The organism is Mesorhizobium sp. URHB0026 (assembly GCF_054059755.1).
The window spans coordinates 4,888,632-4,944,760 of record NZ_JBSSCN010000001.1; the positions used below are offsets into that span (position 1 = coordinate 4,888,632).

The following is a 56,129-nucleotide window of genomic DNA, read 5'->3' on the forward strand; positions in this document are numbered from 1 at the left end:
ATTTGTCGAGCCCCTCGCCAGGGTGGGACATGATGACCTGCGGGTCCTTCTGGAAGTCGGCTGCCACCACACGCATCGGAATGCCTTGCTGGACGGCGTCGAAGGCCGACAGCAAATTGCCGCCCATGTAGAAATCTATCTTGCCGGCGAGCAGCATCGGCCGGCCGCTGACCTGCGGGCCGCCCTGCATGATGGTGACGTCGAGACCGCAGGCGGCGTAGGTGCCATCGGCCACGGCCTGGTAATAGCCGCCATGTTCCGGCTCGGCGAGCCAGTTGGTGCCGAAAGTGACTTTTTCATTCGCCGCCGCGCCCAGCGTGCTGGCCGCAAGCAGTGCCACCACCGCGGCCGAAATCTTCTGTTTCACGTACATTGACCACCGCCCTTTATTTGCACCGGCGCGTTGCGCGCCGTGCTTGACACCAAAGATTCAAGAAGCAAGACACATGCCACCAGCGTCACGCGCCGGGACCCGCCCGCCTGCACCACAGCCATCTGCGAAAGCCGGAAAGGTCGTGCTGCACCGAAGCGCATCGTGCCTATTTTTTGAACGCCTGTCCACAATCGCACGGGCGACATGCACCACCATCTTGATGGTGCAATGCCTCCGGCCTTAGGCTGGCGATATCCAGGAGATCGCCATGTTCAAGTTCCTCACCCCTAAGTCGATCAAGCCGCCCTTTGCCCGCTACAGCCACGGCGTCGAGGTGCCGGCCGGGAAGCGGCTGGTGCTGTGCTCGGGCCAGGTCGCCATCACGGCGGACGACCAGATACCGGAAGACGCCGGCGCGCAGGCCGAACTCTGCTTCAGGAACATCGCGGCGGTTCTGGGCGAAGCCGGGCTGGGACTTGGCGACATCGTTCGCATCAACGCCTACGTCACCGACCGCAGCCATCTGCGGCCCTACATGGAGGTCCGCGACCGGCTGTTTTCCAGCCCGGCGCCAGCCTCGACGCTGATGATCGTTTCCGGCTTTGCCCGGCCCGAATTCAAGGTCGAGGTCGAGGCCATCGCGGCCGGGTGATCGACAGGCCGGCCGCACCGCGCTAGGTCTGACCTGATCATTGAAGAGGCGCGACATGACTACTGGCAAGAAACGCGTATGGTGGGGCGACTACCGGACCACCGAATACGCCTCGATCGATCCCGAGGCGACAATCGCGGTGCTGCCGCTGGCGGCGATCGAGCAGCATGGACCGCATCTGCCCGTCTCGACCGACACTTCGATCATGAACGGCATGCTCGATACGGTGATTTCACGCTTGCCCGACGATCTCGATATCCGCATCCTGCCGGTCCAGGCGGTGGGCAAGTCGAACGAGCATCTGCACGCGCCGGGCACATTGACCCTGCCGGCAACGACGCTGGTCGACGCTTGGACCGAGCTTGGCGTCTCGATCGCGCGCGCCGGCGTGCGCAAGCTCATCGTCGTCAATTCGCATGGCGGCAATGAGGAGATCATGGGCATCGTCACGCGGGAATTGCGCGTGCGCGAAAAGATGCTGGCGGTGAAGACCAGTTGGCAGCGCTTTGGCCGCCCGGCCGGCATGTACACCGAACTCGAGGATCGTCATGGCATTCATGGCGGCGATGTCGAGACGTCGCTGATGCTGCATTTCCGGCCCGATCTCGTCGACATGGGCAAGGCCGACAATTTCGTTTCCAATGTCGCCAAGGCCGAGCAGGAATTCTCGCTGTTGCGCCAGACAGGCACCCACGCCTTCGCCTGGATCGCCAGCGATCTCAACCCGAACGGCGTGGTCGGTGACGCCAGCATCGCGACAGCCGAGAAAGGCCGGCTGACCTCGGAATATCAGGCTGACGGGTTCATCAACCTGGTGCGCGATGTGCGCAAGGCCAAGCTCGCGGAGTGGCTGAAATAGCTAACCGTCGATCTTGAGCGCGAACGGCGTGCCTTCAAAGGCGTCGGCGCCGCGCCCAATCGATTCGATCGCCTCGATCATGCGGCCGTTGCGCTCGAGCAGCGCGTCGGCCACCGCGATCAGCCGCGGATTGGGGGTCGCCGAAGGCGACAGCGCTCGCAGCGTCTGCGCCAGTTCCACCTCGTTGCGTTTCGGCGCCAAAGCCGCGGCGATGATATAGGCCGAGGCGGTCGAACGGCTGATGCCGGCATAGCAGTGCACCAGCATTGGTCTCGCCCGGTCCCAGCGGCGTGCGAAATCGAGCAGGTTACGGACATGCTCCTCGCCCGGCATGGTCATGCCGTCCTGCGCCACGGCGATGTCGTGCATGACCAGGTGCAGATGGTTTTCCCGAGCGATCGAGGCCGGTCGGATTACGTCCGTTCCGGCGGCGAGCAGCGACAGCATGCGGTCGGCGCCGGTCCTGGCCACCACTTCCTCGATCTTCGCCAGCGAGCAGACATGGATCATTGTTTGAAACCTTTCGACCGATCCTCGCGCCGCGACGCCCAATCGGCAAGGGCGGATTCGAGCCTGCGCCATTCCTCCTCGCTCCCCGGCAGGCCGGCGCGCAGGGCATGCGGCCGTTCGGAGAAATGCCGCAGCAGGATACCGCTCTGGCCAAGCCCGGAAAACAGGCCGCTGGCATCGGGCAGGCTGAGATAGCGGAACAGCGTGGTGCCCCCCGCGACGGGAACGCCGAAACGGCTAAACAGCGCGTCGAGCCGCCCCGTCGCTTCCGCCAGCGAGGCCCGCATCGCATCCTGCCAGTCGAGATCGGCGAGCGCGCGGATGCCGTATTCCAGGGCCGGTCCTGCGACAGCCCATGGCCCGAACTGCATGTCCAGCCGTTCAGCGGTCGGCGTGTCGGCAAGCGCGAACCCGAGCCGCAGGCCGGCCAGACCAAAGAACTTGCCGAAGGAACGCAGCACGACGATGCCGCCCTGGCCGACATCGCCGGCGAGGCCGTGCTCGCGTGGGCCCACATCCATGAACGCCTCGTCGACGACCAGCAGCCCGCCCTTGGCGCGAAGTCCGGCGGCCAGCACCAGCAACCGGTCGCGCTCGATGATGCGCCCATCCGGATTGTTCGGATTGACGATGATGGCGAGGTCCGCTTCCGCCAACGTCGCGAAATCGCTGGCCTCGACCACGTCGTGCCCGGCAATCGCCGCCGCCCGGGCGTGTTCGGCATAGGTCGGCCCAAGCACCATTGCCTTGCCGGGCCTCACCAGCGAGGCGACGCGCGGCAACAGGATCTGCGTACCAGGGGCCGCCACCACGCTTGCTGGGGAAGGCGCGCCATAGATGTTGGCCGCAATCTCTATCAATTCGCGCCCACGCGCGGCCTCTGGCAATCGCCACAGCGAGGTGGCGGGCAGGTCGAAAAGCGGGTAGGAGTGCGGATTGATACCGGTCGAGAGGTCGACGAAAGGCAGCACGGCATTGGGGAAAAGCGCCCTTGCCCGGCCAAGACTTCCACCATGGTCCACCGCTCCTTCAAGAAGCTTCATGTCAGTCCTGATCGCTTTCCTGTCATTAATTGTCGAATTCGCCCTTGGTTATCCCGACTGGCTGTTTCGCGCCATCGGCCATCCGGTGACATGGTTCGGCAGGCTGATATCCTTTCTCGACTTGCGGCTCAACCGCGCCACTGATCCCGACGCGCTGCGTCGTCAACGTGGTGTCCAGGCGCTTCTGTTCATCGTGCTGGTGCCGGCGATAGCAGGCCTTTGCGTGCAGCTTGTTCTGCTCTGGTTTGTCCCCCTGGGGTGGATCATTGCCGTCTTTCTGGCGACATCGCTCCTGTCGCAGAAAAGCCTTTACGAACATGTCGAAGCCGTCGCCGACGCGCTCGACAGCGGAGGCCTCGACATGGGCCGGGCCGCCGTTTCGCGGATCGTCGGCCGTGATCCCGAGACGCTCGACCGCGCCGGCGTCTGCCGCGCGGCGATCGAGAGCCTAGCGGAAAATTTTTCCGACGGCATCGTCGCCCCCGCCTTCTGGACCGGGGTCGGAGGGCTCGCCGGCGGCGCTGCCTACAAGGCGGCCAACACCGCCGATTCGATGATCGGCCACCGGACTCCGCGCCATGAGGCCTTCGGCTGGGCGGCGGCGCGCTTCGACGACTGGATCAACCTGCCGGCATCGCGGCTGACGGCGCTGCTGATCGTGCTCGCTTCCCTCCTGGTCGAGGGCGCCGACCCCCGCGGTGCCTGGCAGACGGTGCGGCGTGACGCGAAAAAACACCGCTCGCCCAATGCTGGCTGGCCGGAAGCGGGCATGGCCGGTGCGCTTGGGCTGGCGCTCGCCGGACCACGCAGCTATGGCGGTATCATGGTCGACGACATCTTCATGGGCGAAGGCGGCCGCCGCGATGTCGACAGCGGCGACATCAGGCGGGCGCTCAAGCTTTACCGGGTCGCGGACTACCTGCTGATCGGCTTGTTCGGCCTAGTCGCGCTGATCGCTGTTCTGGTTTTTTAGAACTCGATGCCTTGCTGCGCCTTCACGCCCGCCGAGAAATGATGCTTGGTCACGCCCATCTCGGTGACCAGATCGGCAGCCTCTACCAGCCCCGGCTTGGCGTTGCGGCCGGTGACGACGACATGCAGACCCTCGCGCCGGCCCTTGAGCGCCGCAACTACCTTGTCGAGAGCGAGATAATCGTAGCGTAACGCGATGTTGAGCTCGTCGAGCACGACAAGGCTGATCGAGGGATCGTCGATCAATTCCAGGGCCTTGGCCCAGGCGGCCTCGGCGGCCGCGATGTCGCGCTTCAGGTCCTGGGTCTCCCAGGTGAAACCCTCGCCCATTGCATGCCAGACGACGCGGTCGCCAAAGGCGGCAAAGGCGTCCTTCTCGCCGGTGTGCCATTTGCCCTTGATGAACTGAACGACGCCGACGCGCTTGCCGTAGCCGAGCATGCGCAGCGCGAGACCGAAGGCGGCCGTGGTCTTGCCCTTGCCGGGACCGGTGTTGACGATCAGCAATCCCTTCTCGATCGTCTTGCCCGCAACCTCGGCGTCCTGCACCGCCTTGCGCTTGGCCATCTTGGCGCGATGGCGTTCTTCATCCTTGTCGTCGGTCATTTCACTTCACCTTGAGCGGGAGCCCCGCCACCATGAGCAGCACCGTGTCGGCCACTGCCGCGACCCGCTGGTTAAGTCGGCCGGCGTCATCGCGAAACCGGCGCGCCAACGCGTTGTCGGGCACGATGCCCTGCCCGACCTCGTTCGTCACCACGAACCACGGTCCGCGCGGCCGAGACAGCACGTCCGCCAGCCGTCGGCACGCGGCATCGACGTCGTGATCGGCCAGCATGTGATTGGTCAGCCACAGCGTCAGACAGTCGACAAGCACCGGCTGACCGTCCGGCGACGCCTCCAGCGCTTCGGCGAGGTCGAGTGGCGCATCGATGGTCGACCAGCCCTCACCGCGCCGCCAGCGGTGCAGCGCGATGCGCTCGCGCATCTCGTTGTCATAAGCTTGCGCCGTGGCGATATAGGCCCATGGCGAGGCCAATGCCGTCACCAGGGTTTCGGCGTGCGCGCTCTTGCCGGAGCGCGCACCACCGATGATGAAGGTCAGCCTGCCGCGATCAGGCAAAACTGTCGCGCATGCTGGTCGCCGTGGCGGTGAAGCGCCGGCGCACCACGCCCACGATCGCGCCCAGCACCAGCCAGAAGACCAGATTGGTCACCGTCACCGCCACCACGAACTGATGGTGCAGGCCTTCCGGGATCGGCGTCTCGAAACTGTCGGGCTGCGGCGCGCCGACGACATGCGGCGCGACGATCAGCAAGACGGCGAGGATGGTCAATGGCAACGATCTGCGAAACACGATCAGGCCTAGGCCGATCGCGGTCGCGGCCGCCGTTGCCGTCCACCAGATCTGGCGCGGCAGAAGATCGGCCGCCGGCATTGCCGGCAGTTCCGGCTGCAGTCCGAGGCCCGGTGCCAGTGTGAACACGGCAAAGCCGGCCAAGCCCCAGAACACGCCCTGGCGCCAGTTGCCGACGCCACCGAAGAACTCGGAAACCGCGACCAGGACCAGCGCGAAGCCGATGCCGGTGACGATATTGGCAACCACGCTAAAGGCGAAACGCTCGAAACCGTCGGCCGGCGCCCAGCCTTCGTCTTCCTCCGCCGGTGCCATGGCATCGGTGCCCGCGGGCGCGGCAGAGCTCGTGGCATTCCCAGCGGGCGCCACCGTGCTCATCGCGTCATTGGTCGCCGCTGGTGCGGCCGCGTGATCATGGTGGTGGCCGCCGCCGGCCTTTTCGTAGACTTCGGCCTTGAGGATCAGCGGCACGGTGGCATAGGCCTGCATGCAGGCGAGAACGACACCGGCCACAAGCCCCGCGATCGCCGCGACGAACACGACGTTGCGAAACAGATTCATGATGTCGGATCCTCGTTAGTGGCAGGGAAACGCCATCGAGTGGCGATAGTCGTGGGCAGCATTGTGGACCGCATCTATATGCGAGAAGCCGACAAAGCCGACGACGAAGATGCCGAGCAGCGCCGCGAGCGCGAGCTGCATGAAACGGGACTGCGAGGAGACGGAGGCGCCGAGGGAGACGGAAGCGGTAGTCATGTCTTGTCCTTTCGCCCTCCACCCGAGGGCATCGAAGTCAGTTTCCTGTCGCCGGCAGGTCTCCTGGCTCGCGGATAAGCGCCCTTCCCCACCTTCCCGAAGAAAAATCTTCAGTGGCATATGGAGAGGACTACCGCACACAGTTGCGGGGGCAGCCACGGCATTGGGCAGGAATTCCTCCCCGCACCGCATTCCCTCTTGGCTCCAAAAAGGAACCGACGACATCGGCGACTATAAGGAAATTCGCCGCGCCCGGCAAACCAAATTCCGACAGCCGCCAGCGCAGGAGCGTCGTATCGGCGAAGCTGCCTCACCCCGTCCCGATTGACAAACTTCATGGCCGGGTGTCGGCTGGCACCCTCACGGGAAGCCAGCCATGCAGCCCAATGCCAGCGAGCGCGAGCCCTATAACGGCCTGACTCGAACCGAGCCGACGCTGCCCTCATCGGCCTATTGGGACCAGGACAACTATAAGCGCGATCTCGACGCCATCTGGTACAGGGACTGGCTGCTCGTCTGCCGCGAGGCCGATCTTGCCCAGCCTTTGGCGTTCCGCACCTTCCGCGTTGGTACGCAGGAAATCCTCGTGCTGCGCGACGACACCGGCGAGTTGCGTGCCTTCCACAACACGTGCCGGCATCGCGGCTCGCAGCTTTGCCAGGAAAGCGAGGGCCGGCTGAAGGCGCGGCTGATCACCTGCCCGTATCATGCCTGGTCCTATTCGCTGCGTGGCGATCTGGTGCGCGTGCCGTCGAAATCGCTGCCTGACGGTTTCGACAAGGCCGATCATCCGCTTTATCGCGTCGCGCTCTCGGGTGTGGCGGGGCTTCGTCTTCGTCAATCTTGCGGAAGATGCCGCCGGCTCGGCGCAATCCTCCTTCGACCCAGCCTCCGGCGATCTCGGCAACTGGCCGCTGGAAACGCTGGTATCGGGCCATGTGCTGCACAAGGTGATGAACTGTAACTGGAAGATTTTTTGGGAAAACTTCAACGAGTGCCTGCACTGCCCGGGCGTCCACAAGGACCTGTCGCGGCTGGTGCCGATCTATGGCCGCGGCCTGATGAGCCGGCATGACGATCCCGAATGGCTCCGCCACGCCGACAATGACGCGCCGGAATTTTCAGGCGGCCTGCGCGCCGGGGCTGAGACATGGTCGCGTGATGGGCAGACGCACGGGCCGGTCTTCCCGAGCTTGACGCCGGCGGAGCGCAGCGCCGGTCAGACCTATGCCACCAGCCTGCCGTCGATGTTCATCGTCGGCCATGTCGACTATGTCAGGACTGTGCGGCTTACGCCGCTCGGTCCCGAACAGACCGAATTGACCGCAGAATGGCTGTTCGCGCCCGAGGCGCTCGCCGAGACCGACATCGACAACATCGTTGCCTTCGGCACACAGGTGCTGGAGGAGGACGCGGCGATCTGCGAGGTCAACCAGAAGGGGCTGCGCTCGATGCGTCATACAGCTGGCGTGCTGATGCCCGAGGAGTACGACCTGCACCGTTTCCACGATTGGGTGCGCGAGCGCCATGCCGCGGTGACATGAGGTCTGTCGACATTCAGGTCAGGCCAAGCCGAGAAGGGCGGAGGTCGAGAATCGGAACGGAACGTACTTTCGGGGACGTGATTACCGGAAGCGCGGAAACCTGCCGTTCGCAGGCCGGCATCACCTGAATATCGACATACCTACAGCGACTTCGGCAGATATCGCCAGGTCACGAAGCCGCAAAACGCGGCCAGTAGTGCGAGCGTGACGAACACCGATCCCAGACCGAAAAAGGCCAGCACCACCGAATAGACCAGCGGCGGCGTCAGTTCGGAGAAATCGAGATAGGTGCGGTAGACCGCGGCCATCTGCGCGCGCTCATAAGAGCGCACCGAGCGCATGAAGGCGGTCGAACCCAGCGCGTCGAGCGCGATCGTGAAGAAGGCGCCGCACAGCAGGAAGGCGCCGGTGAGCAGCGGCACGGTTACGCCCACGGCACCGGCCGCCAGCAACGTCGCCGACATGGCGAAATAGGCAAATGTTATGGTCCTGCGGCCGCCGAAGCGCTTTCCCGCCTTGCCCCAGAAGATCGCCATGAACAGCAGCGCGTTGCCGGCCGAGACCAGCAGGCCGCCAGCCAATTCGCCCTCGCCGGTGATGACCATGAAGAGCGGTCCATAGACGAAGAAGGTCGTCCAGAAGCAGGAGCGGCCGAAGGCGATCAGCCAGGCCAGCCTGAGCCTCGGCTGCGCGACGAAGCGGCCGATATTGGCGAGCGGATTGGCCGGTCGTGTCTTGCCCGGGCGGATCGACTGGTTGTCGCTCAGCCGATAGGTCCAGAACAGCGCCAGCAAGGCCATGGCGAACACCGCCACCGCGCCATGCGCGGCATAAATGCCGAAGCGCGTATAGAGAAAAATGCCGAGCGTCGGTCCGCCCGTCCAGGCAACCATCGACCAGGCCATGCGCAGCGATTCGGCCTGCATGAAATCGGTCTTGCGGATGTGATCCATGATGTAGAGGTTGAGCGTGATCGACAGCGCGCTGGCGCCCATCACCCGGCACAGCATCCCGGCCAGTTGCCCGGCGAGCGTATGGGTGACGAAGAACAGCGAGCCGATGGCGAGCAGGCAGGCGCCCGCCGTGTAGACCCAGCGCCGCGCGAAGCGGCGGATCAGCATAGGCATGAACAAGGTCACCGACAGGCCGAGCAGGGACACGGCGGTGTAGAGTATCGAGACGATCTGCTCGTTGTGGAGAATCTCGTAGGCCTGGATCGGTATGACGCTCGACACCATGGCGCGGGCGAAGGATTCGACCGCGTAAAGCGAAGCGAAGGTGCGCGCATCCGCGGCCTTGAGGGCCGGAAGCCAGATCGGATGGCGAACATGGGTGGACATTGCTTCCTCAAAGCAGAATCGCGGCGTCAAATCTGCCGTGGACATTTCAGGCCCATTAAGAGGAAACCGACGCACATCCGGTAAAAAGCGAAGCCGGTCAAAGGCTTTTCCGCGCTGGCCCAACCCGGCGCCAGGCGCGGATCCGGCCGCGCGGTGCAGGCCAAGGCGACCGGTCTTCTTCTATCCGGTGCAACCGTGATAGTCGTCCTGGAAGGGCTGAATCAGATCGCGAGACCATGAGCATCCACACGCCGACCGTACCCGTCCCGCAGCCATCGAAGCGCATCGTCGCCATCGATATCTTGCGCGGCATCGCGCTGATCGCGATGGCAAGCTATCACTTCACCTGGGACCTGGAATTCTTCGGCTACACCGATCCCGGCCTGACCGCCTTCGGCTGGTGGAAATTCTACGCCCGCTGCATCGCATCGACCTTCCTGTTCCTGGTCGGCGTCAGCCTCTATCTCGCCCATGGCCGACAGATCCGCTGGAACGGCTTCTGGAAGCGGTTCGCCATGGTCGCGGGCGCGGCGGTCGCCATTTCGGTCGTCACCCGCATCGCCACGCCCGACGGGTTCATCTTCTTCGGCATCCTGCACGAGATCGCGCTCGCCAGCCTGCTCGGCCTCGCCTTCCTGCGCCTGCCGGCGCTGCTGACGCTTGCCGTCGCCGCGCTCGTCATCGCGGCGCCAGTCTACCTGCGCTTCGAGGCCCTCGATCATCCCTGGCTCTGGTGGATCGGCCTGTCGGCGATCAATCCGCGCTCCAACGACTACGTTCCGCTGTTCCCCTGGTTCGGCGCCGTGCTTACGGGAATTGCAGTGGCGAAAATCGCTTCCACTTCCGGCATGAGGGCACGCCTGGCGAACCTGGCGCCCGAAGGCTGGTCCAACCCGCTGGTCTTCATCGGACGCCACAGCCTGGCTTTCTACCTGATCCACCAGCCGCTGCTGATCGGCTGCGTCTGGCTGTTCTCGCAAGTGATGCCGGCGCAGGTCGAAACCCCGCAGGTCAATTTCCTCAAAACCTGCCAGCGCTCGTGCGAGCAGATGCGCAACGCAACCTTCTGTTCGAGCTATTGCGGCTGCATGCTCGAAACGCTCGAAGGTGAAGCCGCTCTTGATCGGCTCTTCAACAACGACCAGACTGCGGACTTCAGGGCGCATCTGTCCGATCTTGCAGCAACGTGCACTGCCAAGACCGACGACAAGATGACGGAGGGAGGGACACAATGATCGGGCCAAAGCCTGGGACCGAACCGAAGCCTGGGACCGAGCCGAAGCCTGGGCTGATACCGTGGCCCCCGGTGATCTACGCCGCCGCCATCCTCATCAGTGTCGTGCTCGGCCTCTACATCCCGCTGCCCTGGATCGGCGATCTCCTTGGCGACATCCTGTTTGCCGCCGGCTGGGTGGCGTTGTTCGCCGTCGCCGTACTCTGGTTCACGGCGATCCGCACCATGATACGGGCCAGGACCACGCTCAATCCCAACGCCGTGCCCGATCATCTCGTCACGACCGGTCCCTTCGGCGTCAGCCGCAATCCGATGTACCTGGCCAACACGCTGCTGTTGATCGGCGTCGCCTTCGTCTCGGGCATCGCCTGGTTCTTCCTGCTTGCCTTCGTCGCCGCCTTCCTCACCCAGAAGGTCGCGATCGAGGGCGAGGAGAAGATATTGGCGGCGAAATTCGGCAAGAAATACCGCGACTATGCAAAAAGGGTCCGGCGCTGGATTTGAGCAGGGCTACGTGTTGACGCCGAGCTCCACCAGCCGCTCGACGCAAGACTCCTCGGCCTGATCGAGTTCGGCCAGTGTCTCCTCGAGGTCGCGACGTTTCTGCCTGAGATCTTCGCGCTTTTCCTCGATGCGCTTGATCATCAACTTGAGCTGCCCGACTTCGCCCGGCGGCTCCTTGTACATCTGGATGATCTCGCGGATCTCGTTGATCGAGAAGCCGAGGCGTTTTCCGCGCATGATCTGCCGGATGAGGTGGCGGTCGGAAGGGCGAAACAGCCGGGTGCGGCCGCGCCGCACCGGCTGCACCAGTCCCTCGTCTTCATAGAAACGCAGCGTCCGCGTCGACACGTCGAATTCGCGGGTCAGTTCGGTGATCGAATAATATTCCCGCATTGTCACTCCCTGCCGGAATTCCAGGCGACCGCCATGCGGCGTCGCCCTTCTGTCCCGAACCAAACCCTTGCCCGCCGGAATCGACGCGGCACCCCGCATGAGCCTCGCACGGCATTTACGTAAAAGTCAATTGAGACACTTACCGGACGCCGAACCACCAACTCGCGAGGCCGAGAAAGGCAAAGAACCCAACGACATCGGTAACCGTGGTGACGAAAACGGCCGAAGCGACCGCGGGATCCACCTTGAACCTGTCGAGCAGCAGCGGGATCAGGATGCCGGCAAGGGCCGCCACGAACATGTTGATGATCATAGCCGCCGCGATGATGCCGCCGAGATTGGGGTCGTGGAACCAGGCAGCCGCGACGATGCCGATCAGCACGGCGAAGACGATGCCGTTGATGAAGCCGACGCCCATCTCGCGGCGGATGATGCGGCCGGCGTTGTAGATGTCGAGATCCCTGGTCGCCAGCGCCCGCACGGTGACGGTCATGGTCTGCGAACCGGCATTGCCGCCCATGCCGGCCACGATCGGCATCAGCACGGCGAGTGCCACGATCCGCTCGATCGTGTGGTCGAACAGGCTGATCACCGATGCCGCCAGAAATGCCGTCAGCAGATTGACGAGCAGCCAGGGAACGCGCGAGCGCGAGGTCGCCAGAATGCTGTCGGAGAGCTCTTCGTCACCGACGCCACCCATGCGCAGCAGGTCTTCCTCCGCTTCCTGCTGGATGACGTCGACGACGTCGTCGATGGTCAGCACGCCGACCAGGCGTTCGTTTTCGTCGACAACCGCGGCCGACAAAAGGTCGTATTGTTCGAATTCCCGCGCCGCCTCTTCCTGGTCCATGGTGGCGGGAATGGCGTGCCGCGTCTCATGCATGACCTCCCCCACCTTGACCGCGCGCTTGGCGCGCAGGATCTGGTCGAGATCGATGGCCCCCAACAACTTGAAGGTCGGATCGATGACGAAGATCTGGCTGAAGCGGTCCGGAAGGTTCTTGTCCTCTCGCATGTAGTCGATGGTCTGGCCGATGGTCCAGAAAGGCGGCACCGCGACGAACTCGGTCTGCATGCGCCGCCCGGCGGTCTCTTCCGGGTAGTCGAGCGAGCGCCGCAGCCTGATCCGCTCGGTGAACGGCAGCTGCGACAGGATCTCGTCCTGGTCTTCCGGCTCGAGGTCTTCGAGAATGTAGACCGCGTCGTCGGAATCGAGTGCCTGCACGGCCTGCGCGATTCGCGCATTGGGCAGATTGTCGACGATATCCATGCGGATCGCCTCGTCGACTTCGGTCAGCGCGGAAAAATCGAAGTCCGCGCCCAGCAGCTCGACCAACGCGCGCCGCTGCTCGGGATGCAGCGCCTCGATGAGGTCGCCAAGTTCCGACTGGTGCAGGTCGTCGACTTCGCGCTTGAGGGTCAGCGTATCGCGGTCGGCGATCGCCGCACCGATCTGGGCAAGGAAGGACGAAAGGACCGCGCCGTCCTCGCCATAAATGTCGGCGTGGGCGTCGTCAGCCGCCTTGGCGGAGGTCGTCTGCTTGTCCTGGCCTTCCACCAGCGTCTCCAGCCATCAGAATCCCGGAAAGGTGCCAATCAGGTCTAGACCATGATTCCGAAAAGTGGAAATCGGTTTTGGGTCCGACCACAAACAAGAAATTAAGAGCGGCGGAGTGATTCGATTTCGCAGCCTGTCGCTCCAACGCACGGGAATTGCAGCCGAAAAGTCCCGCTTGCGCAACGGCGTCGTTTTCGGCCGCCGCCACACTGTCCGGCGTGCGATTACGTCAAAAGCGGGTGCGCTTGTGGCCCGGTGGCGCGACAGCCGATGTCGCTGGGGAAAGAGCACCCGTGCGCCATTGGGGCAGAATTGTCATGACGCGGGTCCAGGCATCGGCTGGCCCCCAAGCCGCAACAAAAAAGCCGGAAGCCCTTGAAGATCAGGTCGCGGACAGAAGACAAGGCAATCGACGAGCGGCGTGTTCGCGTGATCGTGGCCGAACGCAATCCGCTCGTCATATCGGCTCTGCGCGAAATGCTGGACTGCGACGGGCGCTTCGAGCTTTTGGCCTCCGTACAAAGCGGCAGGCATTTCCTGGAGCTTGCAGCGGTCCAGGAGTTCGATGTCGCCGTGATCGGCTGGAAGCTCTCCGACATGGACGGCGCTGATATCCTGGCCGAGGTCCAGGCCCGCAAGCTCGACGTGCGCATCACCGTCTTTTCCAACGACCATGACATCGGCATCCTGAAACAGTGCGTGCGCCTGGGGGCCCAGGGCTACTGCTTCCAGTTCGACGATCCCGCCATCATCTTCGATACGATCCTGGCTGTCGCGCACGGCCGCATCTGCATTCCCTATATCGACATCAACAAGGTCAACGACACGCCTCTATCCCGGCTTACCGTACGCGAGCGTGAACTGCTGGCGGTACTGTCCGACGGCTGGACCAATTTGCAGATCGCGACCCGGACCGGCATCTCCGAAAACACCGTGAAGTACCATCTCAAGAATCTCTACGACAAGCTCGACGTCCGCAACCGGGCGATGGCCGTCGCGCTCTATTCCCGAGAGAGGCGCACCCAGAAGCAGCCTTTCGGGTAGGCCCACCGGGTAGGCCCGCCCCACCCGCGCGCGGCGAGATATTACCCGCCAAGGTGTTGTGGGTTTTGGCCGTCGAAACGAAACTCCCCTCACCGCTTTGCTGGATCAGGAGGAGTTCGCATCATGGCCGGTTTCACCCATCTTTTCATTCCCGGGCCGACCAACATCCCCGAGCAGGTACGCCAAGCGATGAACCTGCCGATGGAGGACATGCGCGCGGCCACCTTCCCCGACCTCACACTACCGCTGTTCGAGGACATCAAACGGGTCTTCAAGAACGAGACCGGCCGCGTCTTCATCTACCCGTCCTCGGGCACCGGAGCCTGGGAAGCGGCGATGACCAATGTGCTCAGCCCCGGCGACCGCGTGCTGATGTCGCGCTTCGGCCAGTTCTCGCATCTGTGGGTCGACATGGCAGAACGGCTCGGTTTCGAGGTCGAAATCATCGACTGCGAATGGGGAACCGGCGTGCCGCTGGAACTCTATGCGGAGCGGCTGAAGGCGGACAAGACGCACCGCATCAAGGCGATCTTCTGCACCCAGAACGAGACGGCGACAGGCGTCACCAGCGACGTCGCCGGCTGCCGCGCCGCGCTCGACGATGCGAACCACCCTGCCCTTCTTTTCGTCGACGGCGTCTCGTCGATCGGCTCGATCGACTTTCGCCAGGAAGAATGGGGCGTCGACTGCGCCGTCAGCGGCTCGCAGAAAGGTTTTATGCTGCCGGCCGGCCTCGGCTTCCTGTCGGTGAGCAAGAAGGCGCTCGTCGCTTCGAGAACCGCCACCCACCGGCGCTGCTTCTTCTCCTTCGAGGACATGATCCGCGCCAACGATGCCGGCTATTTCCCCTACACGCCGGCGACACAATTGCTGCGCGGCCTGCGCGCCTCGCTCGACCTGATCGCCGAGGAAGGGCTTGAGAACATCTTCGCCCGGCACCATCGCCTTGCCGAAGGCGTGCGCAAGGCGGTCGACGCCTGGGGCCTGAAGCTCTGCGCCAAGGCGCCGAAATGGCACTCGGACACGGTCAGCGCCATTCTCGTGCCGGATGGCATGGACAGCGGCGACGTCGTCAAGCGCGCCTACCAGGCGTACCAGACATCGCTGGGCGGCGGCCTCAACAAGGTGTTCGGCAAGGTTTTCCGCATTGGCCATCTCGGCTGGCTGAACGAGGTGATGGTGCTGGCCTCGCTTTCGGCGGCGGAAATGGCGCTGCTCGATTGTGGCGTCCGGCTGGCGCCGGGCTCCGGCGTCGGCGCCGCCATCCAGCATTTCCGCGCCTCGGCCGCAGTGCCGGTCGCCAAAGCCGCCTGAGGGAGTTGAAACGATGAGCCACACCATCAACCACCTCAAAAAACTCAGGCTGCAGCGCAGCGAGCTGGCGGTCCCAGGCTCCAGCCCGGAGATGATTGACAAGGCGGCCAACAGCGCCGCCGACTTCGTCTTCCTCGACATTGAGGACGCCGTCGCGCCGCCCGACAAGGAACGCGCACGCAAGAACATCATCCAGGCCCTGAACGACATCGACTGGCGCGCCAAGGGCAAGACCGTTTCGGTACGCATCAACGGACTGGACACCCACTACATGTATCGCGACGTGGTCGACGTGATGGAACAGGCCGGCGGCCGGCTGGACACCATCCTGGTGCCGAAGGTCGGCGTTCCGGCCGATCTCTACATGGTCGAGGCCATGGTCAACCAGATCGAGATGGCCAAGGGCTTCAAGACCCGCGTCGGCCTGGAAGCGCTGATCGAGACCGCGCTCGGCATGGCCAATGTCGAGGCTATCGCCGCCGCCCCTGGACGGCTGGAAGCCATGCATTTCGGCGTTGCCGACTATGCGGCAAGCTGCAAGGCGCGGACGGTCAATATTGGCGGCCTCAACCCCGACTATCCCGGCGACCAGTGGCATTTCGCGCTGTCGCGGATGACCGTCGCCTGCCGCGCCTACGGTCTGCGCGCCATCGACGGACCGTTCGGCGATTTTTCGGATCCGGAAGGCTACAAGGCGGCCGCCAGGCGCGCCGCCGCGCTCGGCATCGAAGGCAAGTGGGCGATCCATCCCTCGCAGATTGCCTTGGCCAACGACGTCTTCTCGCCGCCGGAGAAGGAAGTCACGCGAGCTCGCCGCATCCTCGAAGTGCTGAAAGAGGCGGAGGCGCAGGGCAAGGGTGCCGCCGCGCTCGACGGCAAGATGATCGACGCCGCGTCGGAGCGCATGGCCAGGAATGTTCTGGTGGTCAACGACGCCATCGAACGCGCCGGCCAACAGCACGTCGCGGCACTTTGACGATTTGGGGAGGAGAAAAGAATGGACATCCACGAATACCAAGCCAAGGAACTGCTCGCCCGGCATGGGATCCATGTGCCGCGTGGCGGCCTTGCCTACAGCCCCGAACAGGCGACCTACCGGGCGCGCGAGATCGGCGGCGGCAAATGGGTGCTGAAGGCGCAGGTTCATTCCGGCGCGCGCGGCAAGGCCGGCGGCATCAAGCTTTGCGCCAATGACGAGGAAATTTCCAGCGCCGCCGAAGCCATGCTCGGGCGCAAGCTGGTGACGCACCAGACCGGCCCGCGCGGCAAGCTGATCTCGCGCCTCTATCTGGAGGAAGCCGTCGACATCGCGCAGGAGCTCTATCTTGGCTTCGTGCTCGACCGCAAGGAAGAGCGCGTCATGATCGTGGCCTCGGCCGCCGGCGGCATGGAAATCGAGGAGATCGCCGAGAAGGCACCCGATTCGATCATCCGCGCCACCGTCGATCCCGGCGTCGGCATGCAGCGCTTCCAGGCGCGCGAGATCGCCTTCGGGCTCGGGCTGGAGGATAGCCTGATCGGCAAGGCGACAGAGACCATCTTCAGCTGCTACCAGGTGTTCCGCGACTACGACGCCTCGATGCTGGAGATCAATCCGCTTGTGGTGACCCGCGACGGCAGCCTGGTGGCGCTCGACGCCAAGATGTCGTTCGACGAGAACGCGCTGTTCCGGCGACCCGAAATTTCCGAATTGCGCGACAAGAGCCAGGAAGACCCGCGCGAAACCTTCGCCAGCGACCGCGGCCTCTCTTATGTCGGCCTCGACGGCAATATCGGCTGCATCATCAATGGCGCCGGGCTCGCCATGGCGACGATGGACATGATCAAGATCGCCGGCGGCGAGCCGGCGAACTTCCTCGACATCGGCGGCGGCGCTTCGCCCGAGCGGGTGGCTAAATCGTTCCGCGCCGTGCTCGGCGACAAGAATGTAGAAACCATCCTGGTCAACATCTTCGCCGGCATCAACCGTTGCGACTGGGTCGCCGAGGGCGTCATCAAGGCGATCCGCGAGGTCGGCGTCAACGTGCCGCTGGTGGTGCGGCTGTCCGGCACCCGGGCCGAGGAAGGACGCAAGATCCTGGCCGATTCCGGCGAGGCGGTGATCGTCGCCGATACGCTCGCCGAAGCCGCCGAAAAAGCCGTAGCCGCCTGGCGCGCGGTCACCAACAAAAAAGCAGCCTGAGGGAGGACGGAAAATGGCAATCCTGCTTAACCGCAGCACGCGCGTCATCGTGCAAGGTTTCACCGGCAAGATCGGCAGCTTCCATGCCGAGGACATGAAGCGCTACGGCACCAAGCTCGTCGGTGGCGTCACGCCCGGCAAGGGCGGCCAGACGCATCTCGGCCTGCCCGTCTTCAACACGGTCAAGGGCGCGGTGCGCGAGACCCGTGCCGAAGCCAGCATCGTCTTCGTGCCGCCGCCCTTTGCAGCCGATTCGATCATGGAAGCGGCGGATGCCGGGATAAAGCTCTGCGTCTGCATCACCGACGGCATCCCCTCGCAGGACATGATGCAGGTCAAGCGCTACATGCGCCGCTACCGCTTCGAGGATCGCATGCGGCTGGTCGGGCCGAATTGCGCCGGCATCATCACGCCGGGACAGGCGCTGATGGGCATCATGCCCGGCTCGATCTACCTGCCCGGCCGCATCGGCATTGTCGGCCGCTCGGGAACGCTGGGCTATGAAGCCGCCTCGCAGATGAAGGCGCTCGGCATCGGCGTGTCGACCAGCGTCGGCATCGGCGGCGATCCGATCAACGGCTCCTCCTTCAAGGACGTTCTGAAGCTGTTCGAGCAGGACGACGAAACCGACGCCGTGGTGATGATCGGCGAGATCGGCGGACCGCAGGAAGCCGAAGCCGCGATCTGGGCGCGCGACAATATGAGGAAGCCGCTGATCGCCTACATCGCCGGCCTGTCCGCCCCCAAAGGCCGCCGCATGGGCCATGCCGGCGCCATCATCTCGGCCTTCGGCGAGTCCGCGCAGGAGAAGGTCGAGATCCTGAAAGAAGCTGGCGTCATCATCGTGCCGACCCCGTCCTCCTTCGGCGAGGTGGTGGCCGATACGCTGGCGCGGAGGAAGCAGGCGGCGTAGCCGCAGGATCGGGCGAAAGCCGCGGCGACGCCGTCTCCAAGACGCGCCGCCGCCCTCGTTTCCGGGCGCGCAAAGCGATTGATCCGTTATAGCCATTCCCAGCGATTAAATACTCGTGGCGCACTTGTTTCGCTGGAAACGATTTGCTACACGCCGCGAGCCGGTCGGTTCCGGCTCTACCACGTGCGGTCGTGGCGGAATTGGTAGACGCGCAGCGTTGAGGTCGCTGTGGGGCAACCCGTGGAAGTTCGAGTCTTCTCGACCGCACCAAATCATCCTGACGACACAGCTGCGACCTGCACCAGCAAGCACTCATTGTCTTGCCGGCGCGTCGGATGCTCGGCGCCCCGCCCGCGGCGAACTGGACGTTTCCGCCTGATATCGCCATATGGAAGGCGACAAGAGAGACGCCATGCCAGAACGCAGCCAGATCGCCACGTCGTTCCTGCCCTTGCCCGGTTCGGCCCCGGTCGAATGGCTGGTCGAGCCCGGCCTTACCGCCTATCCCGATGCGCTTGCCTTCATGGAGGCACGCGCCGAAGCGATCCGCGGCGGGGCTGCCGGCGAAATGGTCTGGCTGGTCGAACATCCGCCGCTCTACACCGCCGGCACGAGCGCCCGTATCGAGGACCTGATCGAACCTGACCGCTTTCCGGTCTTCGCGGCCGGACGCGGTGGCGAATACACTTATCACGGGCCTGGCCAGCGGGTCGCCTATGTCATGCTCGACCTGAAGCGCCGGCGCGAGGACGTGCGCGCCTTCGTCGCGGCGCTCGAACAGTGGATCATCGGCACGCTTGCCGCCTTCAACGTGCGCGGCGAACGACGAGAGGACCGGGTCGGCGTCTGGGTGGTACGGCCTGATCGCCCTGCTTTGCCCGACGGCTCGCCTGCCGAGGACAAGATCGCGGCAATCGGCATAAGGCTGCGGCGCTGGGTGAGCTTCCATGGCATCGCCATCAATGTCGAGCCGGACCTCTCCCATTTCGGCGGCATCGTGCCCTGCGGCGTCCAGGACCACGGCGTCACCAGCCTTGTCGATCTCGGCCTTCCCCTTGGCATGGCTGATCTTGATCTCGCTCTGAAATCCTCTTTCGAGGATGTGTTCGGCGCAGCTGCGGCCCTGGCCATCGAATCCGCCCGCAAGGCCGGCTGATCCGGCTTCAGAGAAGTTGCCCTGACGCCCACAGCACGCCGCAGCCATGGATGGCGAACACCGCCAGCAAGGCCCCGGCGATGACCAAACGGTCGACAGTACCGATCGGCTCCAGTTCGTGGCGTGGCTTCACCCCGCTGCCGACGGTGAGCAGGCTGAGGATCGAAAAGACCGCACCGGCCGCGAGCAGGAAGCCCAGGGAAAAACCGGCCCGCCAGCCAAGCGCCAGAAAGGCCGAAAGGAGCGAGAAGGACGCCAGCGCCAGGACGACCGGCCCCGGGCAGATCTGGCGCAGCACCTGGCCGCCGTCGAACTTCCACACCGGCACCAGATTGGCGATGTTGAACAGCGCGGCGCAGCCTGCGAGCGCGGCGAGCAGCGCGGCAGCCGCCTTGTGACCCTCGCCGCCGGCAAGCACGCTGGCGGCGATGACGATCGGCACCAGGAAGGCGGAGAACCCCGCGCCCATCAACGCCACGAAGGCCACTTCGAAACGGCTGTTATAGGGCCGGCCGCCAATGGCGATGCCGCCAAGCAGCGGGATGAAGATCATCCGCGCCCTGCGATGGCCCGTCAGCCGGAACGCCGCCATGTGGCCGAGTTCGTGCAGCGCCACCACCGATGTCAGGATCGCGGCCAGCGCCAGCCCGCCGAGGTGAAGGCCGAAGAACGGCCACAGCATCAATGCCGACAGTACGGCAAAGCCGACCTGGCTCAGCGGATGCTCGAACCAGCCACCCTTGCGATACTGCCCGGTTCTTGCCCAACGCTGCAGCTTGGAGAGCTCGCGGCGCATGGCGAAATAGCGAAACACCAGGAAAGCCACGCCACGGTACCGGTCGGTCCGGCTGAGCGTCACGCGCGTGCCGCTGCCCTCCGAAACCAGTTCGGCGGTCTCGCCATAGTCCTTCCAGAACGAGCCATCGAGCGCGGTGTCCTCGATCACCCGCATCGAGAAGCGGCTGCCCTCGACGACATCTTCAAACCGTGCCCTGCGCTCTATCGGCTTGCCATCGCGGCCTTCCCAAGAGAGCGTGATGCGGGCGACGCCATCTTCGTCCAGCGGCTGCGCCGACAGGATCTCGCCGGACCAGCCAGCATCGCTGCCGAGCGGCCACAGCGCCTGCCACAGGCGCTGCCGGTCCATCGCCACGATGCGGCTCGACCGGACCGTGCGCAAACCAAGCGGCACGGTCATCAGGATAAAGATCAGCCCGAGATTGCTGGCCACGAGAATGGCCGTGACGATGGGCGACACCTGGACGTTGCTCCCTGCCTTGGAACCGCACCCTAACGTCGCGGCGGCAAGAAAAGCTTAACGACGGGGTGGCATTGGCCATCGAGAAACAGCGAGGGCCGACGCCGCCAGATCACATGGCTCCGATCCAGATCGCCATGGAGACAAGAAACGCGCTCATGCAAACCAGCGAGATGACATCCTGAACCAGATCGGTCATAACTCTCTCCTGTTGTGGATATGTTTCCAATTTGTTCTAATTTTGTTCCATTGTCAACAAACAGAGGTATGGAGATAAGTCGGGAAATTAGCACGGTTAGTGAAGGGTTAACCGGGGGCGCAGCCCTCAGCGAGGACAAAACCTCGCCGTTCTCGGTCGGCATATCACGACCGGGATGCTTTGGAACTGGTCGAACTTGCGGAGAAGAATAAATGCATATTCGCGTTCTCACGGTGCAGCCCGGCCAGACCATTGGCACGCTCGCCGCGCAGATGGTCGGCGTCGACCGCAAGCTCGACCTGTCCGGATGCTGAATGCGCTGTCACCGGGGGCTGCGGTTTCGGCCGGCGACAAGCTCAAGATCGTCACCGACAAGTAGGTCGATGCCGGCGTTCAGGCGGCTGCGGAATGATGGGTTCGACGCTACCTGTCCTGACGGTGCGACCATGGCGTCGCAGTCGCCATCAGCCACTGTTGTCACTGTTGCCACTGTTGCCACTGTTGCCACTGTTGGTGTCGTGGTCGCCGCCAGTGCCACGCCAGGGCGATGGTCCGGTTTCCCCTGGCACCATCGGGACCTTTGGCGTAACGATCTTCGGCGGCGGCACTTTTGGCGCAGGTGTACGGATCACCTTTATCTTCGTAATGACTTTCGTCACCACCTTGGGCGTGCACACCGCGACCGCCAGCGTGCCTCGTTTGGGCAAAAGACCGAGTATGCCCATCGAATAAGCCTCTTGCCGCTCGATGCCGGCCTTGAGGAAAGCCAAGGCACGAACCGGATCGGCGGGCACGCCATTGCGACCTTCCTTGAAGATCATCGCAAGATCATTCATGGCGTTGATATGCCCCATCGCTGCTGCCTTGAGCATGAGGTCAAGCCCCTTGCCGGTATCGCGCTGGACGCCGACGCCATTGAACAGGGCGCGGCCCCACGCGCTCATGGCGTAGGGATCGCCCCTGTCGGACGCTTGCGAATAGAAACCATTCGCTTGCGTGGCCTCCACGGGCATCCCTACTCCCGAGGAGGCGAGGTAGCCGAGTTCGTAGACGGCGCGGACGTGTCCCTTGTCGGACGCTTCCTGGATGGCCTTCCTGGCCTCGTCGATGTTGCCGCCGACGAGCAGCGCCCGCCCGAGTTCGTAACGGAAGCGGGCGACATCGGGATAGGCTTTCACCGCAGCCTCGCAGGCCTCGACCGCGCCGTCTGCGATCTCGTTAGGTAACCGGCCGGGGGCGACGCCTTGCAGGTCGAGCGGCTCGCCGGCAGCCTGGTCGCAGAGGTCGACGCTCGGCGACAGCTTCATCGTCGCCCGTTTCGACGCGTTGCCGGCGCGGATCTGAAAGTCAATCTCGACGGGAGCCGCCGAGCCGATCTGCGGCTCGTAGCGCAATTGGTCGACTTCAGCGGCCATCAGGCTCGACTGCGGCGACAGGACGCGATCCGGCAGGGACAGCGTTCCAACTGCCGGATAGCCGGCGAGTTTGATCGAAACATCCTTGGCAGGAAAATCCAGCTTCAGCGCAACCGGACCGACGCCGACCGGGACGCTGATGTCGCGATTTTCGATAGCTTCGGTGGCAGTGGCGACCAGGGTTCCGCGCTCCGCCACCTGCTGGTTCTGCTGGGCGTCGGGCGCCGGCTGCACCGGTTGCCCCGCCGCGCGCATCAGCACGACATCGTCGATCAGCGAGGAGTTCTCCCACGGAACCTGCCTGCCATTGGTCGCCTTCACCACGTCGCGGCGCACGGCGGCCATGACGGCACCGATTTCCTGGTTCGGCGCCAGCGCACGGCGGGAAAAGGCGGATGAGAAGGGGCTGAGATCGCCGGACCCGTCATAAGCGACAGCGCCGGGCTCGGTGGCAAACGCAATCAGCGCATTCTGCGAGCCTGTTACCTGCGCGAGCCCGGTGCCGTCGGAGACGATCAATTGGGAGCGCAGCCAGTAGTCCTTGCGCGGGAACGGATTGTTGCGGCAAGCATCGAGGATGATCACCTGAATCTTCGACTTCGTGCGCAATTGTTGCAGCACGTCGTTAAGCCTTATTGTCTGCACCTCCATGTCGGCCGCATCCTTCAACGACGCATCGACCGGGATCAGGAAATTCTCGCCCCCGATCTGAAAGCCGTGGCCGGAATAATAAACGACGGCGAGATCAGCGCCGTCGGCGGCGGCCAGATAGTTGCGGAACTTCTCTTCGAATTGGAGCTTGGTCACGTCCTTGGCGACGAACACGTCGAAGCCGGCCTGCCGGAACGTGTTCGAAACGTCCTCAGCGTCCTTGTCCGGATTCTTGAGCGCCGGGATTTCCTGGTATTGCGAATTGCCGATCACGAGCGCAACCCTTCGGTCGGCGCGGGCGTCGAACGCCGAGAGGCTCATGAGGATCAAGGCAGCAAGGAACGCGTAGCGTTTCAGCATGGCAAAACCCATCCTCGTTATGGTCTGGTTGCCTAAACCGACATCAACCGGATGACCGGCTCTTCGGGGCAAGATTGAGGCCAGGAACGGGCATTGGCAAGCCCGAACCTTGGCCTGCTGCTGGTTTCGTGGACACCGAGATAAGGTGTTTAACGGAACTGGAGAGTTGGGATGCAGAGAAGGAAATTCAGCCGCGAGTTCAAGCTTGAGGCGGTGAGATTGATCAGGGATTTGCCGGAGGGGGCAATGCTTCTCGCCGACAAGGGTTATGATGCCAACGCATTGCGCACCGTCATCACCGAGCGAAAGGCATGGGCCAACATCTCGCCCAAGGCCAACCGCAAGGACCCGATCTGCTTCAGTCCTTTCCTCTACAAGGCGCGCAACTTCGTCGAGCGCTTCTTCAATAAAGCCAAGCAGTTCCGCCGCATCGCAACCCGCTACGACAAACTAGCCGAGAACTATCTCGCCGCCCTCAAGCTCGTTACAATCCGCATCTGGCTACGCGGTAATGAGTCTACGTCCTAGCCGACAGAGCTAAATCGATCTCCGTGTTCCTCCGATATGAGAAGTAGTGATTTGCGCCCGCGACGCGCCCGTTCGGGTAACAAAAAAGATCGGATGATTGGGGCTCCGGCGACCTCCCTGCATGGGAGTAGCGGGAGGTCGGTCTTCCGGGCAAGCTCCAACGGTTCAACCGGTCAGGAGGTCTGCCATGGAACTGTTCGTGGGTCTTGATGTTTCCGTTCGCACCACCAGCGCGTGTGTGATGGACACTGGTGGTAAACTTATTCGAGAGAGCAAGGTGGAGACCGAGCCGGAGGCGATCAGCGCCCTACTTCATGCGATTGGCGGTCCCTACAAGCGCGTCGGCCTTGAAGCCGGTCCGCTTTCGCAATGGCTCTACAGTGGCCTGTCGGCCGCAGGCTATCCGGTGATCTGCGTCGAGACGCGGCACATGAAGGCCGCGCTCTCGGCTCAGATCAACAAAACCGATCGCAACGATGCCCGCGGCATCGCGCAGATGATGCGCGTCGGCCTCTACAAGCCGGTTCATGTCAAGACCGTCCGGAGCCAGGAGATCCGGATGCTGCTCACTGCGCGGAAGTTCGTGCAGACGAAGATTCTCGATGCGGAGAACAACCTGCGAGGCCTGCTGCGCAACTTTGGCCTGAAGGTCGGAGCCGTAACCCGGCTGCAGTTCGAGCGACGTATTATCGAGTTGCTCGAACAATCCCCGCATCTGCAGTTGGTGATCGACCCCCTCCTGGAAGTCCGCCGTGTTTTGAGAGAGCAGTTCCAGCGCCTACACACGGCAATGGAACGTCTGGCCGAGAGCGACGACACCTGCAAACTGCTCATGACTGCCCCCGGTGTCGGACCGATGGTTGCCCTGAGTTTCCGAGCCGGCGTCGACGAACCGGCGCGGTTCAGCCGATCGCGCTCCGTTCCAGCCCACTTCGGATTGACGCCCTCGCGTTACCAATCCGGCGAGATCGACCAGGATAAGGGCATTTCGAAGTGCGGCGATGCCGGGATTCGATGGGCATTGGTTGAAGCCGCCGGCATTCTACTACGTATCTCGAAGCGGAGTTCGCCACTGAAGGCGTGGGGTCTCTCCGTCGCTCGCCGGCGAGGTATGGCGAAGGCTACCGTGGCGGTGGCACGGCGTCTGGCGATCATCCTGCATCGGATGTGGGTCGACAACATACCCTATCGCTGGGAGGCCAACGCCGCCTGAGAGATCGAATTAAAGGGTTCCACGTCGCCGCGTGGATAGAGGTCCCGTTCAGGGACGAGTGGGTAGGCAATCTCGAGGCGGGCTTGGACGTCAGCTCGGACTGATAGTTCGCAAAAAAGATTGAGATGCCTCTCCATCCGACCCGATCATGAAGCGGTCACGCGCCGACTTCGAAGAGAAGCCAGACCCCTGGCGGGCACTCATCACCTCCGGCGCATCGAAACCGTTTACGCATCAGCCGTCAACAAGACCAACGCCGAGCATGGTATGCACGGTGAGGACCCTCTTTGCTTGACAAACCCAGCCCCAAAAGAGAAGCCCCGCCGAAGCGGGGCCACGAAAGAGGCACAGTCCGAAAATCAGAACTTGTAGCTGAGTCCAACGCGAACATCGTTGGTTTTCAGATCAAGCCCGACAGGCTGTGTCGGGAAAGAGAACGGCGGAGATACCGATTCGCGGCCATAATCGGAATAGCGGTATTCGACGCGCCCAATCAAATTGTCAGTCACGGCATATTCAAGTCCAGCGCCGAGCGTCCAGCCAACCCTGGTGTCGCTGATCTCGCTTGACCCACCCAGAAAATTGGTTGCGCCGGAGTATTTAGCGAATGCGACACCGCCAGTTACAAATGGCAAGAAACGATCGAATGCGTAGCCGGCGCGCAGGCGTGTCGATCCGAACCATTTCAAATCACTGCTTGCGAAGGCACCAGGGAACGCAGGAAACGCGTTATCGTCCGACTTGGCGTCGGCGAAATTGATGTCCGCTTCAACACCGACGACATAATTACCATCGAACTTTAAGGCCGGCGAATGCACCGCCAAAGCCGCCTTTAGGATCGACGGAGGTGCTGATGTAGGGTTGGCCAGCGGGAGACCCCGCACCCTCGTAAGTTGAACTTCCCCAAACGTACCCGGCCTGCGCGCCCACGTAGACATCGGTCCAATTATAAGCCGCAGACTGGATCGGTTGGGGGGAAAGATCCGCCGCCAATGCGGGGGTGGCAATCGCAAGCGAAACCAGAAAGGCAAACTTAAGTGCGCGCATCGGGCTATTCCTTTGGCCTGCGGTGGAGAAGCGAATTCCACGTGTCATTTTTAGATGGTCCCGTAGAAAGCGATCTAACTTTTCTGCCAGAAACTGAAAATCTATTTGATCGCCACCCAAAGGCGAGAACGTCCGAGTTCGACCTGAGTTCGTGGGGTTACGCCTCCAGTACCAAACGTCAGACTTTGACCACTAGCCGGCCGGCACCTGGTATTCAGACGCGCCCGGCCGCCGGATGTCGGAATTCAAAGTCCCTTCGGAATGTCTCAGGTAGGGGATTGCTGCCATGCTTTTCGTTGCGAGTGATCTGAGGAGGGCCCGGGAGCCGGTTAACCCTTCGCTAACCGTGCTAATTTCCCGAACTATCTCCATACCCCTTGTCAACGAACAGAATTCGACCGCATCCAGAATTTCGGGGCGATCAGATTGGCAGGGTTAAGAAAAGGTTGACTGGCCTACGCCTATCAATAGGTAGGGAAGACTACAGCTCCGGGCACTCGCGAAACAACCGCATGTGTTGAGCTTCATGCAGGTCCGCAATGCCTGACGCACAGCCTAAAGCGGCACCACCTTGCCGTCGGCCAACGTGACGCGCCGGTCCATGCGCGATGCCAGCTCGTGATTGTGGGTGGCGATCAGTGCCGCGAGGCCCGATTGCCGCACCAGCGCCTCCAGCGCCTCGAACACGTAGGAGGCTGTGACCGGGTCGAGGTTGCCGGTCGGCTCGTCGGCCAAAAGCACCAGCGGCGCATTGGCGACCGCACGCGCGATGGCGACGCGCTGCTGCTCGCCGCCGGACAGCTCGGACGGCCGATGCGATGCACGCTTGCCGATCTGCATGTAGTCGAGCAGTTGCGCCGCGCGCTCGGACGCCTCCTTGCGCGGCAGGCCCTTGATGAGCTGCGGCATCATGATGTTTTCCAGCGCGGAAAACTCCGGCAGCAAATGATGGAACTGATAGACGAAGCCGACATCGTTACGGCGGATCGAGGTGCGCTCGTCGTCGGACAACCGGCCACAGGCGCGACCGGACAGGATCACGTCGCCGGCATCCGGCCGCTCCAGCAGCCCGGCCGTATGCAGCAGCGTCGATTTGCCGGTGCCCGACGGGGCCACCAGCGCCACCATTTCACCGCGCCGCAGCGCGAAATCGGCGCCGTTCAGGATGGTGAGCTTGCGCGGCCCCTGAACGTAGTGCCGTTCGACGCTCTTCAGTTCGATAATGACCTCGGCCACTACTCGTACCTCAAGGCTTCGACCGGATCGAGGCGGGCCGCCCGCCATGCCGGAAACACCGTGGCCAGGAAGGACAGCGCAAGCGCCATGATGATGACATAGGTCGTCTCGCGCGGATCCATCTTGGCCGGCAACTGGCTGAGGAAATAGAGCTCCGGGTTGAACAGCACCTTGCCTGTCATCCAGGAGAAGAACTGGCGTATCGATTCGATGTTGGTGCAGATCACGACGCCGAGCAGCACGCCGGCGAGCGTGCCCGTCACGCCGATCGCCGCCCCCGTCATCAGGAAGATACGCAGGATGGCGCCGCGCGAGGCGCCCATGGTGCGCAGGATGGCGATGTCATGCCCCTTGTCCTTCACCAGCATGATCAGTCCGGAAATGATGTTGAGCGCCGCCACCAGCACGATCAGCGTGAGGATCATGAACATGACGTTGCGTTCAACCTGCAGAGCCGAAAAGAAGGTCTCGTTGCGCTGGCGCCAGTCGACCATGTCGATCGGCCGCTGCGCCGCCGCTTCCACCTTGGGTTTCAGCGCGTCGACATCATCGGGATTGTCGACATAGATCTCGATCGTCTGCGCGCGGCCGTCCATGTTGAAGTAGAGCTGCGCTTCGGAGAACGGCATGTAGACGATCGACGTGTCATATTCAGACATGCCGACCTCGAAGATCGCCGCGATCTTGTAGCCCTTCATGCGCGGCGTGGTGCCGAGCGGCGTCACATCCCCGTCCGGCGAGATCAAGGTAATGGTGTCGCCGAGCGTCAGGCCGAGATTCTCGGCCATGCGCTTGCCGATGGCGACGCCCTCGCCGGTATCGAAATCGGCGAGCGTGCCTTGCTTGATGTTGCTGGCCACGATGGCGATCTTGCCGAGATCTTCACCCCGGATGCCGCGCACCAGCGCGCCAGTGCCGCCGCCGACATTGCCTTGCGCCAGCACCTGGCCGTCGATCAGCGGGATGGCGTATTTGACCCCGGGTACGCCGTTGATGCGGCTGGCGACCTGGGCATAGTCCTCAAGCGGCGAATCGAGCGGCTGCACGATCAGATGGCCGTTGACGCCGAGGATGCGCGTCAAAAGCTCGGCGCGGAATCCGTTCATCACCGCCATGACCACGATCAGCGTGGCAACGCCCAGCATGATGCCAAGAAAAGAAATCGAGGCGATCACCGAAATCACCGTCTCCTTGCGCCGCGAACGCAAATAGCGCCAGGCGACCGTGCGCTCGAAGATGGAAAAAGGGCCGGCGCCCGCCGATCTCGCTGCCGCTGCCTCGCTCATGCGGCGGCACCGAAGCGTTTTGCCGCGTCGGCGATCGGCAGCGTCACGCGCTCGCCGGTCTTGCGATTCTTGATCTCGACCTCGCCGGCGGCGACGCCGCGCGGCCCGACGATCACTTGCCAGGGCAGGCCGATCAGGTCGGCGGTGGCGAATTTGCCGCCCGGCCGCTGGTCGGTGTCGTCATAGAGCACATCCTTGCCGGCGGCGGTGAAGGCGGCGTTGAGTTCGTCGCAGACGCGATCGCAGTCGGCATCGCCCGCCTTCATGTTGATCAGGCCGATATCGAACGGCGCCACCGCTTCCGGCCAGATGATGCCGTTCTCGTCATGGCTGGCCTCGATGATCGCCGCGACCAGCCGCGACGGGCCGATGCCGTAGGAGCCGCCCGAGGCGAAATGATCCTTGCCATCGGGCCCCGTCACCTTGGCGCCCATCGGCTTCGAATATTTCTCGCCGAAGTGGAAGATATGGCCGACTTCGATGCCGCGCGCCGAGACCCGGTCGCCTGTCGGAACCTTCTCCCAGGCCGCCTCGTCATGCATCTCGTCGGTGGCGGCGTAAGGCGTCGTCCAGGTCTTGACGATATCTGATATCTCGCCGTCATTGGCGAAGTCCGTGTTCGCGCCGGGCACGGCAAGCGACAGGTAATCGCGGTGGCAGAAGACCTGGCTTTCACCAGTGTCGGCCAGGATGATGAATTCGTGGCTGAGATCTCCGCCGATCGGGCCGGTGTCGGCCCGCATCGGAATGGCCTGCAGGCCCATGCGCGTGAAGGTCCTGAGATAGGACACGAACATCCTGTTGTAGGCGGCTCTCGCGCCTTCGAAGTCGAGATCGAAGGAATAGGCGTCCTTCATCAGGAATTCGCGCGAGCGCATGACGCCAAAGCGCGGTCGCACCTCGTCACGGAACTTCCACTGTATATGGTAGAGATTGAGCGGCAGGTCCTTGTAGGATTTGACGTAGGCGCGAAATATCTCGGTGACCATTTCCTCGTTGGTCGGACCGTAGAGCATGTCGCGATCCTGCCGGTCCTTGATGCGCAGCATCTCCTTGCCGTAGTCGTTGTAACGGCCGCTCTCGCGCCACAGATCGGCCGACTGGATGGTCGGCATCAGGATCTCAAGCGCACCGGCGCGGTTCTGCTCCTCGCGGATGATCTTGCAGACCTTGTCCAGCACCCGTTTGCCCAGCGGCAGCCAGGAAAAACTGCCTTGCCCCTGCTGGCGGATCATGCCGGCGCGCAGCATCAGCCGATGCGAGACGATTTCGGCCTCGCGCGGGTTCTCTTTGAGGATAGGCAGGAAATAGCGCGACAAACGCATGGACAGGTCCGTGAATGAGAATGGCCACGCCAGAATCGGCGCGGCGCAGGCTTGCTTGCCCCGGCTTCATAGCGATTTCATGACCGAATGGAAACCCGGCGATCCAACCACGCCAGCCCCTTCAGGGCCGGAATCCCTCGCTTCCGGATCGACCCGCGCCGACAATGGAACGCACCGAACCTCTTCGGGTTTGGCCGTCAATTCTTTGCGCGCGTCAATTGCGAACATGCCGCAAAGGCTCTGTCGACCCTGACTGGACGTTTCAAAAGCAAAGCCTGCCGCACTATTGTGCAGTGCAGCACGAGAATGCCCGATTCAAGGCAAAATTCTTCGTGACATTTTCATTTCCGTTGGGCTAATGTGCCCCGATAACCGAGAGGGCAGAAAAAAATCTGCTCTCCTACGCGGTCAAAGTCTTGGGAGGATGCGATCTAGGCGCGGTTACTCGCTGCCGCCGGATACCGGAAACAGATCGGACGCGTTTAATTGCAAGGCCTTGTGCCTTGCATTTTTTTTGTGCAATCATCTGGTTAGCGCCGCAGATTGGCAGGCTACATGACGTTGCGTCAGCAGCCAGCGGCCGGCAGACAGGGCGGCATCTCAATTCCGTCCGCGGCACTCCGACCTTATCGGACCACCCTTGCCGCGACGTCTATTTCCCTGGGGTCGGACTGAAATCCGGCACGATGTGCGGGATGTCGTTGAGGCTGTATCCCAGCCCGTGCGTCAGGCCGTAGAAAATGCCCATCAGGACCGCCGTTGCGATGGTGGTGCGGATCACGGCACGCAGCATATGCGGCCCGCGCGGCGCGCTCGGCACCGTGCCCAGCGTCACGTCGTGATCGTCGTCCTGCGTTCTGACACTGAACGGCAGAACGGCAAACAGCACCACCCACCAGGTCGCGAAAAACAGCGCGGTGAACGAGACCCAGCTCATGATTGCTCCAGTTCGATCAGCGTGCCGAAGAAATCCTTCGGATGTAGGAACAACACCGGCTTGCCGTGCGCGCCTGGCTTGGGATTGCCGTCGCCAAGCACCCGGGCACCGGCGGCCCTGAGATGGTCGCGCGCGGCCAGGATGTCGTCGACCTCGTAGCAGAGATGATGCATGCCGCCGGACGGGTTCTTCTCGAGGAATGCCGCGATTGGCGAGCCCTCGCCAAGCGGCTCCAGCAACTCGATCTTGGTGTTGCCGACATCGACGAACACCACGGTGACGCCATGCTCCGGCAACGCCTGCGGCTCGGTCACTTCGGCGCCGAGCGTGTTGCGGTAAGCTGCAACGGCGGCGGTCAAATCCGGCACCGCAAGCGCGACATGGTTCAGCCGTCCGAGCATGTCCGAGCTTTTTCTCCCAGGTCCAACGACTGGCGTCATACGTCAAATCAGCCGAGATCAACAGCCTTTCGCGAGGAGCGCACTGTCGCACCTGTCGCGACCGGCAGCAACAAAGGACAAAGGCCAATGTCCGGAACAGCCCACCCGCCCCCGCGTTTTCACCTTCGATCTCGGGTCGTTCAAAATTGCCGCTCTGCTCGATGCCGTCGATGTCAGAGACGGGCTTGCATCGGTATTCGCGGCCGGACAGCCGCCGGCGGCCGTGCTCGAACTCGCGGTCTCGAACTTCATCGACCAGGATCGCTACGAGCATTGCTTCATCCCGACGGTGATCGATACCGGTTCGAAAGCGACGGACAGCAATTGCTGATCTGGTCGGACGCTTTCCTGCATTATGTCGTGTCGATCCAGCGTCCTCGGTGGCATGCCGATTTCGACGACGACAAGGAAAAGGCAATCGAGGCCCGCAAAAGCGGCTGCTCAGCATGGCCGCCGAACGGCGCCTGCTCGTCGCCGGCCGGCACGGGCTATGTCGAGCGGACAGACCATTCCTTTCGCTGGATTCCGGTCAGCTATCAGCTGGACATCCGAGCCCCCGCCTCCGTCACCGGGTGACGAAAACCGTCACCAGCGGTTTCTTGCCCCAGGCTTCATTAGCCGCGCCTCGCACCGCGCGCCGCACCGCCTCCTGCACCAGGTCGAGGTCCTTGCGGCGCTGGCGGGGGATCGAATCGACCGCACCGACGGCCGCATCGATCATCAGGTCCTCGAGCGTCTCGCCACGGGCATCGGTTTCGGCGACGCCAATGGCGACCAGATCGGGATCGCCGGCCAGTTCGTACTTGTCATCAAGCACGACATTGACCGCGACATGACCGGCAAACGACAGCTTGCGCCTGTCGCGAATACCCATCGCCTGATCGCTGCCGATCAGATTGCCGTCCTTGTAGACGCGGCCGAACGGCACCTGGTCTATGATCGTGGCGGGACCAGGAGCGAGCCGCAGCATGTCGCCGTCTCGCACTTGCGCCACCTGGCCGATGCCGGAGGTCGACATCAGCGAGCCCTGCGCCACCAGATGCGCGGCCTCGCCATGCACGGGAACGCCGATCCGCGGGCGCACCCATTCATACATCTTGCGCAGTTCGCTGCGCCGCGGGTGGCCGGAGACGTGCACCAGAGCATCGCCGTCCTCGATTATCTTGATGCCGAGATCGATGAGGCGGTTCTTGATCTCGAGGATCCCCTTCTCGTTGCCGGGAATGGTGCGCGAGGAAAACACCACCGTGTCGCCCGCCGTCAGCGACACCGATTTCATTTCGTCGCGCGACAGCTTGGCAAGTGCCGCCAACGGCTCGCCCTGGCTGCCGGTGCAGATGATGACCAGGTTCTCGCGTGGGATGAAGCCGAAGTCCTCCTCGGCGATGAACTCCGGCAGGCCGTCCATGTAGCCAAGCTCGCCGGCCACATCGATGACGCGCTTCAACGAGCGCCCTAGCACAAGGCACTGGCGGCCGGCATCGCGCGCTGCCCTGGCGATGGAAACGATGCGTCCGACATTGGAGGAGAAGGTGGTGACGGCGACGCGGCCCTTGGCGGCCTGGATCACGCCTTTCAGCCCCTCGCCCACGGCCACTTCCGAAGGCGACTCGCCTTCGCGCAGCGCATTGGTCGAATCGCAGATCAGGGCCAGCACGCCTTTGTCGCCATAGGCGCGGAACCGCGCCTCGTCGGTCTTGGGACCGATCGTCGGCTCCGGATCGATCTTCCAGTCGCCGGTATGGATGACGGCGCCGGCCGGCGAGGTGATCGCCAGCGACATGGGTTCGGGAATGGAGTGTGCCACCGGAATGGCTTCTATCTCGAAGGGACCGACCGTGAACTTTTCGCCCGCCCGGTAGATCGTCAGCGGGATCTTCGGCGCGCCCTGCACGCCCTGACGCTTGGCTTCCAGCAGCCCGGCGCTGAACGGCGTCATCCAGACCGGCGCCTTCAGCTTCGGCCAGATGTCGAGCAGCGCGCCGTAGTGGTCCTCATGCGCGTGGGTGATGATGATGCCGCGCAGATCGGCGAGGTTCTCCTCTATGAAGCGCGTGTCGGGCAGGATCAGGTCGACGCCTGGATGCGCCGCGTCGGGAAAGGTAACGCCGACATCGATGACGATCCATTCGCGCGCGCTCGGCGGGCCGTAGCCGTAGAGGGCGAAGTTCATGCCGATCTCGCCGACGCCGCCGAGCGGCACGAAGACGAGTTCGGCGTTGTCCGCTTTCGCCATGATTTTTTCCTTCCTGACCCTCAGGCCAAGCCGTTAAAGCAATTCCAGCAAGTGCCTACCGGTTTTCCGTCCGGAATCGCTCAAAAACAGATTATATCCGCGCGGACGCCACCGCGCCGAAATGCACATCGCCGGCGGCGACCGTCAGGACAGACCCCTCATCGTCGCGGATCACGAAACGGCAGTCCTCGTCAATGGTCTCGAACACGCCACGCACCACATTACCGTCAATTCTGACAGCAACCTCGCCGCCAAGGCCGGCCGCGCGGGCCAGCCAACGCTTCCTGATGGCGGCAAGGCCACTTCCTTCGTCCCACAGGCGGGCATTCTCGCTCCAGGCATCCGACAGCGCCAGGAACAGCGTTTCGGCATCGCAAGCCGCGCCCAACGCATGAAGCGATGTCGCGGGATAAGGCAAATCCCGCGGGTGCGCCACCACATTGACCCCGATGCCCACCGCCACCGCGAAGCGGCTACCATCAAGCATCGCCGACTCCAGCAGGATGCCGGCCAGCTTGGCGCCGGAGGCGAGCACATCGTTCGGCCATTTCAGCTCGAAGCGGTTCTGTCCCTGGCTCGCTCCGTCGAGGCCTATCGCGATGCGGCCCTTCGGCACCACCGCGTCGAGCGCGTCGGCCAGCGCGAGCCCCGCGACGAAGCCGAGCGTTGCGGCAAGGCGCAGTTCGCCGCCGGTGATGAGGAGCAGCGTCGCCGCCAGATTGCCTTCTGGCGTTGCCCAGGCACGGCCACGCCGGCCGCGCCCGCTTTCCTGCTTCTTGGAAACGACCCAGAGCTTGCCTGGGTCGCCCGCCCGGGCATGGTCCAGCGCCAGCGCGTTGGTGGAGCCGACACTGTCATGCGCCTCGAGCCGGAACCCTTCCGACGCCGAGGTTGGAGCCAGCCGAAATGCCATCCCGTCAGAAAAATGTCTTGGCGGCGGCTTCGGCATAGGTGCCGATCGGCCCGCCGATCAGCACGTAGAACAGCACGAAGGCGCCACTGACGCCGAGCACGACACGCAACTCGCTGGCCATCGGCACGAAGCCGCCGACCGGCTCATCGAACCACATGATCTTGATGATGCGCAGGTAGTAGTAAGCGCCAACCACGGAAGCCAGCACGCCGATGATTGCCAGCGCATAGAGATTGGCGTTGATGGCGGCGAGGAAGACGTACCACTTCCCCCAGAAGCCGGCGAGCGGCGGAATGCCGGCCAGCGAGAACATCAGGATGGTCAGGATCGTCGCCATGACAGGGTTGGTCGACGAGAGGCCGGCGAGATCGCTGATCTGCTCGACATTGCCTTCCTTGCGCCGCATGGCGAGGATGAAGGCAAAGGTGCCTAGCGTCATTACCAGGTAGATCAGCATGTAGATGGCGACGCCGCGCACGCCGGCCTGGCTGTTGGCGGCAAGGCCGACCAGCGCGTAGCCCATATGGCCGATCGAGGAATAGGCCATCAGCCGCTTGATATTGGTCTGACCGATCGCGGCGAAGGAGCCAAGCGCCATCGAGGCGATCGAGATGAAGACGATGATCTGCTGCCAGTCGGAAGCGATCGGCTTGAACGCGCCCATGGTGACGCGCACGATCAGCGCCATCGCCGCCATTTTCGGCGCTGCCGCCAGGAAGGCCGTCACTGGTGTCGGTGCGCCCTCATAGACGTCTGGCGTCCACATGTGGAACGGCACCGCCGAGATCTTGAAGGCAAGCCCGGCCAACACGAAAACCAGGCCGAAGACGAGGCCAAGCTGGCGCTCGCCGCCGCCAAGCGCGGTGGCGATCTCCTGGAAGCCGGTGTTTCCGGTGTAACCATAGACCAGGCTGATGCCGTAGAGCAGCATGCCAGACGACAGCGCCCCGAGGACGAAATATTTCAGACCGGCTTCGGTCGAACGCAGATTGTCGCGATTGATCGCCGCCAGCACATAGATCGCAAGCGACTGCAGTTCGAGGCCGAGATAGAGCCCGATCATGCCGTTGGCCGAGATCATCAGCATCATGCCGAGCGTGCAAAGCAGGATCAGCACCGGATATTCGAACTTGTCGAAACGCTCCGCCTTGGCAAAGCGCATCGACATGATCAGCGTCACCGCCGAGCCGATCAGCGCCAGCACCTTCATGAAGCGGGCGAAGGAATCCTGGATGAAGGCATTGCCATAGGCGCTGCCCTGCCCTGCGTGGAAGATCAGCCAGGCGCCTGCGATCACCAGGACGGCGACGGCAAGGCCGGTCACCGTGTTGGCGGTGTTGGAACGCGAATAGGCCCCGACCATCAGCAGCGCGAGCGCGCCGATGGCAAGGATCAGCTCGGGCGTCGAGAGCGACAGGCTGGAGAGAAGGTCCGGCGTCATGGTTCGCAAAACCCCTGGGTCAGTTGGCCGCCGCGGTCTGCGCGGCGCCGATGGATGCAGTGACATTGGTGACCAGCGACTTGACCGACTGGGCCGTCGCGTCGAAGACGGGGGCGGGATAGACGCCGAAGAAGATGACCAGCACGACCAGCGGATAGATGATCGCCTTCTCGCGGGTCGACAGGTCGAGCAGCCCCTTCAGGCTGTCCTTGGTCAGCGCGCCGAAGATCACCCTTCGGTAGAGCCAAAGCGCGTAAGCCGCCGACAGGATGACGCCGGTCGCGGCGAAGAACGCCACCCAGGTGTTGACCCGGAACACGCCAAGCATGGTCAGGAACTCGCCGACGAAACCTGACGTGCCCGGCAGGCCGACATTGGCCATGGTGAAGATCAGGAACACGGTGGCGTATTTCGGCATGTTGTTGACGAGCCCGCCATAGGCGGCGATCTCACGCGTATGCATGCGGTCATAGATGACGCCGACGCACAGAAACAGCGCGCCTGACACCAGGCCGTGGCTGAGCATCTGGAAGATGGCGCCCTGCACGCCTTCCTGGTTCATGGCAAAGATACCCATGGTGACGAAGCCCATGTGGGCGACCGACGAGTAGGCGATCAGCTTCTTCATATCCTCCTGCATCAGCGCCACCAGCGAGGTGTAGATGATGGCGACGACCGACAGCGTGAACACCAGCGGCGCGAACATTTCCGACGCGAGCGGGAACATCGGCAAGGAGAAGCGCAGGAAGCCGTATCCGCCCATTTTCAGCAGGATGCCGGCCAGGATGACGGAGCCCGCCGTCGGCGCCTCGACGTGCGCGTCGGGCAGCCAGGTGTGCACCGGCCACATCGGCATCTTCACCGCGAAGGAGGCGAAGAAGGCAAGCCACAGCCAGGTCTGCATGTTGGCCGGGAAGCTGTGCGTGAGAAGCGTCGGGATGTCGGTGGTGCCGGACTGGAAGAACATCGCCATGATGGCGAGCAGCATCAGCACCGAGCCGGCCAGCGTATAGAGGAAGAACTTGAACGAGGCGTAGACGCGCCGCTTGCCGCCCCACACGCCGATGATGATGAACATCGGGATCAGGCCGGCTTCGAAGAAGACATAGAACAGCACGATGTCCAGCGCGCAGAACACGCCGATCATCAGCGTTTCCAGAAGCAGGAAGGCGATCATGTAGGCCTTGACGCGCTTCTCGATCGCTTCCCACGACGCCAGGATGCAAAGCGGCATCAGGAAGGTCGTCAGGATGACGAACAGCATGGAAATGCCGTCGACGCCCATATGGTAGGAAATGCCGGAATCGAGCCAGGCGACTTTTTCGACGAACTGGAATCCGGCCTGCGAATTGTCGAAGCCGGTCCAGATGAACAGCGACACCAGGAAGGTGAATGCCGTGGTTATGAACGCAATGGCGCGAATGTTGCGGCGCGCGTTTTCGCTGTCATCGTTGATGAACAGGATCAGCAGCACACCAACCAGAGGCAGGAAGGTGACCAGCGAGAGGATTGGCCAGGCGGTCATCAGAGCATCATCCAGGTGACGAGTGCGGCAACGCCGATCAGCATGGCGAAGGCGTAGTGGTAGAGATAGCCGGTCTGCAGCTTGACGACGCGGTTGGTGACGTCGACGACGCGCGCCGAAATGCCGTCAGGCCCGAGTCCATCGATGATGGTCCCATCACCGGTCTTCCACAGGAAGTGACCGAGACGCTTGGCCGGGCGAACGAACAGGAAGTCGTAAAGCTCGTCGAAATACCACTTGTTGAGCAGGAAGGCGTAAAGCCCGCGATGCTGGGCGGCCAGATTGACCGGCATCTCCGGCGAGCGGATGTAGAACTTCCAGGCCAGAGCGAAACCGATCAGCATGGCAATGAAGGGCGAGAGCTCCACCCACAGCGGCAGTTCGTGGATCTCGTGCAGGATATGGTTGTCCGGCAGCGTGAACAGCGACGCCTTCCAGAACTCGTCATAGCCTTCGCCGATAAAGGAATTGTGGAAGATGATGCCGGCAAACAGCGCCCCAGCCGCCAGGATGAACAGCGGCACCAGCATCACCGGCGGCGATTCATGGACGTGGTGCATCACCTCGTGGCTTGCCCGCGGCTTGCCATGGAAGGTCATGAAGATCAGCCGCCACGAATAGAAGGAGGTGAAGCAGGCGGCGATGACCAGCAGGATGAAGGCCAGGCCGGCGACCGAATTATGGCCGGCGAAGGAGGCCTCGATGATGGCGTCCTTGGAGAAGAAGCCGGCGGTGCCGATGACGGTCACCGGAATGCCGACGCCGGTTAGCGCCAGCGTGCCGATCACCATCATCCAGTAGGTGGTCGGGATCAGCTTCCTCAAGCCGCCCATCTTGCGCATGTCCTGCTCGTCGGAGACGGCGTGGATGACCGAGCCGGAGCCGAGGAACAGCAGCGCCTTGAAGAAGGCGTGCGTGAACAAATGGAAGATCGCCGCGCCATAGGCGCCGACGCCGAGCGCCACGAACATGTAGCCGAGCTGCGAGCAGGTCGAATAGGCGATGACGCGCTTGATGTCGTTCTGGACCAGGCCGACGGTCGCCGCGAAGAAGGCGGTGAAGGCGCCGATGAAGGTGACCACCGTCAGCGCCGAGTGCGACAATTCGAATAGCGGCGAAAGCCGCGCCAGCATGAACACGCCGGCCGTCACCATGGTGGCGGCATGGATCAGCGCCGACACCGGGGTCGGGCCTTCCATGGCGTCCGGCAGCCAGGTGTGCAGCGGCACCTGCGCCGACTTGCCCATGGCGCCCATGAACAGCAGCAGGCAGACGACGGTCATTGCCGCCTGCTTGTCGAGCGCATGGCCGAGGAAGGTGAGCACGGCGGCACCCTGCGGCGCGCCTTCGGCCGGGATGAACGTCGCCGCATTGGCGAAGATGGTGCCGAGATTGACCGAGCCGAACAGCACGAAGACGCCGAAAATGCCGAGCGCGAAGCCGAAATCGCCGACTCGGTTGACGACGAAGGCCTTGATTGCCGCGGCATTGGCCGACGGCTTCTTGTACCAGAAGCCGATCAGCAGGTAGGACGCCAGGCCCACCCCTTCCCAGCCGAAGAACATCTGCACGAGGTTGTCGGCCGTCACCAGCATCAGCATGGCGAAGGTGAACAGCGACAGATACGCGAAGAAGCGCGGCCGGTTCGGATCGTGGTGCATGTAGCCGATCGAATAGACGTGAACCAGCGCCGACACCGTGTTGACCACCACCAGCATCACCACTGTCAGCGTGTCGATCCTGAGTGCCCAGGAGACGTCCAGCCCGCCGGACTGGATCCAGTGCAGCACCGGCACCGTGAACACCTCGCCATGGCCGAAGCCGACGGAAAAGAAGGCGACCCATGACAGCACGGCCGCGATCACCAGGAAGCCGGAGGTGATGTATTCGGATGCCTTGGCACCGAGCGCATTGCCGAACAGGCCGACGATCAGGAAGCCGAGCAGCGGAAGGAAGACGATCGCTTGATACATAGTCGCCCCGTCAACCCTTCATCATGTTCACGTCTTCGACCGCGATCGAGCCCCGGTTGCGGAAGAAGACGACGAGAATGGCAAGCCCGATGGCGGCTTCAGCCGCCGCGACCGTCAGCACGAACAGCGCGAACACCTGGCCGACCAGATCGCCGAGCGCCGCCGAAAAGGCGACGAAATTGATGTTGACCGCCAGAAGGATCAGTTCGACCGACATCAGGATGACGATGATGTTGCGGCGGTTGAGAAAGATGCCGAACACGCCGAGCGTGAACAGGATCGCCGATACGGTCAGATAGTGTGCGATGCCGACGACCATCTCAGACTCCTTCGCCCGACTTGACCTTGCGGATTTCCATGCCGGTCGCCGCGGTGCGGCCGACCTGGGCTGCGATCGACTGCCGCTTGACCCCTTCCTTGTGGCGCAGCGTCAAGACGATGGCGCCGATCATGGCGACCAGCAGGATGAGGCCCGAAATCTGGAAGTAGTAGAGGTAGTCGGTATAGAGGATGTCGCCGAGCGCCGCCGTGTTCGAGCGCGCGGCGAGATCCGGGATGGGCTTTGCGACCGTCGAGGCGAGCTTCGGCGCGAAGGTGTAGCCGCCCAGCACCACGATCAGCTCCGCTGCCAGGATCAGCCCGACCAGCGCGCCGATCGGCGCGTATTGCAGGGCGCCGCTCTTCAGTTCGGCAAAATCGACGTCAAGCATCATGACGACGAACAGGAACAGCACCATGACCGCGCCGACATAGACGACGAGCAGGATCATCGCCAGGAACTCGGCGCCGGTCAGCATGAACAGGCCGGCGGCGTTGAAGAAGGTCAGGATCAGGAACAGCACCGAATGCACGGGGTTGCGCGACGAAATGACCATGAACGCCGACGCCACGGCGACAAAGGCGAAGAGGTAGAAGAAAGCCGCCTCTAGTCCACTCAGCATTGGGGATCCCCCGGGTTCCTGTCCAAACAGGACGCTCGTCCTGTTTGATTTTTGCGACCGCCTCCGGTCGGCAAGTTTCGTTGTGTCCTATCGCATGTTCCGATCGGGTTGAAATACCCGATCGAAAGAAACATGCGACACTTTTGTCTGCCGGAGGATGATCTTGTCCGAAAACTCCGCAACTTTTCGGGATCCATCCTCTGGACGAGGGCCCTCGCCCCCGTCCATGCGTCGAATGTCAGCGATAGGGCGAGTCCAGCGAGATGTTGCGCGCCAGTTCGCGCTCCCACCGGTCGCCATTCGCCAGCAGCCTGTCCTTGTCGTAGTAGAGTTCCTCGCGCGTTTCGGTCGCGAACTCGAAATTCGGCCCCTCGACGATGGCGTCGACCGGGCAGGCTTCCTGGCAAAAGCCGCAATAGATGCACTTCACCATGTCGATATCGTAACGCACCGTGCGGCGCGTGCCGTCATTGCGGCGCGGGCCGGCCTCGATGGTGATCGCCTGCGCCGGGCAGATCGCCTCGCACAATTTGCAGGCGATGCAGCGTTCCTCGCCGTTGGGATAGCGGCGCAGCGCATGCTCGCCGCGAAAGCGCGGGCTGATCGGCCCCTTCTCGTGCGGGTAGTTGATCGTCTCCTTCGGCGCGAAGAACTGGCGCATCGAGAGGAAAAAGGCGCTGACGAAATCCTGCAGCAGCAGCGATTTTGCGGCCTGGGACAAAGCGGACATCACGCAAACCCCGTGATCTTGAGGAAGGCCGCGGTGGCGACGACCATGAACAGCGAGATTGGCAGGAACACTTTCCAGCCCAGCCGCATCAGCTGGTCGTAGCGGTAGCGCGGCACGAAGGCCTTCACCATCGAGATGCCGAAGAACACGAAACAGACCTTCAGCACGAACCAGATGACGCCGGGCACCCAGGTGAAGGGCGCGAAGTCGAAGGGAGGCAGCCAGCCGCCGAGGAACAGGATGGTGGCCAGCGCGCACATCAGCACAATCGCGACATACTCGCCGAGGAAGAACAAAAGGAACGGCGTCGACGAATATTCGACCATGTGGCCGGCGACCAGCTCCGATTCGGCTTCGACCAGATCGAAGGGCGGACGGTTGGTCTCCGCCAGCGCCGAGATGAAGAAGATGACGAACATCGGGAATAGCGCCAGCCAGTTCCAGTCGAGGAACGTGTTGGGCAGTCCGAGCCGCGTTCCAAGCCCACCCTGCTGCGACAGCACGATATCGCTGAGGTTGAGCGAGCCGGCGGTGAGCAGCACGGTGACGATGACGAAGCCGATCGAAACTTCGTAGGACACCATCTGCGCCGCCGAACGCAAAGCGCCGAGGAACGGATATTTCGAGTTGGATGCCCAGCCGCCCATGATCACGCCATAGACCTCGAGCGAGGAGATGGCGAAGACATAGAGGATGCCGACATTGACGTTGGCGATCGCCCAACCCTGGCTGACCGGTATGACCGCCCAGGCCGAGATCGCCAGCACGGCGGAGACAAGTGGCGCCAGCAGGAAGACGCCCTTGTTGGCGCCCGACGGGATGACCGGTTCCTTGAAGACGAATTTCAGCAGGTCGGCGAAGGCCTGCAGCGTGCCCCAGGGGCCGACGACGTTCGGGCCACGGCGAAGCTGCACGGCCGCCCAGATCTTGCGGTCGGCATAGAGGATGTAGGCGACGAAGATCAGCAGCACCACGATCAGCACGACTGACTTCAGGAGGATCAGCAGCGCCGGCAGCACGTAGAAGGAGAAGAAGGTATCCATGCTTATTCCGCCGCCTGCTTGAAGCCGCTCTTGGCCAGTGCCGAGCATTCCGCCATCACGGCCGATGCGCGCGCGATCGGGTTGGTTAGGTAGAAATCCTTGACCGGCGAGGTGAAGGTTCCCTTGTTCAACCGCCCGCCGAGCTTCGCCACGCCGGCGATATCCTCGGCATTGCCGGCCGCGACCTGGTCGATACGGGCCAGATGCGGGTATTCGCCATAGAGCTTTGCGCGCAGTTGCGTCAGCGAATCGAACGGCAGTTTCTTGCCCAGTACGTCGGACAGCGCCCGCAGGATGGCCCAATCCTCGCGCGCGTCGCCCGGCGCGAAGCCGGCGCGGTTGGTCTGCTGGACGCGCCCTTCGGTGTTGACGTAGGTGCCGGACTTTTCGGTATAGGCCGCCGCCGGCAGGATGACATTGGCGCGATGCGCGCCGGCGTCGCCGTGCGTGCCGACATAGACGACGAAGGCGCCGCCGGTCTTGCTCATGTCGATCTCGTCGGCGCCGAGCAGGAACAGGACATCCGTCTCGCCCAGCATGCCGGCGACGTTCTTGCCGCCCTCGCCCGGCACGAAGCCGAGGTCCAGGCCGCCGACGCGCGCCGCTGCGGTGTGCAGCACGGCAAAGCCATTCCAGTCGGCGCGTGCGGCATTCACGGCGGCGGCGAGCCTGGCCGCCTGGCCGAGCACAGCCGGGCCATCGGCGCGCGCCAGGGCGCCCTGACCGACGATAACAAGGGGATGCGTCGCCTTCTTCAGTGTCTGGAAGAACTTGCCGTTGCCGTCCGCCAGATCCTTCAGCGAATCCGGCCCGGCACCCAGCTGTTCGTAGTCATAGCGCGTGTCGCCGACATCGCCGATGACGCCGACCGGCAGATTGCCGAGGCGCCAGCGCTTGCGGATGCGGGCGTTGAGCACCGAGGCCTCGAAGCGCGGATTGGCCCCGATGATCAGCACCGCGTCGGCCTGCTCGATGCCTTCTATGGTCGGGTTGAAGATATAGCTGGCGCGTCCGAGCGCCGGATCGAGCGCCGCGCCATCCTGGCGGCAGTCGGTGTTCTTCGAGCCGAGCGAGGCCATCAAGAGCTTCAGCGCATAGATCTCCTCGACCGCGGCGAGATCGCCCGCGATGGCGCCGATCTTGTCGGGGGCCGCCGCCGAAACCGCGCCCTTGATCGCCGCGAACGCTTCGGCCCAGCTCGCCGGAACCAGCCTGCCGTCCTTGCGCACATAGGGGCGGTCGAGGCGCTGCGTGCGCAGGCCGTCCCAGATGAAGCGGGTCTTGTCGGAAATCCATTCCTCGTTCACGGCTTCGTTGACGCGCGGCAGGATGCGCATCACTTCGCGCCCACGGCTATCGACGCGGATCGCCGAACCGACGGCATCCATCACGTCGATGGATTCGGTCTTGGTCAGCTCCCACGGCCGCGCCTGGAAGGCGAAGGGCTTGGAGGTCAGCGCGCCGACCGGGCAGAGATCGATCACATTGCCCTGTAACTCCGAGGTCATTGCCTGTTCGAGATAGGTGGTGATCTCGGCATCCTCGCCGCGGCCGATCAGGCCGAGTTCGGAAATGCCGGCAACTTCGGTGGTGAAGCGGACGCAGCGCGTGCAGTGGATGCAGCGGTTCATCACTGTCTTGACGAGCGGGCCGATATACTTGTCTTCCACCGCGCGCTTGTTCTCGTGGTAGCGCGAGGAATCGACGCCGAAGGCCATCGCCTGGTCCTGCAGGTCGCACTCGCCGCCCTGGTCGCAGATCGGGCAGTCCAGCGGATGGTTGATCAGCAGGAATTCCATCACGCCTTCCCGGGCCTTCTTGACCATCGGCGTGTTGGTGAAGATTTCCGGCGGCTCGCCGTTCGGGCCGGGGCGCAGGTCGCGCACGCCCATGGCGCAGGAGGCCTGCGGCTTGGGCGGCCCGCCCTTCACCTCGATCAGGCACATGCGGCAATTGCCGGCAATCGACAGCCGCTCATGGAAGCAGAAGCGCGGCACTTCCGCGCCCGCGTCCTCGGCCGCCTGCAGCAGCGTGTAGTGGTCGGGTACAGTGATTTCTTTCCCGTCGACCTTGAGCTTTGCCATTCGCCTCAAACCCCTGCGGATTTCCCGCAATCTCATTTTCCGGGCGCGACAGACGCAGCGCCCGACATTTCATTCACTTCTTCGCGGCCAGCACCGCCGCCTGGGCGGTCCAGTCGTCACGGCCGATGCGGCCCTTGAACGACAGATAATCGTCGACCCAGGCGATCTCTTGCGGCGACCATGCGGCGATCTGGGCAAACGTCCAGATACCGAGGCCGTTCAGCACCTTTTCCAGCTTCGGGCCGATGCCCGATATCGCCTTGAGGTCGGAGGGCCTCGTCGGCTTCTCAATGGCCTTGGGCTGCTTGAAATCTTCCGGCAGCAGCACATCCGCCGCCTCGCTTGTTGCCGGAGCGGCATTGGCGGCCGGCGCGATGGTGGCGGCTTCCCTGGCTGCGATATCGGTGACTTCCTGGGCGAAGGACTGCGCCTCGGCAATCATCGTCTTCGCGGTCGCCCGCGCCTTGATGGACGAGGGGTTCGCGTCGTCGAATTGTTCGACGCGTGCCTCGAAATCCTCGATCAGCGGTTGCATGAGACGGTGCGATGCCTCGGCGGCCCCCGAAAGCGCACCCATCCAGACGCCGAACGCATGATTGGCGAGCCCCATGCCAAGCGCCGACATCGCCACCGCACCCACGACAGGGTGCACGAAAAGGTGGACGGCGCTGGCCATCTCCTTCGGCATCATCCTGGTCAGGTCCTGATTCATCTTCTCGATCTGGTCCAAATTGGGCATCAATGGGTAGGGTGTCGAATACGGCGCCATAGAGTTCTCCTGGTCGTTTCTTCGTTCGCCCCGCCCCGTTTCTTCCCGCGTTCAAAAGTTTCTTGTTATTCCGCCGCCACCATGACCGGTTCGGCCCGGTGCGCGTTGCGCGAAAACTCGTCGATCCGCCGCTCCACCTCGCCGCGGAAATGCCGCATCAGGCCCTGGATCGGCCATGCCGCCGCATCGCCCAGCGCGCAGATCGTGTGGCCTTCGACCTGCTTGGTGACGTCGAGCAGCATGTCGATCTCGCGCTTCTGAGCCTCACCGCGCACCAGCCGCTCCATCACCCGCCACATCCAGCCGGTGCCCTCGCGGCACGGCGTGCACTGGCCGCAGCTCTCATGCTTGTAGAAGTAGGAAAGCCGCGCGATCGCCTTCACGACATCGGTTGACTTGTCCATGACGATGACGGCGGCCGTGCCGAGGCCGGACTTGAGATCGCGCAGCGCGTCGAAATCCATCGGCGTGTCGATAATCTGCTCCGCCGGCACCAGCGGCACCGAGGCGCCGCCCGGAATGACGGCGAGCAGATTGTCCCAGCCGCCGCGGATGCCGCCGCAATGGGTTTCGATAAGCTCGCGGAACGGGATCGACATCGCCTCTTCGACGGTGCACGGATTGTTGACGTGGCCGGAAACGCAGAACAGCTTGGTGCCCACATTGTTGGGCCGGCCGAAGGACGAGAACCAGGCAGCCCCCCGGCGCAGGATGGTCGGCGCCACCGCGATCGATTCGACATTGTTGACAGTGGTCGGGCAGCCATAGAGGCCGACATTGGCCGGGAATGGCGGCTTCAGCCGGGGCTGGCCCTTCTTGCCTTCGAGGCTTTCGAGCAGCGCGGTTTCCTCGCCGCAGATATAGGCGCCGGCGCCGTGGTGCATGTAGATTTCAAAATCGTAGCCCGACGTGTTGTTCTTGCCGATCAGCTTGGCTTCGTAGGCCTCCTCGATCGCCCGCTGCAGCGCCTCGCGCTCGCGGATGAACTCGCCGCGCACATAGATGTAGGCGGCAATCGCGCCCATGGCGAAGCCGGCCAGGAACGCGCCCTCGACCAGCGTGTGCGGATCGTTGCGCAGGATGTCGCGGTCCTTGCAGGTGCCGGGCTCGGATTCATCGGCGTTGATGACGAGATAGCTCGGCCGGCCGTCGCTCTGCTTGGGCATGAACGACCATTTCAGCCCGGTCGGGAAGCCGGCGCCGCCACGTCCGCGCAGGCCCGACGCCTTCATCTCGTTGACGATCCACTCGCGCCCCTTGGCGACGATGCCGGGCGTGTTGTCCCAGGCGCCGCGAGCCATTGCGCCGGCCAGCGACTTGTCGAAGAGGCCGTATATATTGGTGAAGATGCGGTCTTTGTCCTGAAGCATTTTTCGTCCCTCAGACCGGCTTCTTGGTCGGCTTGGCGGCAGGCTGCTTGGTCTCCGGCGCCTTGAAGGCGCTGCCCGGTTCGCCCCGGTTCTTCGGCCCATTGCGTTGTTTTGGAGTCGCCTCGACTTCAGGAGCGGCCTTGTTGGCGTTGGCGGCCGAGTGGAGGGGTGCCGCAACGCTGGCCGCGTTCTCGGTGATCGGCGCGACCTTGGCCGGCGACGGCGTCTTCAACGTCGGGTTGGTCTCTGGCGCGGCGGTCTTCGGCCTGCTGGATTTCGACGGAGCAACCGGACCAGACGCAGCTGGGGCGGCTGGGGCAGCCGGTGCCGGCACCGGCGCGGCGATGATGGCGTCGGGCGCTGCCTTCGCGGCCTTGGCTGCTTCCCGAGTTTCGCGGTCGCGGGTCGACTTGAGGATCGCCTTTTCGCTCTTCAGCGTGGTCAGGCCGGAGGCCGGCTCCGAGCCGGTGCGGCCGTTCTGCGGTCCCGGGGTCACCGAGGCGCCCTTGCCGGCGTCGTAGAGATCGATGATTTCGGCCAGACGCTCGGGCGTCAGATCCTCGAACGTGTCCTTGAACACCATGACCATCGGCGCGTTGACGCAGGCGCCGAGGCATTCGACCTCCTCCCACGACAAGGTGCCCTTGTCGTTGGTGTGGAATTGGTCGTGATGGATCTTCGAGCGGCACACGTCCATCAGCGCTTCCGAGCCGCGCAGCATGCAGGGCGTGGTGCCGCAAACCTGGATGTGCGCACGAGTGCCGACGGGGTTCAACTGGTACTGCGTATAGAAGGTCGCGACCTCGAGGCCGCGGATACGCGGCATGCCGAGCATGTCGGAAATGGTCTCGATCGCCGCCTTGGTGACCCAGCCTTCCTGCTCCTGCGCTATCATCAGCAGGGGAATGATCGCCGACTGCTCGCGGCCCTTGGGATACTTCTTGATCCATTGCTTCGCCGCTGCCGCATTCGCCCGGTTGAAGGCGAAGGAGGCTGGCTGGACGCTGGCTTCTGCGAGACGGCGGACTGACATTTAGCGATCGACCTCACCAAACACGATGTCGAGGGAGCCGAGGACGGCTGTAACGTCGGCCAGCATGTGACCGCGGCAGAGGAAATCCATGGCTTGCAGATGCGCGAAACCGGGGGCGCGCAGCTTGCAACGATACGGCTTGTTGGTGCCGTCGGAGACCAGGTAGACGCCGAACTCGCCCTTTGGCGCCTCGACCGCCGCATAGACCTCGCCGGCCGGGACGCGGTAGCCCTCGGTATAGAGCTTGAAGTGATGGATGAGCGCTTCCATCGAACGCTTCATCGCCTGGCGCTTGGGCGGCACCACCTTGCCGTCGAGGTTCGACACCGGCCCGGTGCTTTCCTTGCCGAGCAAGAGATCGATGCACTGGCGCATGATCCGTGCCGACTGGCGCATCTCTTCCATGCGCACGAGGTAACGGTCGAAACAGTCGCCATTCTTGCCGATAGGGATGTCGAAATCCATTTCCGAATAGCATTCATAGGGCTGCGACTTGCGCAGGTCCCACGGCGAGCCCGAACCACGGACCATGACGCCCGAAAAACCCCAGGCCCAGGCGTCGGCCAGCGAGACGATGCCGATGTCGACATTGCGCTGCTTGAAGATGCGGTTGCCGGTGAGCAGCCTGTCGAGATCGTCGAGCGATTTCAAGAAAGGGTCGATCCACTTGCCGATGTCCTCGACCAGCTGCCGCGGCAGGTCCTGGTGGACGCCGCCGGGCCGGAAATAGGCCGCATGCATGCGCGAGCCGGAGGCGCGCTCATAGAACACCATCAGCTTTTCGCGCTCGACGAAGCCCCACAGCGGCGGCGTCAGCGCGCCGACATCCATGGCTTGCGTCGTCACATTGAGGATGTGCGACATGATGCGGCCGATTTCGCAATAGAGCACGCGGATCAGCTGGCCGCGCCTCGGCACCTCGATGCCGAGCAGGCGCTCGGCGGCGAGCGCGAAGGCGTGCTCCTGGTTCATCGGCGCGCAATAGTCGAGCCGGTCGAGATAAGGCACCGCCTGCAGATAGGTCTTATGCTCGATCAGCTTCTCCGTACCGCGATGCAAGAGCCCGATATGCGGATCGACGCGATCGACCACTTCGCCGTCCAACTCCAGAACCAACCTCAAAACACCATGCGCGGCAGGGTGCTGAGGTCCGAAGTTGATGTTAAAGTTGCGGACGGAGGTTTCAGCCATTACTGCTTTGCCTTCTCATCCCCTGGCAGCACGTAATCCGTGCCTTCCCATGGGGACAGAAAATCGAAATTGCGGAATTCCTGCTTCAGTTCCACAGGCTCGTAGATGACGCGCTTGGCTTCGTCGTCGTAACGCACTTCGACGAAACCGGTGAGCGGGAAATCCTTGCGCAGCGGATGGCCTTCGAAACCGTAGTCGGTCAGCAGGCGGCGCAGGTCCGGATGGCCCGAAAACAGCACGCCATAGAGATCGTAGGTTTCGCGCTCGAACCAATCGGCGCCGGGATAGACGCCGGTGATCGAAGGCACCATCGTCTCCTCGTCGGCCTGCACCTTGATGCGAATGCGAACATTCTGCTTCGGCGATAGCAGGTGATAGACGACGTCGAAGCGCTTGGCCCGCGACGGGTAGTCGGCACCGCAGACATCGATGATCGAGATGAACTGGCAGCGCGCATCGTCGCGCAGGAAGGTCATCACCTCGATCAAGTTTTGAGGCTCGACGTGAACGGTGAGCTCGCCATAGGCGAATACCGCATCGCCGAAGCGGCCAGGCAGCTTCTCGCCGAGATAGGTCGACAGTTCGCTTAAGGAGGCGGCCATGGATTTACCGTTCGATCGTGCCGGTGCGGCGGATCTTCTTCTGCAGCAGAAGAATGCCGTAGAGCAGGGCTTCGGCGCTCGGCGGGCAGCCGGGCACGTAGATGTCCACCGGCACGACCCGGTCGCAGCCGCGCACCACCGAATAGGAATAGTGATAGTAGCCGCCGCCATTTGCGCACGAACCCATCGAGATGACGTAGCGCGGCTCCGGCATCTGGTCGTAGACCTTGCGCAGCGCCGGCGCCATCTTGTTGGTCAGCGTGCCGGCGACGATCATGATGTCGGACTGGCGCGGAGACGCGCGCGGCGCGACACCGAACCGCTCCGAATCGTAACGCGGCATCGAGGTGTGGATCATCTCGACCGCGCAGCACGCCAGACCGAAGGTCATGAACATGAGCGAGCCGCTGCGCGCCCAGGTGATCAGCGCCTCGGTCGAGGTGACCAGAAAACCCTTGTCGGCAAGCTCATTGTTGATTTCGAGGAAGAAGGGATCGTCCTCCCCCACCGGCCTGCCGGTGTTGGGATCGATAATACCTTTGGGCTTCGGCGCGACGAGGGTGCCTGAACTGTCGTTCAATCCCATTCCAGCGCTCCTTTTTTCCATTCATAGGCAAAGCCGATGGTCAGCACTGCCAAAAACACCATCATTGACCAGAAACCGAGCATGCCGATCTTCGAGAAGGACACTGCCCAGGGGAAGAGGAAGGCTACTTCCAGGTCAAATATAATGAACAGGATCGACACCAGGTAGAAGCGGATGTCGAATTTCATGCGGGCGTCGTCGAACGAGTTGAAACCGCACTCGTAGGCGGAAAGTTTTTCAGGATCGGGGTTGCGATACGCCACCAGGAACGGGGCCGCCAGTAGCGCCAGGCCGACGACCAGTGCCACGCCGATAAACAGGACGATGGGCAGGTACGAACTGAGAAGTGCGTTCATGCAGCGGCTTTCCGTTGGCGCCAATCCACTTTGACTACAGCACCGAACCTTAATGCGGAAGCGTGACAGATTAACCGCTGAACCGTTTTAAGGGGCCTATGCTGCAACGCGGCGAGGGTTAGCGCAGCACTTCCAGCGAAGCAAGTCAAACCTTGTTCAAAACACCGCGCTGGACGGCATTCCGGGAGAAACTGGTCCCATCCGCTCCTGTTTGATTTCCTTCGCTTTAAACTCCACTTTTCTCTCCTGACACGGTTGCCGCCAAAACCCTGCTAGCATGGATGGGAATCACGCCCAGCAATGTGCCAGACAGGTCCATCAGAGACGCATCCGCATGAAGGAAAAGATCTCGCTTGCCGCCGCCCGGCGCATCGCGCTCGCGGCCCAGGGATTTCTCGATCCCCGCCCGGCCGGCACGCCGGACCGTCGCCATTTCGCCCGCGTTCTGTCCCGCACCGGCCTGTTGCAGATCGATTCCGTCAGTGCCGTGGTGCGCGCTCATTACATGCCGCTCTATTCGCGTCTCGGCCCCTATCCCCTCGCTTTGCTCGACAACGCCGCCGTGACGCGCAAGCGCACCGTCTTCGAATATTGGGCGCATGAAGCCTCGTTCCTGCCGGTCGAGACCTACCCGCTGATGCGCTGGCGCATGCAGCGCGCCGAGCAAGGCGATGAAATGTATCTGGGACTGGCCAAATGGGGCCGCGAGCACGCCGCCTATATAGAAGAGATCCACCGCGAGGTCGTCGCGCGCGGGCCGATCGCCGCTTCGGCGCTCGAAGGCCAGAAAGGCTCCGGCGGCTGGTGGGGTTGGAGCCACGCCAAGCACGCCTTCGAGTGGCTGTTCTGGGCCGGGCGCATTACCACCGCGCACCGACGCGGCTTCGAGCGCTTCTACGACCTCCCGGAGCGCGTGCTGCCGCAGCCGATCCTCGATCTGCCGGTACCGACGCCTGAGGACGCGCATCGCGAATTGCTGCGCATTTCCGCCCGTGCCCATGGCGTGGCGACTTCAGGCGACCTGCGCGACTATTTTCGACTCTCGCCGGCCGACATGAAAGGCCGGCTGGAGGAACTGGTCGAACTCGGCGACTTGCTGCCGGTCCGTGTCGAGGGCTGGGACAAGCCGGCTTACCTTCACAAGGACGCCCGTATGCCGCGCAAGATCGAGGCCCGCGCCCTGCTGGCGCCGTTCGATCCGGTCGTCTTCGAGCGCTCGCGCTCAGAGCGGCTGTTCGACTTCCATTACCGCATCGAAATCTACACGCCGGCCGACAAGCGGCAATATGGCTACTATGTCCTGCCTTTCCTGCTCGGCGACAGGATTGTGGCGCGCATCGACCTCAAGGCCGACCGGCCGGCCAGTGTCCTGCGCGTCCATGCCGCCTACGCCGAGCCCGACGCACCGCCCGAAACCGCCGCCCAGCTCTTCGAGGAATTGAGGCAGATGCAGGGCTGGCTTGGCCTTGAGCGCATGGAAATAACCCCTGTCGGCGATCTCGGCCCGGCGCTGTCCGACATCGCGGTGTCGTAAGCTCGCGTTGACACCGCTGCCTGCAAGAGCCTAAATCCCATTCAGACGGTCTCCTCTCGGCAAAGGGAGGAGCCAAGAGGGAATGCGGTGCGGGATTGAAAATCCCAAATCCGCGGCTGTCCCCGCAACTGTGAGCGAAGAGCCAAGGCCGAAAGCCACTGGGATTGTCCCGGGAAGGCGGCTACCAAGGCGATGACCCGCGAGCCAGGAGACCTGCCGTCTGGAATGCAATAATCCGATCGCCTGGCGGGTTTTCCGGGCAAGGAGCCTGATTTGGATCGCGACAGCAGCTTTTCGGCTGAAACAACCGACATTTCGTCCGGCGGGGATGATTCCCTGGCCGGCATCACGGTCATTGTCTGCGCTTCCTGTCGCGACGAGACCGGCTCCGACGCCCATCCCCGGGCCGGCGAACTTTTGGCTGAAGATACGCGCCAAGCCGCCTTGGCCGAGAAGATTCGCGTCCGCACGGTCGAATGCCTCGGCAATTGCAAGCGCCGGCTTAGCGCCGCGATCCTGCGCGACGGCTGCTGGAGCTATGTGTTCGGCGATCTGACCACGACCAGCGGCGCCGATCTAGTAACCGGCGCGAAACTCTTCGCCACCTCGAGCGACGGCCTCATTCCCTGGCGGGGCAGGCCCGATAGCCTCAAGCGCGGCCTCGTTGCCCGCATTCCACCCCTCGACATGCTGAAAGACTGATCATGACAACATCTCTGTCTCGCGTTCCCTGCACCGTCGTCACCGGCTTCCTCGGCGCCGGCAAGACGACGCTGGTCCGCCATCTCCTGGAAAACGCGGGCGGCAAGCGGATTGCCATCATCGTCAACGAGTTCGGCGACATCGGCATCGACGGCGAGATCCTCAAGGGCTGCGGCATCGACACCTGCCCAGAGGAAAACATCGTCGAACTGGCCAATGGCTGCATCTGCTGCACCGTGGCCGACGATTTCGTGCCGGCCCTCGACAAGATCCTGTCGCTGACGCCGAAGGTCGACCATATCCTGATCGAAACCTCGGGCCTCGCTCTGCCCAAGCCTCTGGTCCAAGCCTTCCAGTGGCCGACGGTGAAGAGCCGCGTGACCGTCGATGGCGTCATCGCCGTGGTCGACGGCCCCGCACTGGCGGAAGGCCGCGTCGCCAACGACATGGACGCCCTGCAGGCGCAGCGCGCGCAGGACGAGAGCCTCGACCATGACGATCCGGTCGAGGAAGTGTTCGAGGATCAGATCGCCTGCGCCGACCTGATCATCCTGTCGAAGAGCGACCTGATGGACGCCGCCGGCTCGGCTCGCGCCAAGGCCATCGTCAACGAACACTCCGTCCGCGCCGTGAAGATCGTGCCGACGTCCCATGGCAAGGTCGATCCCTCGGTGCTGCTCGGGCTCGGTCTCGCCGTCGAGGACGACATCGAGAACCGCAAGTCCCACCATGACGGCGCATTCGATCACGAGCATGACGACTTCGACACGTTCATCGTCGACATTCCCTCGATCGCCAATCCCGACGAGTTGGCAAAGCGCGTCGCCGCCGCCGCCGAACAGGAAAACGTGCTGCGCGTGAAAGGCTTCGTCGAGGTCGGCGGCAAGCCGATGCGGCTCCTGCTGCAGGCCGTCGGCCCGCGGGTCAATCATTACTACGACCGTGCCTGGACCGCCGGGGACGACCGCCGATCGCGCCTTGTCGTCATCGGCCTCAAGGGGCTGAACCGTCCTGCGATCGAACGTATCCTCGCCGGCTGATTTCCAGGCCGCGCCGGGATGCACATCCTCACCACGACCTCCGCCTCGCTCGACGACCTCGCCGAGCCTGTCGATCTCAGGCAGGCGCCGGCGGACATCGTGGCCCTATCCTTCACCGACAGCGATCTCGCCGGACTGGCTGCGGCGTGGAAGGCGGATGCCGGTCGCCTGCCCTCGATGCGGCTGGCCGCACTGCGCGACCTGCGCCATCCCATGTCCGTCGACCTCTGGATCGACAGCGTCGCCCGCCACGCCAAAATCATCCTGGTGCGCATCCTCGGCGGCTACGAGTGGTGGCGCTATGGCTGCGACCAACTGGCGGTGATTGCCCGCGAACGCGGCATCAAACTGGCGCTGCTTCCCGGCGAAAGCCACGACGAGGATCTCAGGCTGGTCGAAGCCTCGACGCTGCCGCGTGCCGAACTGGACGGCCTGCTCGGCTATTTCCGCGAGGGCGGCCCGGCCAATATGAGCGCGCTGGTGCACAAGCTGGCAGGCCTGGCCGGACAGGATACGCCCGTCGCCAACCCGGTCAGCGTGCCGAAGGCCGGGTACTATCAGGCTGGATTGGGGGTCGCGGAGGAGCCGGCCGGTTCCAACAGCGACACTCCCATTATCCCGATTCTCTTCTACCGATCGATGCTGCTTGCCGCCGATGTCGCCCCGATCGACGCGCTGGCCGAGGCTTTGCGCTCCAGGGGATTGGCACCGGTCCCGATCTTCGTTTCCAGTCTGAAGGATCCGGCGTCGCTGGCTTTCGTCGAAAATGCCATCGCATCGCTGAAACCCGCCGCGATCGTCACCGCGACCGCTTTCGCATCCGGCGCGGAACCCGGCGTCGAAACCCTGTTCGACCGCGCCGGCGTGCCCGTCTTCCAGGTCATCGTCGCCACCACGCGCCGCGACGTCTGGGAAAACAACCAGCGCGGCCTGGCGCCAGCCGACCTTGCCATGCATGTCGTGCTGCCCGAACTCGACGGCCGCATCCTCGCCGGCGCCATTTCCTTCAAGGCCGAGAGCGATATCGATCCGGCGCTTGGCCATCGCGCGTTGGCGAACCGGCCGGAACTGGACCGGGTGGAGCAAGTGGCCGGTCGAGTCTCGGCTTTCATCCGGCTGCGGGAGACGAAGCGGGACGAGCGCAAGCTCGCGATCCTCATCCCCGACTATCCCAGTGCACCTGGCCGCACAGGCTATGCGGTCGGGCTGGATGTGCCATCCAGCGTCCTGGCCATGCTGCACGACTTGAGCGAACAGGGCTATGCCGTTGAGGGGATTCCGCAAACGCCGCGTGAATTGTTGCAGATGCTGGAGCGGGGCAGTGATGGGCTGGGGTTGAATGACTATCTCGACTTCTCGAAAGAGTTGCCGACATCGGCGATTGCCGCGGTAAAGGCTGCGTGGGGCAGAGCGGAAAATGAGACCTCGCACACAACTTCGCTATCAGGCAAACACCACTTCCCCTTCCGCGCCGCGCATTTCGGCAATGTCACCGTGGCACTCGCCCCCGACCGGGGCCGCTCGGCCGATCGTCGCGCCGACTACCACGATCCGACCCTCCCCCCGCGCCATGCCTTGATCGCCTTTGGCCTGTGGCTGCGCAAATCGATCGGCACCCACGCTCTCATCCATGTCGGCGCCCACGGCACGCTGGAATGGCTGCCCGGCAAGACCGTCGCGCTGTCGCAAACCTGCTTTCCCGAGATCGTCACCGGCGCATTACCAGTCATTTATCCTTTCATCGTTTCCAACCCCGGCGAAGCCGCGCAGGCCAAACGGCGCATTGCCGCCGTCACCCTTGGCCATTTGCCGCCGCCGCTGGCAGGCGCCGGGCTGGACGAGGACCAGCACGAGCTCGAACGGCTGGTCGACGAATATGCCCAGGCCGACGGGCTCGACCGGCGTCGCCGCGACCGGCTCGCCAGGCTGATTGTCGAAACCGCGCAAAAGACCGGCCTTGCCTCCGAAGCCGGCGTCGCCAAGACCGACGCGCCCGACGAAGCGCTGCGCCGCATCGACGCCTGGCTCTGCGACCTCAAGGATTTCGCCATCAAGGACGGGCTGCACATCTACGGCCGCGTCCCAAACGACGAACCAGACTCCATGCGCCGGCAAAGCGCGGGCACCGAGAAGGCCTCCCTGCTCGCCGCGCTCGATGGGCGTCACGTCAAGGCGGGTCCGGCCGGCGCACCCGCGCGCGGCCGCGGTGACGTGCTTCCAACCGGCCGCAACCTGTTCACCTCGGATCCGCGAACCATGCCGACGCCGATCGCATATGATCTTGGCAAAGCGGCGGCCGAAGAAGTGGTGCGCGGCTACATGCAGTCGCATGGCGACTGGCCGCGTTCGCTGGTGATCGATCTCTGGGGCTCGGCATCGCTGCGCACCGGCGGCGAGGAGATCGCGCAGGGCCTGGCCTTGATCGGCTGCCGACCGCAATGGGACACTGCCACCGGCCGC

Annotated in this window: 53 protein-coding genes, 1 tRNA gene, 3 pseudogenes and 2 riboswitches (2 of these 59 cut by a window edge); of the genes and pseudogenes, 22 read left to right on the forward strand and 35 right to left on the reverse strand. The window is 63.4% G+C overall.

The features are described 5' to 3' along the window. Positions 1–373, reverse strand: the start of a protein-coding gene (locus ACVWWD_RS24070) for an ABC transporter substrate-binding protein (protein WP_015317382.1). 632 nt of this gene lie to the left of the window's left edge; only the first 373 of its 1,005 coding nucleotides appear in the window; its start codon is at positions 371–373; its stop codon lies off the left edge, out of view. 268 nt (positions 374–641) lie between these two features. Between ACVWWD_RS24070 and ACVWWD_RS24075 the strand changes: the two genes are divergently transcribed. Then, the gene (locus tag ACVWWD_RS24075) at positions 642–1,025 is read left to right on the forward strand and encodes a RidA family protein (RefSeq protein ID WP_023769817.1); all 384 of its coding nucleotides are present in this window, start codon (positions 642–644) and stop codon (positions 1,023–1,025) included. A 55-nt stretch (positions 1,026–1,080) separates the two neighbouring features. Continuing rightward, on the forward strand, positions 1,081–1,884 hold the full coding sequence (locus ACVWWD_RS24080; RefSeq protein WP_023782611.1) for a creatininase family protein: 804 nt from the start codon (positions 1,081–1,083) through the stop codon (positions 1,882–1,884). Here ACVWWD_RS24080 and ACVWWD_RS24085 read toward each other — a convergent pair whose 3' ends face one another. Next, positions 1,885–2,394, reverse strand: a complete 510-nt coding sequence (locus tag ACVWWD_RS24085) for a tyrosine phosphatase family protein (RefSeq protein WP_023769815.1) — start codon at positions 2,392–2,394, stop codon at positions 1,885–1,887. Beyond that, a complete protein-coding gene (cobD, locus tag ACVWWD_RS24090) occupies positions 2,391–3,437 on the reverse strand; it encodes a threonine-phosphate decarboxylase CobD (protein ID WP_352548553.1) in 1,047 nt (348 codons plus the stop codon). The genes ACVWWD_RS24085 and cobD overlap by 4 nt, the downstream gene beginning before the upstream one ends. On the opposite strand from cobD, the gene cbiB reads away from it, so the two are divergent. Continuing rightward, the gene (cbiB, locus tag ACVWWD_RS24095; RefSeq protein ID WP_352548555.1) at positions 3,436–4,410 is read left to right on the forward strand and encodes an adenosylcobinamide-phosphate synthase CbiB; all 975 of its coding nucleotides are present in this window, start codon (positions 3,436–3,438) and stop codon (positions 4,408–4,410) included. The genes cobD and cbiB overlap by 2 nt on opposite strands. On the opposite strand, the gene cobO is transcribed toward cbiB, so the two are convergent. The 4 genes from cobO to ACVWWD_RS24115 are packed head-to-tail and all read right to left on the reverse strand — an operon-like array spanning position 4,407 to position 6,523. After that, positions 4,407–5,015, reverse strand: coding sequence for a cob(I)yrinic acid a,c-diamide adenosyltransferase (gene cobO, locus ACVWWD_RS24100; RefSeq protein WP_352548557.1), 609 nt, complete (start codon positions 5,013–5,015; stop codon positions 4,407–4,409). The two genes, cbiB and cobO, sit on opposite strands and share 4 nt — an antisense overlap. A 1-nt stretch (position 5,016) precedes the next feature. Continuing rightward, entirely contained in the window at positions 5,017–5,532 is a 516-nt protein-coding gene (gene cobU, locus ACVWWD_RS24105) for a bifunctional adenosylcobinamide kinase/adenosylcobinamide-phosphate guanylyltransferase (protein WP_023769811.1), read from the reverse strand. Continuing rightward, positions 5,525–6,328, reverse strand: coding sequence for a CbtA family protein (locus tag ACVWWD_RS24110; protein ID WP_457103453.1), 804 nt, complete (start codon positions 6,326–6,328; stop codon positions 5,525–5,527). The genes cobU and ACVWWD_RS24110 overlap by 8 nt, the downstream gene beginning before the upstream one ends. A 15-nt stretch (positions 6,329–6,343) precedes the next feature. Beyond that, positions 6,344–6,523 (reverse strand): CbtB domain-containing protein, encoded by a 180-nt coding sequence (locus ACVWWD_RS24115; RefSeq protein ID WP_015317373.1) that lies wholly within the window; start codon positions 6,521–6,523, stop codon positions 6,344–6,346. Between the two features lie 36 nt (positions 6,524–6,559). Next, a riboswitch (cobalamin riboswitch) is annotated at positions 6,560–6,758 on the reverse strand. Positions 6,759–6,899: 141 nt separating this feature from the next. Here ACVWWD_RS24115 and ACVWWD_RS24120 point away from each other — a divergent pair. Continuing rightward, positions 6,900–7,487 carry an aromatic ring-hydroxylating oxygenase subunit alpha gene (locus ACVWWD_RS24120; protein WP_457103454.1) on the forward strand — a complete coding sequence of 196 codons (588 nt, stop codon included), beginning with the start codon at positions 6,900–6,902 and terminating at the stop codon, positions 7,485–7,487. Further along, positions 7,477–8,067, forward strand: coding sequence for an SRPBCC family protein (locus ACVWWD_RS24125; protein WP_457103643.1), 591 nt, complete (start codon positions 7,477–7,479; stop codon positions 8,065–8,067). Before ACVWWD_RS24120 ends, ACVWWD_RS24125 begins: the two co-directional genes overlap by 11 nt. A gap of 140 nt (positions 8,068–8,207) precedes the next feature. Here the strand turns inward: ACVWWD_RS24125 and ACVWWD_RS24130 are convergent, their stop codons facing one another. Continuing rightward, on the reverse strand, positions 8,208–9,407 hold the full coding sequence (locus ACVWWD_RS24130) for an MFS transporter (RefSeq protein WP_352551652.1): 1,200 nt from the start codon (positions 9,405–9,407) through the stop codon (positions 8,208–8,210). A gap of 236 nt (positions 9,408–9,643) precedes the next feature. On the opposite strand from ACVWWD_RS24130, the gene ACVWWD_RS24135 reads away from it, so the two are divergent. Then, positions 9,644–10,642 carry a heparan-alpha-glucosaminide N-acetyltransferase gene (locus tag ACVWWD_RS24135; RefSeq protein WP_352551654.1) on the forward strand — a complete coding sequence of 333 codons (999 nt, stop codon included), beginning with the start codon at positions 9,644–9,646 and terminating at the stop codon, positions 10,640–10,642. Then, positions 10,639–11,145: a methyltransferase family protein gene (locus tag ACVWWD_RS24140; RefSeq protein WP_352551656.1), complete on the forward strand. Its 507-nt coding sequence runs from the start codon at positions 10,639–10,641 to the stop codon at positions 11,143–11,145. Before ACVWWD_RS24135 ends, ACVWWD_RS24140 begins: the two co-directional genes overlap by 4 nt. Before the next feature lie 6 nt (positions 11,146–11,151). Here the strand turns inward: ACVWWD_RS24140 and ACVWWD_RS24145 are convergent, their stop codons facing one another. After that, on the reverse strand, positions 11,152–11,538 hold the full coding sequence (locus ACVWWD_RS24145; RefSeq protein WP_006203215.1) for a MerR family transcriptional regulator: 387 nt from the start codon (positions 11,536–11,538) through the stop codon (positions 11,152–11,154). Positions 11,539–11,677: 139 nt separating this feature from the next. Continuing rightward, a complete protein-coding gene (gene mgtE / locus ACVWWD_RS24150; protein WP_023782619.1) occupies positions 11,678–13,096 on the reverse strand; it encodes a magnesium transporter in 1,419 nt (472 codons plus the stop codon). A 375-nt stretch (positions 13,097–13,471) separates the two neighbouring features. On the opposite strand from mgtE, the gene ACVWWD_RS24155 reads away from it, so the two are divergent. The 7 genes from ACVWWD_RS24155 (at position 13,472) to lipB (ending at position 19,705) form a co-directional block, all read left to right on the forward strand. Then, on the forward strand, positions 13,472–14,140 hold the full coding sequence (locus ACVWWD_RS24155) for a response regulator transcription factor (RefSeq protein ID WP_352551659.1): 669 nt from the start codon (positions 13,472–13,474) through the stop codon (positions 14,138–14,140). Positions 14,141–14,263: 123 nt separating this feature from the next. After that, the gene (locus ACVWWD_RS24160; RefSeq protein WP_352551661.1) at positions 14,264–15,454 is read left to right on the forward strand and encodes an aminotransferase class V-fold PLP-dependent enzyme; all 1,191 of its coding nucleotides are present in this window, start codon (positions 14,264–14,266) and stop codon (positions 15,452–15,454) included. 13 nt (positions 15,455–15,467) lie between these two features. Further along, positions 15,468–16,430, forward strand: a complete 963-nt coding sequence (locus ACVWWD_RS24165) for an HpcH/HpaI aldolase/citrate lyase family protein (RefSeq protein WP_023769803.1) — start codon at positions 15,468–15,470, stop codon at positions 16,428–16,430. Between the two features lie 21 nt (positions 16,431–16,451). Continuing rightward, complete coding sequence (locus ACVWWD_RS24170; protein WP_023782622.1) at positions 16,452–17,636, forward strand: malate--CoA ligase subunit beta; 1,185 nt, start codon at positions 16,452–16,454, stop codon at positions 17,634–17,636. A 13-nt stretch (positions 17,637–17,649) separates the two neighbouring features. Then, positions 17,650–18,549 (forward strand): succinate--CoA ligase subunit alpha, encoded by a 900-nt coding sequence (gene sucD / locus ACVWWD_RS24175; RefSeq protein ID WP_015317363.1) that lies wholly within the window; start codon positions 17,650–17,652, stop codon positions 18,547–18,549. A gap of 185 nt (positions 18,550–18,734) precedes the next feature. Continuing rightward, a tRNA-Leu gene (locus ACVWWD_RS24180) sits at positions 18,735–18,819 on the forward strand. 142 nt (positions 18,820–18,961) lie between these two features. Beyond that, positions 18,962–19,705, forward strand: a complete 744-nt coding sequence (gene lipB / locus ACVWWD_RS24185) for a lipoyl(octanoyl) transferase LipB (protein WP_023769800.1) — start codon at positions 18,962–18,964, stop codon at positions 19,703–19,705. A gap of 7 nt (positions 19,706–19,712) precedes the next feature. Here lipB and ACVWWD_RS24190 read toward each other — a convergent pair whose 3' ends face one another. Further along, positions 19,713–20,963 (reverse strand): site-2 protease family protein, encoded by a 1,251-nt coding sequence (locus ACVWWD_RS24190; RefSeq protein ID WP_457103455.1) that lies wholly within the window; start codon positions 20,961–20,963, stop codon positions 19,713–19,715. Positions 20,964–21,374: 411 nt separating this feature from the next. Between ACVWWD_RS24190 and ACVWWD_RS24195 the strand changes: the two are divergent. Beyond that, positions 21,375–21,541, forward strand: a pseudogene (locus tag ACVWWD_RS24195) (metalloprotease); the annotation flags it as partial. 85 nt (positions 21,542–21,626) lie between these two features. Here ACVWWD_RS24195 and ACVWWD_RS24200 read toward each other — a convergent pair. Next, complete coding sequence (locus ACVWWD_RS24200; RefSeq protein ID WP_352551666.1) at positions 21,627–23,588, reverse strand: caspase family protein; 1,962 nt, start codon at positions 23,586–23,588, stop codon at positions 21,627–21,629. 204 nt (positions 23,589–23,792) lie between these two features. Here ACVWWD_RS24200 and ACVWWD_RS24205 point away from each other — a divergent pair. Together ACVWWD_RS24205 and ACVWWD_RS24210 are read left to right on the forward strand one after the other, a co-directional pair. Next, positions 23,793–24,116, forward strand: a pseudogene (locus ACVWWD_RS24205) (transposase); the annotation flags it as partial. 187 nt (positions 24,117–24,303) lie between these two features. Continuing rightward, complete coding sequence (locus ACVWWD_RS24210) at positions 24,304–25,329, forward strand: IS110 family RNA-guided transposase (RefSeq protein ID WP_352553953.1); 1,026 nt, start codon at positions 24,304–24,306, stop codon at positions 25,327–25,329. 359 nt (positions 25,330–25,688) lie between these two features. On the opposite strand, the gene ACVWWD_RS24215 is transcribed toward ACVWWD_RS24210, so the two are convergent. The 6 genes from ACVWWD_RS24215 to mce form a co-directional block, all read right to left on the reverse strand. Beyond that, a complete protein-coding gene (locus ACVWWD_RS24215) occupies positions 25,689–26,147 on the reverse strand; it encodes an outer membrane protein (RefSeq protein ID WP_352551668.1) in 459 nt (152 codons plus the stop codon). Between the two features lie 784 nt (positions 26,148–26,931). After that, positions 26,932–27,660 (reverse strand): ABC transporter ATP-binding protein, encoded by a 729-nt coding sequence (locus ACVWWD_RS24220; protein ID WP_174361970.1) that lies wholly within the window; start codon positions 27,658–27,660, stop codon positions 26,932–26,934. After that, the gene (locus tag ACVWWD_RS24225) at positions 27,612–28,898 is read right to left on the reverse strand and encodes a lipoprotein-releasing ABC transporter permease subunit (protein ID WP_015317359.1); all 1,287 of its coding nucleotides are present in this window, start codon (positions 28,896–28,898) and stop codon (positions 27,612–27,614) included. Before ACVWWD_RS24225 ends, ACVWWD_RS24220 begins: the two co-directional genes overlap by 49 nt. Next, a complete protein-coding gene (gene proS / locus ACVWWD_RS24230) occupies positions 28,895–30,223 on the reverse strand; it encodes a proline--tRNA ligase (RefSeq protein ID WP_352566867.1) in 1,329 nt (442 codons plus the stop codon). The genes ACVWWD_RS24225 and proS overlap by 4 nt, the downstream gene beginning before the upstream one ends. 652 nt (positions 30,224–30,875) lie before the next feature. Further along, positions 30,876–31,160 carry a DUF1467 family protein gene (locus ACVWWD_RS24235; RefSeq protein WP_023769792.1) on the reverse strand — a complete coding sequence of 95 codons (285 nt, stop codon included), beginning with the start codon at positions 31,158–31,160 and terminating at the stop codon, positions 30,876–30,878. Further along, positions 31,157–31,561: a methylmalonyl-CoA epimerase gene (gene mce / locus ACVWWD_RS24240; RefSeq protein WP_352551671.1), complete on the reverse strand. Its 405-nt coding sequence runs from the start codon at positions 31,559–31,561 to the stop codon at positions 31,157–31,159. Before mce ends, ACVWWD_RS24235 begins: the two co-directional genes overlap by 4 nt. A 363-nt stretch (positions 31,562–31,924) precedes the next feature. Here mce and ACVWWD_RS24245 point away from each other — a divergent pair, with 363 nt between their 5' ends. Then, on the forward strand, positions 31,925–32,176 hold the full coding sequence (locus tag ACVWWD_RS24245) for a hypothetical protein (RefSeq protein WP_352551673.1): 252 nt from the start codon (positions 31,925–31,927) through the stop codon (positions 32,174–32,176). On the opposite strand, the gene ACVWWD_RS24250 is transcribed toward ACVWWD_RS24245, so the two are convergent. The 17 genes and pseudogenes from ACVWWD_RS24250 to ACVWWD_RS24330 form a co-directional block, all read right to left on the reverse strand. Continuing rightward, complete coding sequence (locus tag ACVWWD_RS24250) at positions 32,166–33,836, reverse strand: ribonuclease J (RefSeq protein ID WP_352551675.1); 1,671 nt, start codon at positions 33,834–33,836, stop codon at positions 32,166–32,168. The genes ACVWWD_RS24245 and ACVWWD_RS24250 overlap by 11 nt on opposite strands. Before the next feature lie 91 nt (positions 33,837–33,927). Then, complete coding sequence (locus ACVWWD_RS24255; protein WP_457103456.1) at positions 33,928–34,749, reverse strand: biotin--[acetyl-CoA-carboxylase] ligase; 822 nt, start codon at positions 34,747–34,749, stop codon at positions 33,928–33,930. 4 nt (positions 34,750–34,753) lie between these two features. Further along, on the reverse strand, positions 34,754–36,190 hold the full coding sequence (nuoN, locus tag ACVWWD_RS24260; protein ID WP_023769787.1) for an NADH-quinone oxidoreductase subunit NuoN: 1,437 nt from the start codon (positions 36,188–36,190) through the stop codon (positions 34,754–34,756). 19 nt (positions 36,191–36,209) lie between these two features. Next, positions 36,210–37,715 carry an NADH-quinone oxidoreductase subunit M gene (locus ACVWWD_RS24265; RefSeq protein WP_023769786.1) on the reverse strand — a complete coding sequence of 502 codons (1,506 nt, stop codon included), beginning with the start codon at positions 37,713–37,715 and terminating at the stop codon, positions 36,210–36,212. Next, positions 37,715–39,688, reverse strand: a complete 1,974-nt coding sequence (gene nuoL / locus ACVWWD_RS24270) for an NADH-quinone oxidoreductase subunit L (RefSeq protein WP_352551678.1) — start codon at positions 39,686–39,688, stop codon at positions 37,715–37,717. Before nuoL ends, ACVWWD_RS24265 begins: the two co-directional genes overlap by 1 nt. A gap of 10 nt (positions 39,689–39,698) precedes the next feature. After that, positions 39,699–40,007, reverse strand: a complete 309-nt coding sequence (gene nuoK, locus ACVWWD_RS24275) for an NADH-quinone oxidoreductase subunit NuoK (protein WP_013894819.1) — start codon at positions 40,005–40,007, stop codon at positions 39,699–39,701. Position 40,008: 1 nt separating this feature from the next. Next, positions 40,009–40,629, reverse strand: a complete 621-nt coding sequence (locus ACVWWD_RS24280) for an NADH-quinone oxidoreductase subunit J (protein WP_023769784.1) — start codon at positions 40,627–40,629, stop codon at positions 40,009–40,011. Positions 40,630–40,867: 238 nt separating this feature from the next. Then, a complete protein-coding gene (gene nuoI / locus ACVWWD_RS24285; RefSeq protein WP_015317346.1) occupies positions 40,868–41,359 on the reverse strand; it encodes an NADH-quinone oxidoreductase subunit NuoI in 492 nt (163 codons plus the stop codon). Continuing rightward, on the reverse strand, positions 41,359–42,402 hold the full coding sequence (nuoH, locus tag ACVWWD_RS24290) for an NADH-quinone oxidoreductase subunit NuoH (RefSeq protein WP_015317345.1): 1,044 nt from the start codon (positions 42,400–42,402) through the stop codon (positions 41,359–41,361). The genes nuoI and nuoH overlap by 1 nt, the downstream gene beginning before the upstream one ends. Positions 42,403–42,404: 2 nt before the next feature. Next, positions 42,405–44,486, reverse strand: coding sequence for an NADH-quinone oxidoreductase subunit NuoG (nuoG, locus tag ACVWWD_RS24295; protein WP_023769783.1), 2,082 nt, complete (start codon positions 44,484–44,486; stop codon positions 42,405–42,407). Positions 44,487–44,559: 73 nt separating this feature from the next. Continuing rightward, a complete protein-coding gene (locus ACVWWD_RS24300; RefSeq protein WP_023769782.1) occupies positions 44,560–45,255 on the reverse strand; it encodes an NADH-ubiquinone dehydrogenase subunit in 696 nt (231 codons plus the stop codon). 65 nt (positions 45,256–45,320) lie between these two features. Then, positions 45,321–46,625 (reverse strand): NADH-quinone oxidoreductase subunit NuoF, encoded by a 1,305-nt coding sequence (gene nuoF / locus ACVWWD_RS24305; RefSeq protein WP_015317342.1) that lies wholly within the window; start codon positions 46,623–46,625, stop codon positions 45,321–45,323. 22 nt (positions 46,626–46,647) lie between these two features. Further along, positions 46,648–47,658: pseudogene (gene nuoE, locus ACVWWD_RS24310) on the reverse strand (NADH-quinone oxidoreductase subunit NuoE); the annotation flags it as partial. Further along, positions 47,659–48,849, reverse strand: a complete 1,191-nt coding sequence (locus ACVWWD_RS24315) for an NADH-quinone oxidoreductase subunit D (RefSeq protein ID WP_023769780.1) — start codon at positions 48,847–48,849, stop codon at positions 47,659–47,661. Next, positions 48,849–49,451 (reverse strand): NADH-quinone oxidoreductase subunit C, encoded by a 603-nt coding sequence (locus tag ACVWWD_RS24320; protein WP_015317339.1) that lies wholly within the window; start codon positions 49,449–49,451, stop codon positions 48,849–48,851. Before ACVWWD_RS24320 ends, ACVWWD_RS24315 begins: the two co-directional genes overlap by 1 nt. Positions 49,452–49,455: 4 nt before the next feature. Then, positions 49,456–50,037: a NuoB/complex I 20 kDa subunit family protein gene (locus ACVWWD_RS24325; RefSeq protein ID WP_015317338.1), complete on the reverse strand. Its 582-nt coding sequence runs from the start codon at positions 50,035–50,037 to the stop codon at positions 49,456–49,458. After that, positions 50,028–50,393, reverse strand: a complete 366-nt coding sequence (locus ACVWWD_RS24330; RefSeq protein WP_010910112.1) for an NADH-quinone oxidoreductase subunit A — start codon at positions 50,391–50,393, stop codon at positions 50,028–50,030. The genes ACVWWD_RS24325 and ACVWWD_RS24330 overlap by 10 nt, the downstream gene beginning before the upstream one ends. Positions 50,394–50,727: 334 nt before the next feature. Between ACVWWD_RS24330 and ACVWWD_RS24335 the strand changes: the two genes are divergently transcribed. The 4 genes from ACVWWD_RS24335 to cobN all read left to right on the forward strand — a co-directional run. Continuing rightward, positions 50,728–51,927 (forward strand): winged helix-turn-helix domain-containing protein, encoded by a 1,200-nt coding sequence (locus tag ACVWWD_RS24335; RefSeq protein WP_352553362.1) that lies wholly within the window; start codon positions 50,728–50,730, stop codon positions 51,925–51,927. Between the two features lie 29 nt (positions 51,928–51,956). Beyond that, positions 51,957–52,162, forward strand: a riboswitch (cobalamin riboswitch). A 38-nt stretch (positions 52,163–52,200) separates the two neighbouring features. Continuing rightward, positions 52,201–52,629, forward strand: coding sequence for a DUF1636 family protein (locus ACVWWD_RS24340; RefSeq protein ID WP_352553364.1), 429 nt, complete (start codon positions 52,201–52,203; stop codon positions 52,627–52,629). 2 nt (positions 52,630–52,631) lie between these two features. Beyond that, positions 52,632–53,669: a cobalamin biosynthesis protein CobW gene (cobW, locus tag ACVWWD_RS24345; protein WP_352553366.1), complete on the forward strand. Its 1,038-nt coding sequence runs from the start codon at positions 52,632–52,634 to the stop codon at positions 53,667–53,669. Between the two features lie 18 nt (positions 53,670–53,687). Then, positions 53,688–56,129, forward strand: the 5' portion of a protein-coding gene (cobN, locus tag ACVWWD_RS24350) for a cobaltochelatase subunit CobN (RefSeq protein WP_457103457.1). Its footprint extends 924 nt past the window's final position; only the first 2,442 of its 3,366 coding nucleotides appear in the window; its start codon is at positions 53,688–53,690; its stop codon lies beyond the right edge, outside the window.

Excerpts from the sequence above, each read along its gene's own strand:
- ACVWWD_RS24075 (WP_023769817.1), top strand. The coding sequence starts at position 642 with ATGTTCAAGTTCCTCACCCCTAAGTCGATCAAGCCGCCCTTTGCCCGC.
- ACVWWD_RS24080 (WP_023782611.1), top strand. The coding sequence starts at position 1,081 with ATGACTACTGGCAAGAAACGCGTATGGTGGGGCGACTACCGGACCACC.
- ACVWWD_RS24085 (WP_023769815.1), bottom strand. The coding sequence starts at position 2,394 with ATGATCCATGTCTGCTCGCTGGCGAAGATCGAGGAAGTGGTGGCCAGG.
- cbiB (WP_352548555.1), top strand. The coding sequence starts at position 3,436 with ATGTCAGTCCTGATCGCTTTCCTGTCATTAATTGTCGAATTCGCCCTT.
- cobD (WP_352548553.1), bottom strand. The coding sequence starts at position 3,437 with ATGAAGCTTCTTGAAGGAGCGGTGGACCATGGTGGAAGTCTTGGCCGG.
- cobO (WP_352548557.1), bottom strand. The coding sequence starts at position 5,015 with ATGACCGACGACAAGGATGAAGAACGCCATCGCGCCAAGATGGCCAAG.
- ACVWWD_RS24110 (WP_457103453.1), bottom strand. The coding sequence starts at position 6,328 with ATGAATCTGTTTCGCAACGTCGTGTTCGTCGCGGCGATCGCGGGGCTT.
- ACVWWD_RS24115 (WP_015317373.1), bottom strand. The coding sequence starts at position 6,523 with ATGACTACCGCTTCCGTCTCCCTCGGCGCCTCCGTCTCCTCGCAGTCC.
- ACVWWD_RS24120 (WP_457103454.1), top strand. The coding sequence starts at position 6,900 with ATGCAGCCCAATGCCAGCGAGCGCGAGCCCTATAACGGCCTGACTCGA.
- ACVWWD_RS24125 (WP_457103643.1), top strand. The coding sequence starts at position 7,477 with ATGAACTGTAACTGGAAGATTTTTTGGGAAAACTTCAACGAGTGCCTG.
- ACVWWD_RS24130 (WP_352551652.1), bottom strand. The coding sequence starts at position 9,407 with ATGTCCACCCATGTTCGCCATCCGATCTGGCTTCCGGCCCTCAAGGCC.
- ACVWWD_RS24135 (WP_352551654.1), top strand. The coding sequence starts at position 9,644 with ATGAGCATCCACACGCCGACCGTACCCGTCCCGCAGCCATCGAAGCGC.
- ACVWWD_RS24140 (WP_352551656.1), top strand. The coding sequence starts at position 10,639 with ATGATCGGGCCAAAGCCTGGGACCGAACCGAAGCCTGGGACCGAGCCG.
- ACVWWD_RS24145 (WP_006203215.1), bottom strand. The coding sequence starts at position 11,538 with ATGCGGGAATATTATTCGATCACCGAACTGACCCGCGAATTCGACGTG.
- ACVWWD_RS24160 (WP_352551661.1), top strand. The coding sequence starts at position 14,264 with ATGGCCGGTTTCACCCATCTTTTCATTCCCGGGCCGACCAACATCCCC.
- ACVWWD_RS24165 (WP_023769803.1), top strand. The coding sequence starts at position 15,468 with ATGAGCCACACCATCAACCACCTCAAAAAACTCAGGCTGCAGCGCAGC.
- ACVWWD_RS24170 (WP_023782622.1), top strand. The coding sequence starts at position 16,452 with ATGGACATCCACGAATACCAAGCCAAGGAACTGCTCGCCCGGCATGGG.
- sucD (WP_015317363.1), top strand. The coding sequence starts at position 17,650 with ATGGCAATCCTGCTTAACCGCAGCACGCGCGTCATCGTGCAAGGTTTC.
- lipB (WP_023769800.1), top strand. The coding sequence starts at position 18,962 with ATGCCAGAACGCAGCCAGATCGCCACGTCGTTCCTGCCCTTGCCCGGT.
- ACVWWD_RS24200 (WP_352551666.1), bottom strand. The coding sequence starts at position 23,588 with ATGCTGAAACGCTACGCGTTCCTTGCTGCCTTGATCCTCATGAGCCTC.
- ACVWWD_RS24210 (WP_352553953.1), top strand. The coding sequence starts at position 24,304 with ATGGAACTGTTCGTGGGTCTTGATGTTTCCGTTCGCACCACCAGCGCG.
- ACVWWD_RS24220 (WP_174361970.1), bottom strand. The coding sequence starts at position 27,660 with ATGGCGGGCGGCCCGCCTCGATCCGGTCGAAGCCTTGAGGTACGAGTA.
- ACVWWD_RS24225 (WP_015317359.1), bottom strand. The coding sequence starts at position 28,898 with ATGAGCGAGGCAGCGGCAGCGAGATCGGCGGGCGCCGGCCCTTTTTCC.
- proS (WP_352566867.1), bottom strand. The coding sequence starts at position 30,223 with ATGCGTTTGTCGCGCTATTTCCTGCCTATCCTCAAAGAGAACCCGCGC.
- ACVWWD_RS24235 (WP_023769792.1), bottom strand. The coding sequence starts at position 31,160 with ATGAGCTGGGTCTCGTTCACCGCGCTGTTTTTCGCGACCTGGTGGGTG.
- mce (WP_352551671.1), bottom strand. The coding sequence starts at position 31,561 with ATGCTCGGACGGCTGAACCATGTCGCGCTTGCGGTGCCGGATTTGACC.
- ACVWWD_RS24250 (WP_352551675.1), bottom strand. The coding sequence starts at position 33,836 with ATGGCGAAAGCGGACAACGCCGAACTCGTCTTCGTGCCGCTCGGCGGC.
- ACVWWD_RS24255 (WP_457103456.1), bottom strand. The coding sequence starts at position 34,749 with ATGGCATTTCGGCTGGCTCCAACCTCGGCGTCGGAAGGGTTCCGGCTC.
- nuoN (WP_023769787.1), bottom strand. The coding sequence starts at position 36,190 with ATGACGCCGGACCTTCTCTCCAGCCTGTCGCTCTCGACGCCCGAGCTG.
- ACVWWD_RS24265 (WP_023769786.1), bottom strand. The coding sequence starts at position 37,715 with ATGACCGCCTGGCCAATCCTCTCGCTGGTCACCTTCCTGCCTCTGGTT.
- nuoL (WP_352551678.1), bottom strand. The coding sequence starts at position 39,688 with ATGTATCAAGCGATCGTCTTCCTTCCGCTGCTCGGCTTCCTGATCGTC.
- nuoK (WP_013894819.1), bottom strand. The coding sequence starts at position 40,007 with ATGGTCGTCGGCATCGCACACTATCTGACCGTATCGGCGATCCTGTTC.
- ACVWWD_RS24280 (WP_023769784.1), bottom strand. The coding sequence starts at position 40,629 with ATGCTGAGTGGACTAGAGGCGGCTTTCTTCTACCTCTTCGCCTTTGTC.
- nuoI (WP_015317346.1), bottom strand. The coding sequence starts at position 41,359 with ATGTCCGCTTTGTCCCAGGCCGCAAAATCGCTGCTGCTGCAGGATTTC.
- nuoH (WP_015317345.1), bottom strand. The coding sequence starts at position 42,402 with ATGGATACCTTCTTCTCCTTCTACGTGCTGCCGGCGCTGCTGATCCTC.
- nuoG (WP_023769783.1), bottom strand. The coding sequence starts at position 44,486 with ATGGCAAAGCTCAAGGTCGACGGGAAAGAAATCACTGTACCCGACCAC.
- ACVWWD_RS24300 (WP_023769782.1), bottom strand. The coding sequence starts at position 45,255 with ATGGCGCCGTATTCGACACCCTACCCATTGATGCCCAATTTGGACCAG.
- nuoF (WP_015317342.1), bottom strand. The coding sequence starts at position 46,625 with ATGCTTCAGGACAAAGACCGCATCTTCACCAATATATACGGCCTCTTC.
- ACVWWD_RS24315 (WP_023769780.1), bottom strand. The coding sequence starts at position 48,849 with ATGGCTGAAACCTCCGTCCGCAACTTTAACATCAACTTCGGACCTCAG.
- ACVWWD_RS24320 (WP_015317339.1), bottom strand. The coding sequence starts at position 49,451 with ATGGCCGCCTCCTTAAGCGAACTGTCGACCTATCTCGGCGAGAAGCTG.
- ACVWWD_RS24325 (WP_015317338.1), bottom strand. The coding sequence starts at position 50,037 with ATGGGATTGAACGACAGTTCAGGCACCCTCGTCGCGCCGAAGCCCAAA.
- ACVWWD_RS24330 (WP_010910112.1), bottom strand. The coding sequence starts at position 50,393 with ATGAACGCACTTCTCAGTTCGTACCTGCCCATCGTCCTGTTTATCGGC.
- ACVWWD_RS24335 (WP_352553362.1), top strand. The coding sequence starts at position 50,728 with ATGAAGGAAAAGATCTCGCTTGCCGCCGCCCGGCGCATCGCGCTCGCG.
- cobW (WP_352553366.1), top strand. The coding sequence starts at position 52,632 with ATGACAACATCTCTGTCTCGCGTTCCCTGCACCGTCGTCACCGGCTTC.